At 49.7% G+C, this 57671-nt stretch carries 49 protein-coding genes (2 of these 49 cut by a window edge); 44 read left to right on the top strand and 5 right to left on the bottom strand.

Translation table 11 applies throughout. From position 1 onward, the window contains the following. From H9Q79_RS08745 to rplQ, 8 genes are all read left to right on the top strand, one after another. On the top strand, positions 1-555 hold the 3' portion of the coding sequence (locus tag H9Q79_RS08745; RefSeq protein ID WP_118643113.1) for a DUF4037 domain-containing protein. 363 nt of this gene lie to the left of the window's left edge; 555 of the gene's 918 nt are visible here — the last part of the coding sequence; its start codon lies off the left edge, out of view; it ends in the stop codon at positions 553-555. Positions 556-578: 23 nt separating this feature from the next. Beyond that, positions 579-1937, top strand: a complete 1359-nt coding sequence (locus H9Q79_RS08740) for an MATE family efflux transporter (RefSeq protein WP_118643115.1) — start codon at positions 579-581, stop codon at positions 1935-1937. A gap of 147 nt (positions 1938-2084) precedes the next feature. Beyond that, entirely contained in the window at positions 2085-2198 is a 114-nt protein-coding gene (gene rpmJ, locus H9Q79_RS08735) for a 50S ribosomal protein L36 (protein WP_004604068.1), read from the top strand. A gap of 242 nt (positions 2199-2440) precedes the next feature. Next, the gene (rpsM, locus tag H9Q79_RS08730) at positions 2441-2809 is read left to right on the top strand and encodes a 30S ribosomal protein S13 (RefSeq protein WP_118643117.1); all 369 of its coding nucleotides are present in this window, start codon (positions 2441-2443) and stop codon (positions 2807-2809) included. Between the two features lie 46 nt (positions 2810-2855). Next, a complete protein-coding gene (gene rpsK, locus H9Q79_RS08725) occupies positions 2856-3248 on the top strand; it encodes a 30S ribosomal protein S11 (RefSeq protein WP_118643119.1) in 393 nt (130 codons plus the stop codon). Between the two features lie 20 nt (positions 3249-3268). Next, the gene (gene rpsD / locus H9Q79_RS08720) at positions 3269-3862 is read left to right on the top strand and encodes a 30S ribosomal protein S4 (protein ID WP_118643121.1); all 594 of its coding nucleotides are present in this window, start codon (positions 3269-3271) and stop codon (positions 3860-3862) included. Between the two features lie 54 nt (positions 3863-3916). Continuing rightward, positions 3917-4879, top strand: coding sequence for a DNA-directed RNA polymerase subunit alpha (locus tag H9Q79_RS08715; protein ID WP_118643123.1), 963 nt, complete (start codon positions 3917-3919; stop codon positions 4877-4879). A gap of 82 nt (positions 4880-4961) precedes the next feature. Then, complete coding sequence (gene rplQ / locus H9Q79_RS08710; protein ID WP_118643125.1) at positions 4962-5498, top strand: 50S ribosomal protein L17; 537 nt, start codon at positions 4962-4964, stop codon at positions 5496-5498. Between the two features lie 70 nt (positions 5499-5568). Here the strand turns inward: rplQ and H9Q79_RS08705 are convergent, their stop codons facing one another. Next, positions 5569-6303 carry an SDR family NAD(P)-dependent oxidoreductase gene (locus H9Q79_RS08705; RefSeq protein ID WP_249329654.1) on the bottom strand — a complete coding sequence of 245 codons (735 nt, stop codon included), beginning with the start codon at positions 6301-6303 and terminating at the stop codon, positions 5569-5571. Positions 6304-6492: 189 nt separating this feature from the next. Here H9Q79_RS08705 and H9Q79_RS08700 point away from each other — a divergent pair, with 189 nt between their 5' ends. From H9Q79_RS08700 to H9Q79_RS08650, 11 genes are all read left to right on the top strand, one after another. Then, positions 6493-7395 carry a diacylglycerol/lipid kinase family protein gene (locus H9Q79_RS08700; protein ID WP_118643127.1) on the top strand — a complete coding sequence of 301 codons (903 nt, stop codon included), beginning with the start codon at positions 6493-6495 and terminating at the stop codon, positions 7393-7395. Between the two features lie 72 nt (positions 7396-7467). After that, complete coding sequence (fba, locus tag H9Q79_RS08695) at positions 7468-8331, top strand: class II fructose-1,6-bisphosphate aldolase (RefSeq protein WP_118643129.1); 864 nt, start codon at positions 7468-7470, stop codon at positions 8329-8331. 290 nt (positions 8332-8621) lie between these two features. Continuing rightward, entirely contained in the window at positions 8622-10736 is a 2115-nt protein-coding gene (locus tag H9Q79_RS08690; protein WP_118643131.1) for a glutamine synthetase III family protein, read from the top strand. A gap of 151 nt (positions 10737-10887) precedes the next feature. Then, positions 10888-11571 carry a WecB/TagA/CpsF family glycosyltransferase gene (locus tag H9Q79_RS08685; protein WP_249329653.1) on the top strand — a complete coding sequence of 228 codons (684 nt, stop codon included), beginning with the start codon at positions 10888-10890 and terminating at the stop codon, positions 11569-11571. A 29-nt stretch (positions 11572-11600) separates the two neighbouring features. After that, entirely contained in the window at positions 11601-12428 is an 828-nt protein-coding gene (locus H9Q79_RS08680) for a YitT family protein (protein ID WP_249329652.1), read from the top strand. A 160-nt stretch (positions 12429-12588) separates the two neighbouring features. Then, positions 12589-13677: a PucR family transcriptional regulator gene (locus H9Q79_RS08675; protein ID WP_249329651.1), complete on the top strand. Its 1089-nt coding sequence runs from the start codon at positions 12589-12591 to the stop codon at positions 13675-13677. Between the two features lie 32 nt (positions 13678-13709). After that, entirely contained in the window at positions 13710-14393 is a 684-nt protein-coding gene (gene ftsE / locus H9Q79_RS08670; protein WP_118643137.1) for a cell division ATP-binding protein FtsE, read from the top strand. Then, positions 14383-15303, top strand: a complete 921-nt coding sequence (gene ftsX / locus H9Q79_RS08665; RefSeq protein ID WP_118643139.1) for a permease-like cell division protein FtsX — start codon at positions 14383-14385, stop codon at positions 15301-15303. Before ftsE ends, ftsX begins: the two co-directional genes overlap by 11 nt. 79 nt (positions 15304-15382) lie before the next feature. Further along, positions 15383-16561: a S41 family peptidase gene (locus H9Q79_RS08660; RefSeq protein ID WP_249329650.1), complete on the top strand. Its 1179-nt coding sequence runs from the start codon at positions 15383-15385 to the stop codon at positions 16559-16561. Between the two features lie 35 nt (positions 16562-16596). Further along, positions 16597-17418, top strand: a complete 822-nt coding sequence (locus H9Q79_RS08655; RefSeq protein ID WP_249329649.1) for an MBL fold metallo-hydrolase — start codon at positions 16597-16599, stop codon at positions 17416-17418. A 68-nt stretch (positions 17419-17486) separates the two neighbouring features. Beyond that, positions 17487-20075, top strand: a complete 2589-nt coding sequence (locus H9Q79_RS08650; protein ID WP_249329648.1) for a bifunctional diguanylate cyclase/phosphodiesterase — start codon at positions 17487-17489, stop codon at positions 20073-20075. Here H9Q79_RS08650 and uvrB read toward each other — a convergent pair. Beyond that, entirely contained in the window at positions 20072-22063 is a 1992-nt protein-coding gene (uvrB, locus tag H9Q79_RS08645) for an excinuclease ABC subunit UvrB (RefSeq protein WP_249329647.1), read from the bottom strand. The two genes, H9Q79_RS08650 and uvrB, sit on opposite strands and share 4 nt — an antisense overlap. A 13-nt stretch (positions 22064-22076) precedes the next feature. After that, the gene (locus tag H9Q79_RS08640) at positions 22077-23633 is read right to left on the bottom strand and encodes a DEAD/DEAH box helicase family protein (protein ID WP_118643149.1); all 1557 of its coding nucleotides are present in this window, start codon (positions 23631-23633) and stop codon (positions 22077-22079) included. A gap of 346 nt (positions 23634-23979) precedes the next feature. On the opposite strand from H9Q79_RS08640, the gene H9Q79_RS08635 reads away from it, so the two are divergent. The 6 genes from H9Q79_RS08635 (at position 23980) to H9Q79_RS08610 (ending at position 32324) form a co-directional block, all read left to right on the top strand. Next, positions 23980-24966, top strand: a complete 987-nt coding sequence (locus tag H9Q79_RS08635) for a LacI family DNA-binding transcriptional regulator (RefSeq protein ID WP_118643151.1) — start codon at positions 23980-23982, stop codon at positions 24964-24966. A 269-nt stretch (positions 24967-25235) separates the two neighbouring features. Further along, positions 25236-27161 (top strand): sucrose-specific PTS transporter subunit IIBC, encoded by a 1926-nt coding sequence (locus H9Q79_RS08630; protein ID WP_118643153.1) that lies wholly within the window; start codon positions 25236-25238, stop codon positions 27159-27161. Beyond that, positions 27155-28570 (top strand): glycoside hydrolase family 32 protein, encoded by a 1416-nt coding sequence (locus H9Q79_RS08625; protein ID WP_249329646.1) that lies wholly within the window; start codon positions 27155-27157, stop codon positions 28568-28570. Before H9Q79_RS08630 ends, H9Q79_RS08625 begins: the two co-directional genes overlap by 7 nt. Before the next feature lie 124 nt (positions 28571-28694). Then, positions 28695-28952 carry an HPr family phosphocarrier protein gene (locus H9Q79_RS08620; RefSeq protein ID WP_249329645.1) on the top strand — a complete coding sequence of 86 codons (258 nt, stop codon included), beginning with the start codon at positions 28695-28697 and terminating at the stop codon, positions 28950-28952. A 29-nt stretch (positions 28953-28981) separates the two neighbouring features. Further along, on the top strand, positions 28982-30601 hold the full coding sequence (gene ptsP / locus H9Q79_RS08615) for a phosphoenolpyruvate--protein phosphotransferase (protein WP_118643159.1): 1620 nt from the start codon (positions 28982-28984) through the stop codon (positions 30599-30601). Between the two features lie 193 nt (positions 30602-30794). After that, positions 30795-32324: a Mur ligase family protein gene (locus H9Q79_RS08610; protein ID WP_118643161.1), complete on the top strand. Its 1530-nt coding sequence runs from the start codon at positions 30795-30797 to the stop codon at positions 32322-32324. A gap of 96 nt (positions 32325-32420) precedes the next feature. On the opposite strand, the gene H9Q79_RS08605 is transcribed toward H9Q79_RS08610, so the two are convergent. Then, positions 32421-33647, bottom strand: a complete 1227-nt coding sequence (locus tag H9Q79_RS08605; RefSeq protein WP_249329644.1) for an argininosuccinate synthase — start codon at positions 33645-33647, stop codon at positions 32421-32423. 268 nt (positions 33648-33915) lie between these two features. On the opposite strand from H9Q79_RS08605, the gene argC reads away from it, so the two are divergent. The 4 genes from argC (at position 33916) to H9Q79_RS08585 (ending at position 38435) form a co-directional block, all read left to right on the top strand. Further along, a complete protein-coding gene (gene argC, locus H9Q79_RS08600; RefSeq protein WP_249329643.1) occupies positions 33916-34956 on the top strand; it encodes an N-acetyl-gamma-glutamyl-phosphate reductase in 1041 nt (346 codons plus the stop codon). 16 nt (positions 34957-34972) lie between these two features. Beyond that, complete coding sequence (gene argJ, locus H9Q79_RS08595) at positions 34973-36196, top strand: bifunctional glutamate N-acetyltransferase/amino-acid acetyltransferase ArgJ (protein ID WP_118643163.1); 1224 nt, start codon at positions 34973-34975, stop codon at positions 36194-36196. Positions 36197-36361: 165 nt separating this feature from the next. Next, positions 36362-37258 (top strand): acetylglutamate kinase, encoded by an 897-nt coding sequence (gene argB / locus H9Q79_RS08590; RefSeq protein WP_118643165.1) that lies wholly within the window; start codon positions 36362-36364, stop codon positions 37256-37258. Beyond that, positions 37245-38435: an aspartate aminotransferase family protein gene (locus H9Q79_RS08585; RefSeq protein WP_249329642.1), complete on the top strand. Its 1191-nt coding sequence runs from the start codon at positions 37245-37247 to the stop codon at positions 38433-38435. Before argB ends, H9Q79_RS08585 begins: the two co-directional genes overlap by 14 nt. Positions 38436-38478: 43 nt before the next feature. On the opposite strand, the gene H9Q79_RS08580 is transcribed toward H9Q79_RS08585, so the two are convergent. After that, entirely contained in the window at positions 38479-39141 is a 663-nt protein-coding gene (locus H9Q79_RS08580; RefSeq protein WP_334298977.1) for a CatA-like O-acetyltransferase, read from the bottom strand. A 224-nt stretch (positions 39142-39365) separates the two neighbouring features. Between H9Q79_RS08580 and H9Q79_RS08575 the strand changes: the two genes are divergently transcribed. The 15 genes from H9Q79_RS08575 to H9Q79_RS08505 form a co-directional block, all read left to right on the top strand. Further along, positions 39366-39797 carry a DMT family transporter gene (locus tag H9Q79_RS08575; protein WP_118643171.1) on the top strand — a complete coding sequence of 144 codons (432 nt, stop codon included), beginning with the start codon at positions 39366-39368 and terminating at the stop codon, positions 39795-39797. A gap of 491 nt (positions 39798-40288) precedes the next feature. Further along, positions 40289-40900: a ComEA family DNA-binding protein gene (locus H9Q79_RS08570; RefSeq protein WP_249329641.1), complete on the top strand. Its 612-nt coding sequence runs from the start codon at positions 40289-40291 to the stop codon at positions 40898-40900. A 9-nt stretch (positions 40901-40909) separates the two neighbouring features. Next, the gene (locus H9Q79_RS08565) at positions 40910-41599 is read left to right on the top strand and encodes a response regulator transcription factor (protein ID WP_118643173.1); all 690 of its coding nucleotides are present in this window, start codon (positions 40910-40912) and stop codon (positions 41597-41599) included. Beyond that, a complete protein-coding gene (locus H9Q79_RS08560; RefSeq protein ID WP_118643175.1) occupies positions 41556-43031 on the top strand; it encodes a sensor histidine kinase in 1476 nt (491 codons plus the stop codon). Before H9Q79_RS08565 ends, H9Q79_RS08560 begins: the two co-directional genes overlap by 44 nt. Before the next feature lie 13 nt (positions 43032-43044). Next, entirely contained in the window at positions 43045-43968 is a 924-nt protein-coding gene (locus H9Q79_RS08555) for a GerMN domain-containing protein (protein ID WP_118643177.1), read from the top strand. A 4-nt stretch (positions 43969-43972) separates the two neighbouring features. Continuing rightward, positions 43973-46261: a DNA internalization-related competence protein ComEC/Rec2 gene (locus H9Q79_RS08550; protein WP_249329640.1), complete on the top strand. Its 2289-nt coding sequence runs from the start codon at positions 43973-43975 to the stop codon at positions 46259-46261. A gap of 247 nt (positions 46262-46508) precedes the next feature. Then, the gene (pdxA, locus tag H9Q79_RS08545) at positions 46509-47576 is read left to right on the top strand and encodes a 4-hydroxythreonine-4-phosphate dehydrogenase PdxA (protein ID WP_118643185.1); all 1068 of its coding nucleotides are present in this window, start codon (positions 46509-46511) and stop codon (positions 47574-47576) included. 17 nt (positions 47577-47593) lie between these two features. Continuing rightward, the gene (locus tag H9Q79_RS08540) at positions 47594-48856 is read left to right on the top strand and encodes a four-carbon acid sugar kinase family protein (protein ID WP_118643187.1); all 1263 of its coding nucleotides are present in this window, start codon (positions 47594-47596) and stop codon (positions 48854-48856) included. After that, complete coding sequence (locus tag H9Q79_RS08535) at positions 48853-49833, top strand: cyclase family protein (protein WP_249329639.1); 981 nt, start codon at positions 48853-48855, stop codon at positions 49831-49833. Before H9Q79_RS08540 ends, H9Q79_RS08535 begins: the two co-directional genes overlap by 4 nt. Before the next feature lie 107 nt (positions 49834-49940). Further along, the gene (locus H9Q79_RS08530; RefSeq protein ID WP_249329638.1) at positions 49941-51725 is read left to right on the top strand and encodes a sigma-54-dependent Fis family transcriptional regulator; all 1785 of its coding nucleotides are present in this window, start codon (positions 49941-49943) and stop codon (positions 51723-51725) included. A gap of 303 nt (positions 51726-52028) precedes the next feature. Beyond that, positions 52029-53069, top strand: coding sequence for a zinc-binding dehydrogenase (locus tag H9Q79_RS08525; protein ID WP_118643195.1), 1041 nt, complete (start codon positions 52029-52031; stop codon positions 53067-53069). A 58-nt stretch (positions 53070-53127) separates the two neighbouring features. Then, complete coding sequence (locus H9Q79_RS08520; protein WP_118643197.1) at positions 53128-54147, top strand: zinc-dependent alcohol dehydrogenase; 1020 nt, start codon at positions 53128-53130, stop codon at positions 54145-54147. 21 nt (positions 54148-54168) lie between these two features. Further along, a complete protein-coding gene (locus H9Q79_RS08515; RefSeq protein WP_249329637.1) occupies positions 54169-56643 on the top strand; it encodes an ATP-binding cassette domain-containing protein in 2475 nt (824 codons plus the stop codon). Continuing rightward, a complete protein-coding gene (locus H9Q79_RS08510) occupies positions 56640-57584 on the top strand; it encodes an ABC transporter permease (protein ID WP_118643203.1) in 945 nt (314 codons plus the stop codon). Before H9Q79_RS08515 ends, H9Q79_RS08510 begins: the two co-directional genes overlap by 4 nt. A 59-nt stretch (positions 57585-57643) precedes the next feature. After that, positions 57644-57671: the start of an ABC transporter substrate-binding protein gene (locus H9Q79_RS08505; protein ID WP_249329636.1), read on the top strand. 1166 nt of this gene lie beyond the right edge of the window; only the first 28 of its 1194 coding nucleotides appear in the window; the start codon lies at positions 57644-57646; its stop codon lies beyond the right edge, outside the window.

The following is a 57671-nucleotide window of genomic DNA, read 5'->3' as shown; positions in this document are numbered from 1 at the left end:
AGACTGGAAGAGTGGCTGCGGGTACCGGAATCCAGTCTGGCGACTGCAGTGAACGGCATGGTATACTGGGATCCGCTGGGAAGCTTTACGGAGGTCCGAAAGCATCTGCTCTATGAGTGCCCGGAAGATATACGCATCAGACGGATTGCGGTAAGAGCCGCTGCCATGGGGCAGGCGGGACAGTACAATTACATGCGCTGCTGGAAACGGAAGGACAAAATCGCGGCGGGCCTGGCTCTGGCTGAATTCGTCAAAGCGGGACTGTCCATGGTCTATCTTCTGAACCGGACCTATGCTCCCTATTATAAATGGATGTACCGGGGAATCAGGGAACTGCCGGTTCTTCCCAGAGCATACGGACTATTCGGACAGCTGGCGGAGGCGCAGGCCGGAGAAGAGACGGAAGGGATCATTGAGAGAATCTGTATCATTGTGGCCGCGGAGCTTCAGAGGCAAGGTCTGTCAGATGAGACAGACCCATTTCTGGAAGCCCATTGCGAACAGATCCTGGATAGAATCCAGGAACAGAGAATCAGAAATATGCCACAAATCTAAGACTAAGACAGGAGATTAAGAAGATGGCGGAAAAGAGAAGCAGTCTGACAGAAGGGCCGATCGCAAAAGGTTTATTCAGATTCGCCCTGCCTTTGCTGGGGAGCAGCCTGATCCAACAGTTATACAATACGGTGGATCTTATCTTTGTGGGTAATTTTCTGGGGAAGTCTGCGTCGGCGGCCATTGGATCTACCAGTCTGGTCGTCAGCTGCATCATCGGATTTTTTAATGGATTGGGTATGGGCGTAGGCGTCTTGACGGCTCAGTTCTATGGTGCGAAGAAGAATAAGAAAATTAAAGGGACGGTTCACACGGCCGCTGGGCTGACCCTGCTGCTGTCCCTGATCATTACTGTGGCAGGCTGGGTGCTCTGCCCCTATATCCTGAAGCTGCTGAAGATTCCGGCGGATATCCAGGTGCCTGCGTCTACATATCTTAGGATTTACATGCTGAGCCTTCTGTCCATCGTCAGCTATAATATGAGCGCCGGTGTGTTAAGGGCTTTGGGAAATTCACGGACTCCCATGCTCTGCCAGCTGCTGGGAGGAATTGTGAATGTGGCGGCAGACGCCCTCTTTATCTGTGTCTTTCAACTGGGCGTTGCGGGAGCGGGTCTGGCAACAGTATTTTCCCAAAGCCTGGCGGCGGTGCTGACCATAAGGTGCATCTGCAGACTGCCGCAGGACTACAGGCTGGAGCTGAGGAGGATGACCATCGAGCCGGGGATGGCAAAAGCGATTTTCCGGATTGGCATACCGGAGGCGGTCCGTTCCATGATGATTACGTTTGCAAACCTGATGGTGCAGACACAGATCAATATACTGGGAGTGAATTCCATGGCAGCTTATGCTTCCTATGTAAAGGCGGAAGGTTTCTTGTACCTGCCCCAGTGGGCCATGGGACAGGCCAACACGACCTTTGTTGGACAGAACCTGGGAGCGGGAAATGTGGAGCGGGCGGAAAAGGGAGCACGGACGGCGATCTTCATGGTCATCGGAATCACAGTCACGATCAGTGCGTTTATCCTGATTTTCCCGGAGCAGGTGTTCCGTCTGTTCTCAAGTGATCCGGAGATTATAACACTGAGTGCGAAACTCGGCTGCGCAGCCTATGGGCTCTACTTCCTCTACGGAATCGTAGAAGTGATCGCGGGCGCAATCCGGGGAGCCGGCCACAGCACACCGCCCATGGTCATACTTCTGATCAACATGTGCGGCGTGCGGCTGATCGTCCTCCGCATTTTACTCTGTTATTTTGACAGCATAGAAAAGATAATACTGGTGTTCCCCATCACCTGGATCTGTTCCTGCTTGTCCATGGTTCTCTATTACCGCTTTGGGAAGTGGAAAACATCCGCCCTGCTGGACGGTAAAAACACATAAGATAAATAAGAAAATTTTGCTTGCATTCCAGGAGCCGTAGTGTTATACTATAAAACGAACTTTTGTGCGCGGGTTTTTGACTAACCCATCAGAAATCCCGTAAATACAAGCAGAATTAAGCCTTAGACTTAAGAAAGGAGGATTCACATGAAGGTAAGATCATCTGTTAAGCCGATGTGCGAAAAGTGCAAGGTTATTAAAAGAAAAGGAAGTATCCGTATCATTTGTGAGAATCCAAAGCATAAACAGCGTCAGGGTTGAGCCCTCATTATCCTGAATGTTTATGTACTGTTAATATTATAAAGTGAGACCTGACTGGCTGCGTCAGGATACCTCCGCGCATGTGTGCCAAGGCACCGCATGCCTTATAATATTGCTTAATACTCTTTCCAGTTCCTTCCATTGGAAAGGGAGAGAGAAAGGCCGTTTAGCATGCGGCTGGATGCGTCATACCGGCATCCCAATTAGGAAAATATTAATATCAGTAAATGGAGGAAACGTACATGGCTCGTATAGCTGGTGTAGATTTACCAAGAGACAAACGCGTAGAGATCGGTCTGACCTATATCTACGGAATTGGAAGAACTTCTTCCAATCGTATTCTTGCGCAGGCAGGTGTGAACCCGGATACCCGTGTGAGAGATCTGACAGACGATGAGGTTAAGAAAATCGCTGCCGTGATCGACGAGACACAGACTGTGGAAGGTGATCTGAGACGTGAGATCGCGATGAACATCAAGCGTCTGCAGGAGATCGGCTGTTACAGAGGAATCCGGCATAGAAAAGGACTTCCCGTTCGCGGACAGAAGACCAAGACCAATGCCAGAACCCGCAAAGGTCCGAAGAGAACCGTTGCTAATAAGAAGAAATAAGGTAAATGTCAATTAATTATCAGGAAAGTGTAGGTTAGTTTTTATTATGGCAAAAGTGACGAAGAAAACGACGAAACGTCGTGTCAAGAAAAACGTTGAACGTGGACAGGCACACATTCAGTCATCCTTTAACAACACGATTGTTACCCTGACTGATGCCGAAGGCAATGCTCTCTCATGGGCGAGCGCAGGCGGCCTGGGCTTTAGAGGTTCAAGGAAATCTACTCCTTATGCAGCGCAGATGGCTGCAGAGACTGCTACGAAAGCAGCACTGGTTCATGGTCTGAAGACCGTAGACGTATTTGTAAAAGGGCCTGGTTCAGGACGTGAGGCAGCAATCCGCGCTCTGTCCGCATGTGGACTTGAGGTTACCAGTATCTGTGATGTGACGCCGGTACCGCACAACGGTTGCCGCCCGCCCAAACGTAGAAGAGTCTAATCAAACAGGAGGTCATTGTAATGGCAGTAAATAGAGTACCGGTTCTGAAAAGATGCAGATCCCTTGGTCTGGATCCTGTATATCTGGGAATTGATAAGAAATCCACACGTCAGTTAAGACGTGCCAACAGAAAGGTGTCCGAATACGGACTTCAGTTAAGAGAAAAACAGAAAGCAAAATTCATCTACGGCGTTCTGGAGAAGCCTTTCCGCAATTACTACAAGAAAGCCGACCGGATGTCCGGACAGACAGGTGAGAACCTGATGGCTATGCTGGAGCAGCGTCTGGATAATGTTGTCTTCCGTATGGGCTTCGCAAGGACCAGAAGGGAAGCGAGACAGATCGTTGATCACAAGCATGTGACAGTGAACGGCAAGCAGGTGAACATCCCGTCCTACCTGACCCAGCCGGGTGATGTGATTGAAATCAAAGAAAGCAAGAAAGGCTCTCAGCGTTATAAAGACATTCTGGAAGTGACAGGCGGCCGCATGTCTCCGGAATGGCTGGATGTGAATCAGGAAGCACTGCAGGGTACCGTAAAAGAGGTTCCGGCACGTGATGCGATCGATGTTCCTGTAAATGAGATGCTTATCGTCGAGCTGTATTCCAAGTAATCAGCAGTGACGTAACCCTCGATAGTACAATTTCCCAAAAGGAGGGGCTTGTAGGTGTTTGATTTTAACAAACCGAAAATTGAGATTACGGAGATTTCTGAAGATAAGAAGTTCGGCAGATTCGTGGTAGAACCGTTAGAGCGGGGATATGGAACGACCCTGGGTAATTCTCTTCGGAGGATCATGCTCTCTTCTCTTCCCGGCGCGGCAGTGAGCCAGGTGAAGATCGAAGGGGTCCTGCATGAGTTCAGCTCTATCCCGGGAGTAAAGGAAGATGTCACAGAAATCATCATGAATCTGAAAAGCCTTGCCATCAAGAACAACAGCGAGACGAATGAAGCCAAGATCGCATATGTGGAATTTGAAGGCGAAGGTGTGGTAAAAGCATCCGATATCCAGGTGGATCAGGACATTGAAATCATGAACCCCGATCAGGTGATCGCCACATTGAACGGCGGTCCGGACAGCAAGTTATATATGGAGCTGACCATTACCAAGGGACGCGGCTATGTGAGCGCTGATAAGGGAAAGACGGAAGATATGCCGATTGGCGTGATCGCGGTAGATGCTATCTATACGCCGGTTGAGCGTGTGAATCTGACGGTGGAGAACACCCGTGTCGGTCAGATCACTGATTTTGACAAACTGACACTGGATGTTTATACAAAAGGTACATTGGATCCGGACGAGGCAGTGAGTCTGGCTGCCAAGGTTTTAAGCGAGCATCTGAAGCTGTTTATTGACCTTTCAGAGAACGCTAAAACGGCAGAGGTTATGATAGAGAAGGAAGACAATGAGAAAGAAAAGGTTCTTGAGATGAACATCGATGAGCTGGAGCTTTCCGTGCGTTCCTATAACTGCCTGAAGCGCGCCGGCATTAATACAGTAGAAGAGCTGTGCAACAAGACTTCTGAGGATATGATGAAGGTCCGTAACCTGGGCCGCAAGTCTCTGGAAGAAGTTCTTGCAAAGCTGAAAGAGCTGGGGCTGCAGCTGAGTCCCGGAGACGAGCAGTAAAGGATAGATTTGTAGAATAAAGCGGGAGATCAGTAAGACCGAAGAAGCGTGGTTTTCCGTTCCACAAATGGAGGAAAATAAAATGGCAGGATATAAAAAGCTGGGAAGAACTTCTGACCAGAGAAAAGCAGTATTAAGAAACCAGGTAACCAATCTGTTATATCATGGTAAAATCCGCACCACAGAGACTAAGGCAAAAGAGATCCGCAAGATCGCTGAAGGCATCATCGCCATGGCTGTCCGTGAGAAAGATAATTACGAGACCGTGACCGTAACTGCGAAGGTTGCGAGAAAAGATGCAGACGGCAAACGCGTCAAAGAAGTGAAAGACGGAAAAAAAGTTACCGTATATGACGAAGTGCAGAAAGAGATCAAGAAGGATAACGCTTCCAGACTCCATGCCAGACGTCAGATGATGAAGGTTTTCTATCCGGTTACAGAAGTTCCGGCCTCCAATAAAGGCAAGAAAAAAAATACCAAACAGATCGATATGGTGACTAAGATGTTCGATGAAGTTGCGCCGAAATACGAAGGCCGCAACGGCGGATATACCCGTATCGTGAAGATCGGACCCCGTAAAGGTGATGCCGCTATGGAGGTTCTGATCGAGCTGGTATAAGCCTGAGCAGATAATTCATTGAAGGGCCGCCGCAAAATAATTTGCGGCGGCCCTTTTAGCGTTAATGGCTCTACAGCCATCCTCCGTCCATGGTGATTACCTGTCCGGTCAGATAGGGATGGTTCAGCGCCAAATCTAACAGCAGGCCGGCAGCTTCTTCCGGAGTGCCGAACCGGCCCATGGGGATCTCGTCCGTGAGAGCCGCCCGTTCGGAAGGAGAGAGAAACTGGTTCATAGAAGTATCAACCGCTCCGAAAGCCGCTGCATTCACACGGATTCTGCTTGGCGCCAGTTCCTTGGCCAGCGCGCGTGTAAGAGAATTCACCGCACCTTTGGTGGCCGAGTAAGCTGTTTCGCAGGAGGCCCCTGCATTTCCCCACACAGAAGAGACATTCACGATACTTCCTGCCCCCTGTGCAAGAAATACCGGGACAGCCGCCCGGCAGGTCAGGAACATAGACGTGACGTTTGTCTGAAACAGCCGGTTCCATTGTTCCAGACTCATATCCTGGAGCAGTCCCACATGTGAAATCCCCGCGTTATTGATGAGGGCTTTCAGCCGTCCATGAGCCAAAAGAACTTCAAAAAGCTCCTGCACAAAAGTCTCTTCCCCTATATCCCCGGCCAGAATCAGGCATTCCGTTCCCCATTTTTCCTGAATATCCTGTTGCAGCTTATCCAGCCCGCCGTCCAGATTACGCGATACGGCCAGCACCCGGTGCCCGTGCTGGGCAAAGGCAAAAGCTGCAGCCTTGCCAATACCATGGGAAGCTCCGGTAATCATGATGTATTCTCTGTTATCCATAGATCTACCTCTGTTCGTGCCGGCAATAGAAAACACCGGTCTGATACCAGTATAATAGGGAAAGACAGAAAAATCCAGACCCCAAAATGAAAAGGCAGCCCCGGACATATAGCATTCGGGAGAAAAATATTGTATGTTTTGCCGCTCTGTTGTAAAATGAACACATGATCAGATATGAGGAGAAATAATATGGAAAAGCGGCTCTTATTTATCTTTAATCCCAGGTCGGGTAAAGGACAGATCCGTATGAAGCTTCTGGACATCATAGACGTTTTTGTGAAAGGCGGATATGAAGTTATCGCGCGGCCGACTCAGGGGCCGGGAGATGCCACTGAGATAGTAACGGAATACGCGGATAGCGTGGAGCTGATCGTTTGCAGCGGAGGGGACGGGACTCTTGACGAGGTAGTTTCCGGGCTGATGAAGGCAGAGGCGGCTGTCCCGCTGGGATATATCCCGGCCGGAAGCACCAATGATTTTGCCAACAGCCTGCAGATCTCCAAAAATATGGTACAGGCAGCCAGGGATATCATGGAGGGCAGCCAGTTTTCTTATGACGTAGGTGCTTTTAATAATAAGAACTTTATATATATTGCGGCGTTTGGGCTGTTTACGGATGTTTCCTATGAGACAGACCAGCATTTGAAGAATGTCCTGGGGCATCTGGCTTACGTTTTAGAGGCGACGAAGAGGATTTTTAATGTGCCGACCTACTGGCTGAAGGTGGACGGAGGGGACGGCAGGAAGTTTGAAGGAGAATTCATATACGGGATGGTGACCAATGCCCGGTCGGTGGGAGGATTTAAAAATATCACGGGAAGGGATGTGGAGATGGATGACGGGCTGTTTGAGGTCACGCTGATCCATCCTCCGAAGAACCCACTGGAATTGAATGAAATCATTTCTTCCCTGCTGTCGGGAGAAGACCGCACGGATCTGATTGAGAACTTTAAGACAGACCGGATCAGTATTGAAGCTATGGAGGTGATCGCGTGGACGCTGGACGGGGAGTGCGGAGGAGCCTATTCCTTCGTGCGGATAGAGAACTGCAGACGGGCGCTGACAATGCTGCTGAATCCTGATAAGAAATAACGCCGTGCCCTTGCCAACCCGGGGTAAGATAGAGTATAATAAAGTGATAAAATTAATTCAGGAGGAAGATCTATGTTAGTATCAGCGAAGGAAATGCTTCAGAAGGCAAAAGCCGGCCATTATGCAGTAGGCCAGTTCAACATTAACAATCTGGAATGGACGAAAGCGATTCTGACGACTGCTCAGGAGCTGAATTCACCGGTTATTCTGGGTGTATCTGAGGGCGCGGGGAAATATATGACAGGCTACAAGACCGTAGTGGCCATGGTAAAAGGAATGCTGGAAGAACTGAAGATCACGGTTCCGGTCGCGATCCATCTGGATCACGGCAGCTACGAAGCATGCCATAAGTGCATTGAAGCCGGATTTTCATCGATTATGTTCGACGGATCTCATCTCCCCATCGAGGAGAATGTGGAGAAGACGAAAGAGCTGGTAAAAATCTGCGCGGAGAAAGGCATGTCGCTGGAAGCAGAGGTAGGCTCCATCGGAGGTGAAGAGGACGGAGTCGTAGGTATGGGCGAGTGCGCTGACCCGCAGGAATGCAAAAGAATCGCTGATCTGGGTGTGGACATGCTGGCTGCAGGCATCGGCAATATCCACGGCGTATATCCTCCGAACTGGAAAGGGCTGAGCTTCGAGACACTGGCGGCCGTACAGGAGCTGACAGGCGCCATGCCGCTGGTACTCCACGGAGGCACAGGTATTCCCAGCGACCAGATTAAGAAGGCGATTGATCTGGGCGTTTCCAAAATCAATGTGAATACAGAGTGCCAGCTGGCATTTGCGGCTGCCACCCGTGAGTATATTGAGGCGGGCAAGGACAAGCAGGGCAAGGGATTTGATCCGCGGAAGCTGCTGCTCCCGGGCACTGAGGCTATCAAGGCGACTGTGAAGGAGAAGATGGAGCTGTTTGGTTCCGTCGGAAAAGCCTGACCGCTTTTGCTGCCCTGGCATGTTCTGTAACACATTTTGTGCGCTTTGTTTAAATCTTTTGGAATATAAAGGGGCTTTTATTAAAAAACACGAAATGTGATTTGTTTAAAAAAATTTACTTGCATTTTTTTCTGTTTTGCGGTATGTTAATAGCGGTTAAAGTAATTAACAATAATTCCATATGATATACGTATGTTAGACAAGGGCGTTCTACAGTGTGGTGTGGAATGCCCTTTTCTCTTTCAGAGACGGGGTGCATGCGTAAATAAGGCAGAGAAAGGAAGAAGAAAATGGGAGAATATGTGAATGTGGCGGAAATCTTCGGAGAGAATGTATTCAATGACACAGTCATGCAGGAACGCCTTCCGAAAAAGGTTTATCAGAAGCTGAAGGATATCATCGAAGAAGGAGGCGATCTGGATCTGGCAACAGCAGATGTGATCGCTCATGAGATGAAGGAATGGGCGATTGAAAAAGGCGCGACTCACTATACCCACTGGTTCCAGCCGCTGACAGGCGTTACCGCTGAAAAGCATGATGCATTTATCACTGCTCCGCTGCCCAGCGGAAAAGTCCTGATGAGTTTTTCGGGAAAAGAGCTGATCAAGGGTGAGCCAGATGCCTCTTCTTTCCCCTCAGGCGGGCTGCGGGCTACTTTTGAGGCGAGAGGTTATACCGCATGGGACTGCACTTCCCCTGCGTTTGTCAGACAGGATGCGGCAGGCGCGACTCTCTGTATTCCGACGGCCTTCTGTTCCTATACGGGCGAAGCGCTGGATCAGAAGACGCCGCTGCTCCGTTCCATGGAAGCCATCGATAAGCAGTCCATGCGTCTGCTGAGATTGTTCGGCAACACCTCTTCAAAGAAGGTGACACCGTCCGTAGGACCTGAACAGGAATATTTCCTGGTGGACGCTGAGAAATTTCTGCAGAGAAAGGATCTGATCTACAGCGGCCGCACGCTGTTTGGCGCGATGCCGCCCAAGGGCCAGGAGATGGATGACCATTATTTTGGGACGATCCGCCAGAGAATCGCTTCCTTTATGAAGGACGTCAATATAGAGCTCTGGAAACTGGGCGTAAGCGCCAAGACTCAGCACAATGAGGTGGCTCCGGCCCAGCATGAGCTGGCTCCGATCTATGCAGAAGCCAATGTGGCCGTGGATCATAACCACATCGTGATGCAGACGCTGAAACGGGTTGCCTGCCAGCACGGTATGAAATGCCTGCTCCATGAGAAGCCCTTTGCGGGCGTGAATGGTTCCGGCAAGCATAATAACTGGTCCATCACAACGGATGACGGCATCAACCTGCTGGACCCAGGCAAGACGCCTCATGAAAACATCCAGTTTCTGTTGGTGCTTTCCTGCATCATTCAGGCAGTTGACAGGCATGCGGGGCTATTGAGAGAGTCAGCGGCAGATCCGGGCAATGACCACAGGCTGGGAGCCAATGAGGCGCCGCCTGCTATTATCTCTATTTTCCTGGGCGAACAGCTGGAGGATGTGGTAGAGCAGCTGGTGAGCACCGGGGTGGCGACCAGCAGTATAAGAGGCGGCAAGCTGACCACAGGAGTTAAAAGCCTGCCGGATCTGAATAAAGACGCCACTGACCGTAACAGAACTTCGCCCTTTGCCTTTACAGGCAATAAATTTGAGTTCCGCATGGTCGGTTCCCGGGATTCTATCGCCGGACCCAACATCGTCCTGAATACCATCGTGGCGGAAGCCTTCAGCGATGCCTGTGATATTCTGGAAAAGGCTGAAGATTTTGATGAGGCGGTACACGACCTGATTAAGAAAAACTTCAGTGAGCACCAGAGGATCATCTTCAATGGCAACGGTTATTCAGACGAGTGGGTAGCGGAAGCGGAGAGAAGAGGACTGCCGAATATCCGCTCCATGGTTGAGGCGATACCGGAACTGACAAAGAAGGAAAGCGTCAAGATGTTTGAAAAATTCGGCGTGTTCACCAAAGCGGAGCTGGAGTCCCGGGAGGAAGTGAAATACGAGAATTACACTAAGACGATCAATATTGAAGCAAAGACCATGATCGATATGGCCAGTAAGCAGATCATTCCGGCCGTGGTGAAATATACAAAGGTTCTGGCGGATTCCATCAATGCAGTAAAAGCGGCGGGTGTCAATGAGGTGACTGTCCAGAAGAAACTGTTAGAAGAAACCAGCGCTCTTCTGAAACAGACACAGAAATCGCTGAATGCGCTGATTGAGGCCGAAGCCAAGGCAAATGCCATGGAAGAGGGTAAAAGGCAGGCGAAATTTTATCATGAGAAGGTTGTCATGGCCATGGAGGAACTGAGGGTCCCGGTGGATGAACTAGAAATGATAGTGGATAAGGAAATGTGGCCGATGCCGTCCTACGGTGATCTGATTTTTGAAGTATAATAGAATAGTCTGAGGAAAATGCAGCTGCCTTTGTGCAGTTGCATTTTTTTGCAGAGTCTGATATACTTAATCCATTCATACCTTCAGCCGGCAGAGATAGTTTTAATGATATGTCAGCTGAAGGTATTGTGATTGAGATGGAGATGAGCTTATGCGTGATAAAATCAGTGTTATGGGGGTCCGGCTGGATTATCTGAATGTGGAATCGGCAATGGAACGGATTATTGAATTTATTCAGAACGATCGCCTGGATACAGTCGGCATTATAACCATGAATATGCTGCTGCTCACAGAAGAGAATACCAGGTGGAAGGAATATCTGGAAGAACTGGACATGAGCGTTCCGGGGGAAAAAGAGGTACTGGAGGCCGCGGGTATTAACAGCGGGCAGATCTATGAGGAAGTGGAGGAGAATGAATTCTTTGCAAGGCTGTTCTGGTATCTGATCAGCCAGGATCTGAAGATATTCCTTCTGGGAGAGAGCAGAGAGGAAGTGGAAGGGCTCAGGAGATATCTTCTGGATACATATCCAGGAATTTCCATTGCCGGAGAGACGGCGGACGTAGCCGATGAGAACACGTCCATAGACCATCTGGTGAACGAGATCAACAGCGTTTCTCCGGATGTCATTATCAGCGGCCTGCAGGGATGCAGGCAGGATCAGTTCCTGTTGGAGAACCGTCAGAAGATTAATGGAAAAATATGGTTGAGCCTGGGCGAACATCCGAATATACAGAATGAAGCAGGACTAAAAGTCAGCTGGTGGAGCACACTATTAAAGAAAACTACCTTTCGGCGCCTGGCCGCGAGGTTTAAGGAAGGGAAGAACGAATAGTGTTGCACAGCAGACAGGGAAAAGTAGTTATGGAGTATATTCGGATTGCCGCGGGAACATTGCTGATGGCCTTTGCCATTAATTGTGCCTTTGTTCCTGCTGATCTTGTGACAGGAGGTTTTTCGGGCCTGGCGATCGTGATCAGGGACCTGGCTGGCTTGCCCATATGGCTGATGTCTGCGCTGCTGAACGTGCCGCTGTTCTTCGCGGCGATCCGGAAAAAAGGTTTCCGCTTTGTGAGCAAGGCTTTGTTTGGGGCGGCTGCCCTTTCTGTATTCTTGGCGGCGGTACCTGAACTATCAGTGACGGGCGGTGATGTGTTTTTGTCCGCGCTGTTCGGCGGAGTATTCCAGGGAGCCGGCCTGGGCCTTGTCTTTTCTGCGGGAGGGACCACAGGAGGAACAGATATGATGGCGGTGCTGCTGAAAGGCGCGTTGCCGGCATTTTCGGCGGCTCAGATCCTGCAGGTCTTAGACGGCCTGGTGGTTCTGACGGGAGCTGGCGTGTTCGGCCTTCAAAAAGCGCTTTACGCGGTTGTGGCCATCGTAATCACAGCCCGCGTTACGGATATGCTGCTGGAAGGGCTGAATTTTGCCAAAGCTGCATATATTATCAGTGACCATGCGGAGGAGATCGCAGAGATCCTTTTGCATAAGCTGGCAAGGGGAGTGACGGGAATCCCGGCCCGGGGCATGTATTCCGGTGTCCGGAGGGATATGCTGTTCTGCACAGTGGGGAAAAAACAGATCCATGCTCTGAAGGAATTCGTTTCGGAAATCGATCCGGAAGCTTTTATGATCATTTTGGATGCGAGAGAAGTGCTGGGGGAAGGATTTTCTGGTAATCAGCAGGTGTGAAAGGGAAAAAAGCAGAAAATTCACAGAATTTCCCCTTTTCTTTTTGTGCATTTTGTATTAAAATGAGAATGGACTTTATTCAGCCTGGTTCTAATATACGAAAGAGGTCAGGTAGTTCGGAGTGTTAATTCAAACTATATACTGAGGAAGGGATGTTAATATGATATCAAACCAAATTCTGCAGAACACGATTGAAGGGTTAAAGAACATTTCCAAGATGGATATGGGAGTTTTGGACGTGGAAGGTAAAGTACTGGTATCCACCTTCCCGGAAATAGAGATCAACAAATCCGAAATACTGAATTTTGCCCAGTCTCAGGCAGAATCCCAGACCATGAAGAATTATCAGTTTTTCAAGGTTTACGATGAGCATCAGCTGGAATACATATTAATTACAAAGGGTGACAGCGACGAAACCTTTCTGGTGGGGAAAATGGCAACCTTCCAGCTTCAGAGCCTGCTGACAGCGTATAAAGAGCGTTTTGACAAGGACAATTTTATTAAGAACCTGCTGCTGGACAATCTGCTGCTGGTTGATATCTATAACCGGGCCAAGAAGCTGCACATCGAAGTGGACGTGCGGAGGGTGGTATTCATACTGGAAGCCAGCCCGGACAGAGACCAGGGTACGCTGGAGAACATCAAGAACCTGTTTGGCAGCAAATCCGGCGACTTCATCACTGCTGTGGATGAGAAGAGCATCATCATCGTGAAAGAACTGGCTCCGGGGGAGGATTACGCCCAGGCCAATAAGATCGCCGCCTCAATTTTAGATGTGGTGGGCAGAGACGGAGAAGAGAGAACACACATCGCCTACGGAACGATTGTCAAGGAACTGAAGGAGGTGTCCCGTTCCTATAAGGAAGCCAGGATGGCCCTGGATGTGGGCAAGATTTTCTTTGATGACAGAGATATCATCGCCTATAGTTCTCTGGGTATCGGGCGGCTGATCTACCAGCTGCCGATTCCGCTGTGCAAGATGTTTATTAAAGAAATATTTGCGAATAAGTCTCCCGATGACTTTGATGAAGAGACTTTATCTACTATCAACAAGTTTTTTGAGAACAACCTGAATGTATCTGAGACGTCAAGACAGCTCTACATTCACCGAAATACGCTCGTATATCGGCTGGATAAGCTTCAGAAAAGCACCGGCCTTGACCTCCGGGTATTTGAGGATGCGATTACCTTCAAGATTGCCCTGATGGTTGTAAGATATATGAAATATATGGAGACCCTGGATTACTAAAGGGTTTCTGAAAATGCTACAGGAGGAAAATAATGATAACTTTAGACAGTGTTAGTAAGAGTTATGATAAGGGCCAGCCGGCCATTAATAACATATCCTTACACATTGACAAAGGGGAATTCGTTTTTGTGGTTGGCAACAGCGGTTCCGGGAAGTCAACGCTGATTAAGCTGCTTCTGAAGGAGCTTGATCCGACGTCCGGCACCATATCTGTTAATGGAAAGGTCTTGAACAGGCTTCCGCGGAGGAAGATCTCCAAGTACCGCAGGGGCGTCGGCGTGGTTTTCCAGGATTTCCGTCTGCTGAAGGACAGGAATGTCTATGAAAACGTGGCGTTTGCCCAGAGGGTGATTGAGAAGCCGAACCGGGTGATCAAGAAAAGAGTGCCCGAGGTACTGACTCTGGTGGGTTTGGCGGACAAATACCGTTCAAGGCCCAAGGAGCTGTCCGGCGGCGAGCAGCAGAGGGTGGCCCTGGCCAGAGCTCTGGTGAACCGTCCTGACATTCTGCTGGCCGACGAGCCGACCGGTAACCTGGACCCGAAGAACTCCAATGAGATCATGAAACTGTTGGAAGAAATCAACGCACGTGGAACCACTGTGCTGGTGGTGACTCACAACAAGGAAATCGTGAATGCGATGAAAAAACGAGTGATCCGCCTGCGGAAAGGCGTCATTATAAGCGACGAAAAAGAAGGTGTCTACGTTGAGGATTAGTACAATAGGCTACAGCGCAAAGCAGGGCGTTAAGAATATCTGGAGAAACAAGATGTTCTCACTGGCCTCCATTGCGACCATGGGCGCGTGTATTTTTCTGTTTGGTTTGTTCTTTGCGCTGATCATTAACTTTACCTACATTCTGAAGAATGTGGAAACCAACGTGGGCATTACAGTATTTTTTAATGAAGGGCTGGATCAGGCATCAATTGATACCATTGGCCAGGAGATCCGGAACCGGACGGATATTGTGACAGAATGCAATTACGTTTCTGCGGACGAAGCATGGGAAACCTATGCAGAGCAGTATTTTGAAGGCAATACAGAGGCGGCGGAGGGCTTCAAGGCGAACAAGGATAATCCGCTGGCGAATTCGGCTCATTATGAGGTTTATGTCAATGAGATCGAGAAACAGAACGAGCTGGTGGATTACATCAAAGGGTTGGAAGGCGTGAGAGATGTCAACCAGTCGCAGCAGGCTTCAGCCACCCTGTCCACGGTCAACAAGCTGATTGCAACTGTTTCGGTGATTATCATCGTGATCCTGCTGGCGGTGTCCATCTTCCTGATCAGCAATACAGTCGCGGTGGGCATTTCAGTACGAAAGGAAGAAATAGGAATTATGAAGCTGATCGGAGCTACGAATACGTTCGTAAGGCTTCCATTTATCCTGGAAGGTATCCTGATCGGCCTGGTCGGCGCGGCTATCCCGCTGACGGTCCTGTATTTCCTGTATAATCAGGCGGTACAGTATATACTTACAAAATTCAGCGTGCTGCAGGATTTCATGAACGGCCTGCTGCCTGTCAATCAGGTGTTTCAGATTCTGCTTCCGGTGGGATTGATACTCGGTATGGGCATCGGTTTTGTAGGGAGTCTGTTCACAATCAGAAAGCATCTGAAGGTCTGAAGAGAAATTTTTTGGGACGGAGGGATATCCCTCCGTCCTTTGTCCTTTATAATGACTGAAATCGTGAAGGAGTGTGGATATGGAGGAAAGGAAGAACAAGAGCTTCGGCATTAAATATTTTTTGGAAGGTGTTCTTGTTACCTGCCTGGTGGTTGCGGTTCTGTATTTCGTGGCCATGTGGCTGCCGCTGGGCGGCGCGCCGGGCAAGCCGGACAGTTTCCAGGCTCAGAGAAAGATCAAGGAGATTGAACGCCTGATTGAAAAGCACTATCTGGGAGAGGTGGACGAACAGCAGCAGACAGATTACATGTTCCTGGGGCTGGTTGCAGGTCTCGGGGATCGGTATTCAACGTATTATACCCAGGAAGAATATGAGAAAATCAAGAGGGCACAGGATGGCGCTTTTATCGGTATTGGGATAACAATTGTGCAGAGAAGTGAGGATCAAAAGCTTCAGGTGATCGACTGCATGGAGGATTCCCCCGCCGCGAAAGCCGGGGTAAAGGCCGGTGATGTGATTGAAAGCATCAACGGCACAAATGCAGAAGGGATGACCAGCAGCCAGGCAGTGGAGCTGATCCAGAAGTCAGAAGATACCGCAATCACCATGGTATTGACCAGGGAAGGGAGTGATGCGCCGGTAACGGTAGAGATTGCAAAAGAAACGGTGGAAATGAAATCTGTAGAGGGGGAGATGCTGGAAAACCAGATCGGTTATATTCAGATCACAGAATTTACAGGCGTGACTTCTTCACAGTTCGAGAAAATATATGGGGAGCTAAAGGATAAGGGAATGCAAAAGCTCGTCATCGATCTAAGGGATAATCCGGGAGGGCTGGTGGACGGAGTCTGCGACACCCTGAGTCAGATCCTTCCTGAAGGCGTAATCGTGTATACAGAGGATAAGGATGGCAACCGGAATGAACGGGACTGTGAGGGTAAGACGCCGATTGATATTCCGTTGGCGGTACTTGTAAATGAAGGGAGTGCCAGCGCATCGGAGATATTTGCCGGGGCGGTCAAAGACTATGGAATCGGAACCCTGGTGGGGACGACGACTTTTGGAAAAGGAATCGTACAGAATACTTATCAGCTGTCGGACGGAAGCGTGGTGAAGCTGACGGTGTCCCATTATTATACGCCGAAGGGAAATGATATCAACGGAACGGGAATCACACCGGATGTGGAGGTGGAACAGCCGGAGGACAGCGAAACGGATGTACAGCTTGCCAAGGCGCTGGAAGTTTTGGCTTCCTGATCTGGTTCTCGGGAAAAGATATAGGAGGGCAGAAGATGAAAATACAGGTGTTAATGGAAAATACGGCGGAAGGAGCTCTCTGCAGAGAGCATGGGCTCAGCCTGTTTTTGGAGGTGGAAGGACGTAAACTACTCTTTGATACGGGTAAGAGCGGGCGTTTTTTGGAAAATGCAGACAGGATGGGTGTGGACGTGTCGGCCGCGGATCTGGTTGTGCTGTCTCACGGGCATTATGACCATGGAGGAGGGCTGCCCGAATTTCTGAATAGGAATCAGACCGCGAAGGTGTATGTTCAGGAGACTGCCTTTGGCTCTTATTATGCCAGCAGAAGTGACGGGACTTATGAATATATCGGAATACTTCCGGAACTGGGTGAATCTTCCCGTCTGGTCAGGCTGTCCGGTGATTTTGAGATTGAAAAAGGGCTGCGGCTGTTCCGCTCGATGACAGGGGAACGGTTTACATCCGGTTCCAATCAGGTGCTCCTGATCAAGGAGGGTTCCGGATACAGGCGGGATTTCTTTGAACATGAGCAGAATCTGCTGATTGAAAAAGAAGGGAAGAAAGTATTGGTATCCGGCTGCGCTCACAGGGGAATTGTCAATATCCTAGATCGGGCCATGGAACTGGCCGGAGGGCCAATGGATGTGGTGATTGGCGGATTTCATCTGTCAAATCCTGGAGAAGGAGGGACAGAACCGGCTGAGACCGTCAATGGAATTGCAGATTATCTGAGATCCTTTCCCACACGGTATTACACCTGCCACTGTACGGGACTGCCCGCGTTCCAGATGCTGAAGGACAGAATGGGCGCACAGATATCCTATGCATCGGCCGGGAATTTATTGGAAATTTAAACTTTGTGCTTTACACCTTTTTACTAGGGCGCTACTTGCAGCAGCCTATTTCTGTTTGAGGGAAAAAAATGGAATATAAGAATTATTCGGAGATACAGGTGCAGGATTTTGTGTATAACATGCTGATGGACAGCATCTATGCCAATCTGTATATCACAGATGTTGACACCTATGAAGTTCTATACATGAACAGAATCATGAAAGAAATGTTCCAGGTGGAGCATCCGGAAGGAAGACCTTGCTGGCAGGTGCTTCAGAAGGGTATGGACGGCCCCTGTCCATTTTGCCCGGTACCAAAACTTCTGAAGCAGCAGAAGGAGAATGAGCGTCCCATTGTAAAGTGGATGGAGGAGAATACTCTTCTGAAACGTTCCTACGACAACTATGATACTCTGATTGAATGGGTTGACGGCCGTACCGTGCATCTTCAGCATTCCGTAGATGTAACCGAACAGTTGGAGCTCACGAAAGAAGCGCGGATTGATGAGTTGACGCAGATGTTCAACCGCAGAGCCGGGAAGCTTCTGCTGGCACAGAGGATTTCAGAGGCCAGGCGGGCGGGAGTGCCTCTGTCTGTGTGCCTGTATGACCTGGATGGGCTGAAGTATATTAATGATAACTATGGCCACATCGAGGGGGACAGGGCGCTCTCTTTTCTGGCGGAGACTGTATTGCAGAATCTGCGCATGGAAGACTTCGCTTTCCGGATGGGCGGCGATGAATTTGTGATCGTTTTCTGGAATATGGGAAGCGGACAGGCACTTCAGGCCATGGAGGATATCACACGGCAGATAGAGCAGACTCAGGGCGGCGATTATTTTGAATATGTGATCTCCTTTTGTTATGGAATAGCTGAGGCTGTACCGTCAGAGGAAAACACGGTGTCTGAATTGATTGCAAGAGCAGACCATGCAATGTATGAGGAAAAGCGGGAGAGGCATATCCGTAAGGCGGAGCAAAAGCTTCTGGGGGCGCAGTCAACGGGCAGACTGGGACGGGAATTTCCCTATGATGGGAAACAACTGTACCGGGCACTGAGTGAAAGCACGGATGACTATATTTATATAGGTAATATGAAGACGGGGACTTTCCGGTATCCCGCCGCAATGGTGAAAGAATTTGAAATTCCGGGAGAGATTGTGGAGAATGCTGCTGCTGTCTGGGGACCGTTGATTCATCCTCATGATAAAAAGGATTTCATGAGTGCAAATCAGGAGGTGGCGGACGGCAGGGCGGAATGCCACAATGTGGAATACAGGGCGAAGAACCGGAAGGGGCAGTGGGTCTGGCTCAGGTGCAGAGGGAGCCTGGTCAGGGATAAGCACGGGAATCCGGATATGTTTGCGGGCATCATCACCAATCTGGGCATCAAAAACCGTATTGACCATTTGACGGGACTGTATAATAAGATTCAGCTGGAAGAAGAAGTACACCGGCAGATCCGGAATTTTCCCTCTGTTTCCTTCGGCCTGCTGATCCTCGGCATGGACGATTTCAAACACATTAATGATCTCTATAACAGGGAGTTTGGGGATGAAGTTCTGAGAATTACCTCCCAGAAGATCCGCTCCATTCTTCCGGGGAATGCGGAGCTGTATCGGATGGACGGAGATGAGTTCTGCCTCCTGTTCCGGGGGTCGCGGCCTGAGAAAATCAGGTCTCTGTATCAGAGGATCCAGGAGGTATTCCGGAATCAACAGCAGTATAACGGGAATAAATATTATTGTACGGTCTCGGGCGGCGTGTCTTTCTATCCGCAGAACGGAAAGGATTATCAGACCCTGATCAAATATGCGGCCTACGCGCTGGAATTTACGAAGCATAATGGCAAAAACAGGGTCACGATCTTCGATGAACAGATTCTCCGGCACCGTAAGAGAGAGTTGGATCTGAATGAGCTGCTCAGAGAAAGCATGGAAGCATCCTTCCGGGATTATTGCCTCTATTATCAGCCGCAGGTAGACAGTTTTACAGGAGAATTGAAGGGAGCGGAGGCTCTGGCCAGGTGGCGGAATGAAAAATACGGAGAAGTTTCTCCTGCAGAATTTATACCTATTTTAGAACAGAGCGGCATGATTCTTCAGGTGGGACGCTGGATTACAGAGGAGGCTGTCAGGCAATGCAGCATCTGGCGGAAGCATAAGCCGGATTTTGTTATGAGCATCAATCTTTCTTATCTGCAGGTAGTCGAGCCGGATTTCATCCAGCATATCTGCCAGGTTGCCGGCAAGTATGGGGTTCCCTGCCAGAATCTGATGTTTGAACTGACGGAGACATATTTTGTCAAAGAGAGAGAATATCTGAAGGGGATCTTCGAATGTGCCCGTGAGATGGGCTTTGGGATTGCGATGGATGATTTCGGCACAGGCTATTCGTCACTGGGAGTCTTAAAGGATATACCGGTCAATCTGGTGAAGATCGATCAGACTTTCGTGAGAAATATCTCCCAGGACAGCTTTGACGCTACGTTTATTCAGTTTATTGTGCGGCTGTGCCACAATGTGGGTAAGAGGGTCTGCCTGGAAGGTGTGGAGACAGAAGAAGAGTACCAGATTGTGAAAAAGAGCGGGCCGGAATATATACAGGGCTATTACTTTGGCAGGCCTGTGCCGGTGAAGGAGTTTGAGGAGAAATATCTGGAACTGCGGAAAGCTTAGCGCTCCCGCAGTTCTTCTAAATTCTTCTTCAATTCGATCATTTTATCCCTGAGCTCGGCAGCAGTCTCAAAGTTCAGGTCGGCAGCGGCTGCTTTCATCTGCTTCTGAACCTTTCCGATCAGCTTCTCAAGCTCTTCGCGGCTCATGGATTCCGGATCTTTCTCCATCTGGTTTTCGGTACGGGCGACTTCTTTGGAGATGCTGATCAGATCCCTGACGCTCTTCTGGATGGTCTTTGGGGTGATGCCGTGCTCTTGGTTATAAGCCTCCTGAACCTCCCGGCGTCTTGCGGTTTCGTCAATGGCATGGCGCATGGAATCAGTCATCACATCCGCGTACATGATGACATGGCCGTCCACATTCCGGGCGGCGCGGCCGATGGTCTGGATCAGCGAGGTTTCGGAACGGAGGAAGCCCTCCTTGTCGGCGTCGAGAATGGCCACAAGGGTGATTTCCGGGATATCAAGCCCCTCACGGAGCAGGTTAATGCCGACCAGGACGTCGAATACGTCCAGACGCATATCGCGGATGATTTTTGTCCGTTCAAGGGCATCGATATCGGAATGGAGGTAACGGACCCTGATCCCGGCATCCTTCATATAGTCGGTGAGATCTTCCGCCATGCGTTTGGTGAGCGTTGTGATCAGGACCTTGTGATGAAGTGCGGTTTCTCTGTTGACTTCACCGATCAGATCGTCAATCTGCCCTTCGACAGGGCGTACCTCCACCCTGGGGTCCAGAAGGCCTGTGGGACGGATGATCTGTTCCGCCCTCAGAAGTTCGTGATCGGCCTCGTACTGGCCCGGCGTGGCGGATACGAATAGAATCTGGTCGATCTTACTCTCGAATTCCTGGAAGTTCAGGGGCCGGTTATCCTTGGCGGAGGGGAGGCGGAACCCATAATCTACCAGAGTAGTCTTGCGTGACTGGTCGCCGGAAAACATTCCTCCAATCTGCGGAATCGTCTTGTGGGATTCATCGATGATGATGAGAAAATCCTCCGGGAAGAAATCCATCAGCGTATAGGGCGGCTGTCCCGGTTCCAGGCCCGACATGTGCCGGGAATAATTCTCTATGCCGGAACAGATTCCGGTTTCACGGAGCATTTCAATATCGAAATTTGTCCGTTCCTCGATCCGCTGGGCTTCCAGGAGCTTACCTTCGCTTTTAAAATAGCGGACTCTCTCTTCCAGCTCTTTTTCTATCTCCTTGGTTGCTTTGAAAATCGTCTCCATGGGGACGACGTAGTGGGAAGCAGGGGCGATAGCCACATACTTCAGCTCCGAGCGGATCTCCCCGGTGAGCGTGTCGATCTGTGTGATACGGTCGATCTCGTCGCCAAAAAACTCAACGCGGACAGCCATATCGCTTTCCTCGGCGGGAATGATTTCCAGCACATCCCCCCGCACACGGAAGGTACCCCGGTGAAAATCCATCTCATTCCGATCGTACTGGATATCAATCAGCTCCCGGATCACCTCGTCCCGGTCCTTTTGCATGCCCGGGCGCAGGGCGATGATCATTTTCTCATAATCCTTGGGGCTGCCCAGGCCGTAAATACAGGAAACACTGGATACGACAATGACGTCCTTCCGCTCAATCAGGGAAGAAGTGGCGGAAAGGCGCAGTTTGTCGATTTCCTCATTCATGGAGGAGTCCTTGGCGATATACGTATCGGAGGAAGGCACGTAGGCTTCCGGCTGATAGTAATCGTAGTAGGAGACAAAATATTCCACCGCATTATTTGGAAAAAATTCTTTGAATTCACTGTAAAGCTGGGCCGCCAGGGTTTTGTTGTGGGCAATGATGAGCGTCGGCTTGTTCAGAGCCTGGATGACGTTAGCCATCGTGAACGTCTTTCCGGAACCCGTGACGCCCAGCAGCGTTTCGCATTGGTTTCCCTCTTTGAAGCCCTTCACCAGATCAGCGATGGCCTGGGGCTGATCGCCGGTGGGGGCGTATTCAGATACTAATTCAAAATGATCCATAAAGGCGTCTCCTTTAATCTGCATACATTAGCAGTTCGTTAAGCTTATCCATCAGATATCCGGAGGGTTCCCGGTTATCCTCTTTGATTGTAAGCATTTTCAGCAAATCGTCGTCGGTCAGGCTGATGATGAGGTTCCCATGCTCCTTCAGGCTTTTTAACGCCACCTTTTGGGCGCTTTTGTCAAATCCCCTTCTGGATATGATAAAAGCTACATTGCGCAATGCCATTGAGGAGAGGTATTTTTCTGTAATACAAACCGGATTTTGTGAAACCTCGTCCGAGTAGTTCTTGAATTCAAAGACCACATAGTTCGTCCGGTAGAAATGCTTGAGGAATCCCCAGAAACTGTCTCTGTTCGTCAGCTTGATGGAACATACCATGTCCATGCGGAAAAGTCCTTCTGTAGTCTCCAACTGCTCCTTCATAATATCAAAATCTGCTGCAAACAGCTCTCTGAGTATGGCAGAACAGATCGCTTCATACTGCCTGACGGCTCCATGGTCCCTGCCTGGGCTGCAATTCTCCAGCCGTTCGGCGTAATCACTGCTGATCTTGCCCTTTGTTCCGGCCGCGGGGGGCAGCACCGGAAAGTCGGGAAAAGGAGCCCCGGCCAGTAGTCGGCGCTGGGGAATGGAAGAGATGGAAAATGGCACTGCTTCCAGTAATTCATTATACAGGGCTTCGTCATTTCTGCACAGGTATATAAAGTTGGAAATATCGGCAATGAGTATCTGATGGTCTTCGTAGGCCGTCCTTCTGAGCGCCTCATCCGTTTCGCTGAACAAAAACAGGCACAGACGGTATCTGTCCCGTGCGCATCCTGAACGCAGGCGGCAGTCGACTGCCTGCTGCAGAGCTTTATATGCCGTCTCGTAGGGGATTCGGGGCCGCTTGTATGTCTTTATCTCGATCAGGTATTCAGCCCCGTCTTTTTGTACCAGCAGATCTCCGTAGGAACTCTGAGAAGGTGGTTCAGGCAAAGGATCAAATCCGTTCTTCTGCAGAAAATGCAGACAGAAAGCTTCAATCCTCTCGAATTCCTTGTTCTGGTAGCTGTAACCATCCTTCACCGCGTCCGGAAAGGTATATCTGTAAATCAGTTTGGAATTCGAGAACCAGCCATCGGCTTTATCGGACATAGAAGAAGTAAATCCCACATAGACCGCCTGGTGATTGGCCAGACAGATCTCTTCCAGAAAAGCGTTCTCGAAGTAAATTCCGTCACAGATAATTGTGGGAAAACCGGCAACGGCGGTGAGCCCGTTACGCTGTACATCCATATAGGTTGACAAAAGGATGTCCTGACCAGAGTATTCCCGGCTGCGGGTGCAGACTGTGACAAAAACTCCGATTCTGTCCAGCATACTATGTAATTGTTCGCATAGATCGCGTTTGGGGCTTAGTATTAACACCCTGCTGCCTGCTTTTACCCGAGCTGCAGCCAGCGCCGCTATGACAGGCGTCCTGCCGGTACCTGCAGCCATGGCGATACGGAGTTTTTTCGCGCCGCTTTGAATCGCATGTTCGGCCCGTTCCAGGGCTTCTTTTTGATAATATCGTAATTCCATAAGCTTTCCCTTTTGTGATGAGTTGATGGTTCAATTGCTCTGCTTTATAACAACAGCCTTCCGGCTGGGGGGGGACCGGGTTTTACAGATATTATTATAACAGAAAATATAGCGCATGTATAGATGAAACCGAATGTCTGTTCTGATAATTAAAACGCTGAGACAAGCGCCCAGTCATTTCAAGAGCATGAGTAACGGTATACTTTGTGGTATCATTGGATGGCGGACGGCAGCGAAGGGACTGATGCGGGAGTGAAAAATGTAAGTGCCTGGTGGACAAAACCGGTGATCGGCGCTATATTAGTAGTAATGAAAATACGGAAGAACCGCCAAGGAGGTTATTGCAGTGACGATCAATGAAATTGCGGAGATGGCCGGAGTATCCCGGGCGACGGTATCGCGGTATCTTAACAATGGATATGTGAGCGGAGAAAAGAGTGAGAAGATCCGGAAGGTAATCGAGGAAACAGGGTATCAGCCTTCTGCACAGGCGCAGGTTCTGCGGACGAAACGGACGAAGCTGGTGGGGGTGATCATTCCCAAGATCAATTCGGATTCGATCAGCCGGATGGTGGCAGGAATCAGCAGCGTGCTGTCAGATGCCGGATATGAGCTTTTGCTCGCCAACACGGATAACAATGAGAAGGATGAAGTGAAATATCTGAAGGTTTTCACTGCCAATAACCAGGTGGACGGTGTGATTCTGGTCGGAACAATTCTGACGCGGGAGCATAGGAAGGCGATCCGAGAGATGCAGCTTCCCGTTGTGGTACTGGGACAGCATCTGGAACAGTGTTCCTGTGTCTATTACGATGATTATCAGGCGGCGCGGGATCTGACAGAATTGCTGCTGTGCAAAGGGGACAGGGTCGGCTATATCGGGGTGACAGAACGGGATCAGGCGGCAGGCAAGATGCGCAGAAAAGGTTTTGAGGATGCGCTGAGGGCTGCCGGAAAGAGGTTGGAGCCGGAATGGATGGAGGAAGCGTGTTTCCGTATGGACTCCGGATACGAAGCGGCGGAGCGTCTGTTTTCCCGGTGCGGGGAAGTTGATTCGCTGTTTTGCGCGACGGATAATATAGCCATAGGAGCCATGATGTATCTGAGGGATCAGAAGGTGCAGGTCCCGGAGCAGGTCCAGCTGGTTGGAATCGGTGACTCGGAGAAGTCGCACGTAATTCAGCCCTCTCTGTGCACGGTACATTATTATTATAAGACCAGCGGGGAAGAGGCTGCGAGGCTTTTGCTGGAGCTGCTCTCCAGCGAAGAGGAGATCCGCAAGGAAATTAAGATGGGATACAGAATCGTAGAGAACGATTCCATACGGAAATAGAAGTGTGGAGACGGCAGGGGATTTGGGCAATATGCTTCAAAAATCCCCTGTTTTTTTATGAAATAATTCAGGCTGATTTTGATTTACAAATGAGGAAATCGGAATTATAATATATTTAAAACATGAGATCGATCTCATAAAATAATAATAGATATACCGGGTAAAAACATGGTTATCCGCAGACGAATTGACGGCCGTGGAAGAATAACGCGGAAAAATCTGGGAATAATATCACAATTAATTGAAGAAGAATTGGAGGAGAAGTGACGATGGATTACAGGAATGCGGCGAAAGAAGTGCTGGAGAACATCGGCGGAGCCGGCAATATTGTATCGGCAGCCCACTGTGCCACCAGGCTGCGTCTGGTAATTGCAGACAATGAAAAGTGCAGAAAAGAAGCGCTGGAAGAAGTCGAGGGAGTCAAAGGTGTGTTTGAGGCCTCCGGGCAGATTCAGATTATCTTTGGCACAGGAACCGTGAACAAAGTGTTTGAGGAGTTTGTAAGTCTGGCGGGGATCAAGGCGGGCACCAAGGAAGAAGTGAAGCAGGCGGCTGCTTCCAAGCAAAATCTTTTTCTCCGTGCCATCAAGACGCTGGGAGATATCTTTGTTCCCATCATACCGGCGATTGTCGCCAGCGGGCTGCTCATGGGGCTGCTGGAAGGGCTCAGCAATATCTGGCCGTCCCTGGCGGATTCAGGAACCTATCAGATTTTCCATCTGTTCAGCAATACGGCGTTTGTATTTCTGCCGGTTCTGATTGCGGTCAGCGCGGCGAAGGCCTTCGGAGGCAACCTGTTCCTGGGCGCCGTCATCGGAATGATTATGATCCATCCGGACCTTCTGAACGCGTGGTCGGTGGCCGGATTAAGCGCGGCGGAGATCCCCAGGGCCACTGCCTGGTTTGGGCTCTTTGATATCAATCTGGTGGGTTATCAGGGACACGTTATTCCGGTTATCATTGCCGTATGGCTGATGTGCATGCTGGAGAAGTGGCTGCATAAAATTGTGCCGGAGATCATTGACCTGTTTGTGACGCCGCTGGTGACAGTGCTGGTTACCGGATATCTGACGCTGACAATCATCGGCCCCATTTTTTCCACAGTGGAAAATTGGGTGCTGGCAGGGGCGCGGACGCTAATCGGCCTCCCGTTTGGCATCGGAGGGCTGATTATCGGTGCGTTATATGCAGTGACAGTAGTTGCCGGCGTACATCATATGTACAATGCGATCGAAGCCGGGCTGCTGAGCGCAACGAACCTGAATACCTGGATGCCGATCGCAACCGCGGCCAATGTCGGACAGGGGGCGGCGGCCCTGGCGCTGGCCCTTAAGACAAAAAACAAGAAGACAAAGGCGATGGCCCTTCCGGCCTCCCTGTCCGCATTTTTAGGTATTACAGAGCCTGCGATTTTCGGTGTCAACATCCGGTATATGAAACCTTTTATTGCCGGATGCATCGGCGGAGCCTGCGGCGGCCTGGTGGCCGGGCTGTTCGGGGTGGGAGCTACGGCCTATGGAATTACGGGCCTGTTCGGTTTCCTGATTACCACTCAGTTCCTGGGCACATACGCGCTTGTTATAGCGGTTTCGGCAGCCGTTGCCTTCATCCTCTCCTGGATCATGTATAAAGAAGTCCCGGCAGAAACGGACCGGGTGATGTCGGGGCAGGCAGAAGAATCAGAAAGCTCCGGTGCGGCGGGCGCAGGGCCCGGAAGCGGAGAGCCTGCAGGAGGTACGGAAGCAGAACCCGCTGTCTGGTGTCCGATTGAAGGAGAGGTCATAGAATTATCCGGTGTGAAGGATGAGACCTTTGCAGGGGAAGTGCTGGGAAAGGGAATTGCAGTCATTCCGAAGGAAGGAAAAGTTCTGGCGCCTTTTGACGGGACGGTTGACACGGTTTTTGACACAAAGCATGCAATTGGAATGACCTCTGACAGGGGAGTGGAGCTGTTAATCCATGTGGGGATTAATACGGTGGAGTTAAACGGCGTGCCCTATAAAGCTCATGTGGCTGACGGTGATACGGTGAAAAAGGGCCAGCTTCTGCTGGAGTTTGACATTCAGGCGATCCGGGAGGCGGGTTATGACATCACCACGCCGGTTGTGGTCACGAATACAGATGATTTTCAGGAGGTGGAAGCGGTTAAAACGGGAGAGGTGCATCCGGGCGAGGAGGTGCTCAGGGTATGGTAAAGGAGTGGCAGGACGACGGCTGGAGGCTGAAGTTCCACCTGATGCCGCCGGCCGGCTGGCTCAATGATCCCAACGGGCTGTGCCAGTTTCGCGGTGAATACCATGTGTTTTTCCAGTATCAGCCGGAGGATGCCGGCGGAGGAGGGAAAACGCCGAAGGTATGGGGGCATTACGCGGGGAACAGTCTGCTCCATATGCGGTTTGAAGGAATTCCCTTTCAGACGGGCCGTCTGGACCGCAACGGGAGCTATTCCGGATGCGCGTTGATTGAAAATGATGAGATGCAATTATATTATACAGGGAATATCCGCCTTCCGGGAGATTATGATTACATTCATGACGGCCGCGAGAGTAATACGATCCGGGTGGTCAGCAGGGATGGCGCTCATTTTGGAAAGAAAGAACTTCTTCTTAAAACTGCCGATTACCCGGCAGAGTGCACCAGGCATGTGCGAGATCCGAAGGTATGGAAAGAAAACGGCCGGTACTATATGGTACTGGGAGCCAGGCTGAAGGGGGGGCAGGGAGCGGCCCTGGTCTATGACAGCTGTGACCTGAAGAAGTGGAAATTTTTAAAAAAGATCACGACGCCGGAAGCCTTCGGGTATATGTGGGAATGCCCGGATTATTTTACCGCCGGTGAAGAGAATATCCTTTCCGTATGCCCTCAGGGCTTAGAGGAGGAGGAATGGCAGTATCAGAACATCTATCAGGCTGGTTATTTTACCGTAAAAGGGGATATCAGAGAAGAACAGCGGCTGGAGGTATTTACTGAGTGGGACAAGGGCTTTGATTTCTATGCGCCGCAGACCTTCCGGGATGAAGCGGGCCGCCGGATTCTCATTGGCTGGGCGGGGATGCCGGATGCCGGCTATGAAAATCCCACAGTGACCCGGGGCTGGCAGCATGCGCTGACCGTACCCAGAGCGCTCAGCAGCAGGAACGGAAAAATCCTTCAGCAGCCGATGGAAGAACTGAAGACTCTGCGTTACGGGAAACAGGAGATTGATCCCACAGGCAGCTTTTTGCTGGAAGACGGAAGCGGCGATGTGGAACTCCAGGCCGGAGACGGCGGACGGGAATGGCAGATTTTGATTGGGAATGGCTGTGCCCTCACCTGTCATAAAGGTGTACTGCAGCTGGAATTTAGCCAGGGATGGGGCTATGGGAGAAAAATCCGCGGAACCAGGCTGGAAGAATGCCGGAATGTCAGGATTCTGATCGATACCTCAATGCTGGAAATCTATGTGAATGACGGAGAAATAGTGTTCACTTCCAGATTTTATCCTGAGTTTGCGTCTGGAACGGGAACGGTGAAACCAGAAACGCGCACTCTGCTATTAGAATTTAACTGCCCGGGCATGATAGCAGCCGGATGGCAGATGCGGGAAATGGAGATTGATCTGTAAATGCCCGCTTGACTCAGAAGAGAGAAAAATGATAAATTACTGTAAAAGCCCCGGACGGCAGTTATAGGGGGCAAAGGAGCGGAGCGCAGCGCAGGGGAAGCATGTTTGAAAGGAGGAAATTACAATGAAAGTATTTCAGTATGTGATTACAGATGAGGTGGGCATCCATGCCAGACCGGCAGGCTTGCTCGTAAAGGCGGCAAAGCAGGCGGCGTCTCAGGTGAAGATCGAGGCTAACGGGAAAAGTGCCGACGCGAAGAAGCTTATGGCCCTGATGTCCCTTGGAGTAAAAAAGGGACAGGAAGTAAAGGTGACCGTTGAGGGGCCGGATGAAGAAGAAGCGGCTGGCCTTCTGGAACAATTTTTCAGAGAAAACTTGTGATCTGAATTTCCATAGAGAAAGGGTAAGAGATGGAGAAATATTCGGGAAAATCCATTTATAAAGGAATCGCAATCGGGAGAATCCTGTTTTACGGAAAAAAAGCAGCGGTAATCAAAAGGTATAAGGTGGAAGACCCGCAGGCGGAGATTGAGCGGTATGAACGGGCGAAAAAAGCAGCGGTCAGCCAGCTGAATAAGCTGTATGAAACGGCTGTTCTGAAGGTTGGTGAAGAAAATGCGGCAATCTTTGAGGTTCACGCAATGCTTCTGGAGGATGACGACTTCAATGATTCCATCCGCAATATGATAATGACTCAGCAAATCAATGCCGAATATGCCGCCGCGGCCACCGGGGAGAACTTTTCCAATCTGTTCGCACAGATGGAGGACGAATATTTTCGCGCCCGGTCAGCGGATATAAAGGATATTTCTGAAAGAGTCGTATCCATTCTCTCAGGAAAAGAGCAGGGACGGAAATTTGATGAGTCGGTGATCGTTGCCGCTGATGACCTGATGCCCAGCGAAACCGTACAAATGGATAAAGAAAAGGTATTGGCTTTTGCGACCAGACTGGGATCGTCCAATTCCCATACGGCAATACTGGCCAGGACCATGAACATACCCGCGCTGACAGGTATCCCGGTCATGCCGGAATGGGACGGCCGGCTGGCAATTGTGGACGGCCACAGCGGCACCCTGATCCTGGACCCGGATGAAGAGTCTCTGGCAGAGATGAAACAAAGGCAGGAAAATGACCGGGAGGTCCGCAGGCTGCTGCAGGAGCTGAAGGGTAAGGAGAACATAACCCTTGATGGGAAAAAGATCAGCGTCTATGCTAATATCGGAAGCCTGGCCGACGTGGGAACGGTACTGTCCAACGACGGGGGCGGGATCGGGCTGTTTCGGAGTGAATTTATTTATCTGGGAAAGAGCAGCCTTCCGACAGAAGAAGAGCAGTTTCAGATCTACAAATCTGTAGCTGAGATGATGGCCGGGAAAAAGGTGATCATACGCACCCTGGATATCGGAGCGGATAAACAGGCGGATTATCTGGGCCTGGAGAAGGAAGATAACCCGGCTATGGGCTTTCGTGCTATCCGGATTTGCCTGAGCCGTCCTGAGATTTTCAGGACGCAGCTGCGCGCCGTTTACCGGGCCAGCGCATTCGGCAACATTTCCGTGATGTATCCCATGATCACTTCCGTAGAAGAGGTGAAAAAAATCCTGCGGATTGTGGAAAACGTCAAAAATGAACTGACTGAGTCAGGCATACCCTGGGGCGAAGTGGAGCAGGGCATCATGATAGAAACCCCTGCGGCCGCCCTGATCAGTGATCTTCTGGCGAAAGAAGTGGATTTCTTCAGCATAGGCACCAACGACCTGACACAGTACACGCTGGCCATGGACCGTCAGAACAGCAAGCTGGATGAATTCTATAATCCCCATCATGAAGCGGTACTCCGCCTGATTGAGCAGGTAGTCCGGAACGGACACAGGGAAGGCTGCTGGGTTGGCATCTGCGGAGAGCTGGGGGCAGATTTGGAGCTGACAGAAAGATTCCTGCGGATGGGGATTGATGAACTTTCGGTAGCGCCGGGAATGATACTGGCAGTGAGAAAGCAGATACGGAACAGCACGGCAGGAATCTAACTCCTGTATGAGAAGCAGTGGAACGGCTCAGCGCCTTCTGCTGCTTTTCTGGTTGCTAAGGAGGAATGAAATACAATATTGTTGGGATTGAAAAATTGTGCGTTTTCCGTTAGAATGATTATGGAAGCCGGCAGGAATTTGGAGGGGCCGGCTGTCTTGCTAATTTGATTACGAGTCATCAGGGAGAATAAATATGAATTTTACAGTGGAAGAGTATCTGGATCTGCTGGAGGGTGCGGATCAGGTGACCGGAAGTAAGCTGTACCGGATGGGGGAGGCAGAGGTGTCTGGCATTACCTATGAATCGGAGAAGGCCGGGCCGGGCAGCTTGTTCATCTGTAAGGGGGCGTTGTTTAAGAAGGAATATCTGGAAGAAGCGGTTTCCAGGGGCAGCATCTGCTATGTCAGCGAAAGGGATTATGGCCTGGAGCAGGTACCGCGTATCCTTGTGAAAAATATACGGGAAGCGATGCCGCTTCTGGCGGAGAAGTTTTACCAGGTTCCGGAAGGGATGCTGAAGTATATAGGAGTTACGGGTACGAAAGGGAAGACTACAACTACGTATTACATCAAGGGGATTTTTGATGAATACATGAAGCAGACGGGTGGCCGGGGGATCGCCTGCCTGACATCTGTAGAGACCTATGACGGGAAGGAACGGGAAGCGGCCAGCATCACGACGCCGGAATCCCTGGAGCTGTACCGCCATTTCAGGAATGCCTGTGACAGTGGAATTACCTGCCTGGCCATGGAAGTATCCAGCCAGGCCCTCAAGTATGGAAGAGTTGCAGGAATTGCCTTTGACGTGGGAGTTTTTTTGAATATCTCGGAGGATCATATCAGCCCGGTGGAGCATAAAAGCTTTAAAGACTATTTTTGCTCTAAACTTCAGTTGTTCCATCAGGTCCGGACAGCGGTCGTAAATCTGGATTCTGAGTTCAGCCGTACGGTTTTGATGGAGGCCTCCTCGGCTGGCCGGATACTGACGTTCGGTACGAAGCCGGGAGCCGATATTTACGGGCATGATGTGTGTGTGGAGAATGGTAAAGTGAGGTTCTCTGTAACCTGCGACCGTTTTGAAGGAGAATTTTCACTGGCCATGCACGGGATCTTTAATGTGGAAAATGCGTTGGCGGCTATTGCTGTTGCCTACGCCTGTGAGCTGCCGTTCGCGACAATGCAGAAGGGACTGGCAGGAGTCACTGTGGACGGACGCATGGAAGAATACAGCAGCCGGGACCAGAAGCTGAAGGCAATTGTAGATTATGCTCATAACGGCCTGAGCTTTGAGAAGATTTTTGATTCTGTACGGGTGGAGTATCCGGATTACAAGATCGTTTCCGTGTTTGGATGCCCTGGCGGCAAGGCGCTGAACCGGCGGCGGGACATGGGGCTGATCGCCGGAAAGGCCTGCAGTAAAGTCTATCTGTCGGCGGATGATCCGGGACCGGAGGAGGTTCAGGACATCTGTACGGAAATCGGCCGTTTTGTTGAGGATACCGGCTGTCCCTACGAGTGCATTTCTGACCGGGAGGCAGCCATCAAAAAGGCAATGACGGAGGCAGAAGAAAATACAGTTGTGCTGGTGCTCGGCAAAGGTGGGGAAAACAGCCAGAGGGTCGGTCAGATACTTTGCGCTTATAAGTCTGATTCAGAGGTTGTGAGAGAATGCATCAGAGAGTATGACAGCAAGCTTCCTTATGGAAGACCGAGGCGCCTGTAGAATAAGAAAAAAGCTCTGTGTGGAGGGATATGCCCTTTGTCAGGAAGGCGGGGAGCATATTTGAGACGCCGCACAGAGCTTTATTTTATAAATACTTTACTTCTGGTTCTTTTCCACTTCCTGCAGTTTCATCGCACGGACCTTCAGAGGGAGGCCAAACAGAGTAATAAAACCGCTGGCATCCTGATGGTCGTACAGATCTCCGGTCTTGAAGGAAGCCAGGGACTCGTTGTAGAGGGTGTACGGGGAGGTAGTGCCGGCTTTGATGATATTGCCCTTGTACAGCTTCATTTTCACTTCTCCGGTCACGTATTTCTGAGTGGATGTTACAAAGGCCTGGATTGCTTCTCTCAGAGGCGTGAACCATTTTCCCTCATATACGATCTGGGCGAACTGACTGCCCAGTTTCTTTTTTGTCTCCAGTGTCTCGCGGTCGAGGATCAGCTCCTCCAGCTGGTCATGCGCTTCCATCAGGATAGTGCCGCCGGGAGTCTCGTAAACGCCGCGGGATTTCATGCCGACGACTCGGTTCTCCACGATGTCGACGATACCAATGCCGTGTTTCCCGCCCAAAGCGTTCAGGGTGGTTATAATTTCGGAAACTTTCATTGCTTTTCCGTTCAGAGTCTTGGGGACGCCCTGTTCGAATGTAAGGGTCAGGTATTCCGGTTCATCCGGAGCTTTCTCCGGAGTAACGCCCAGTACCAGCATGTGGTCATAGTTGGGTTCATTGGCAGGGTCCTCCAGCTCCAGCCCTTCATGGCTGATATGCCACAGGTTCCTGTCGCGGCTGTAGCTGCTGTCGGCGGCAAAGGGCAGGTCTATGCCGTGCGCCTTGCAGAATTCCATCTCTGCTTCGCGGGAATCCATCTTCCACACCTCCGGCATACGCCAGGGCGCAATCACCTTCAGATCAGGAGCCAGAGCCTTGATCGCCAGCTCAAAACGGATCTGGTCGTTGCCCTTGCCGGTAGCTCCGTGGCAAATAGCCGTTGCGCCCTCCTTGCGGGCGATCTCAACCAGCTTTTTGGCGATGACCGGACGGGCCATAGAGGTCCCCAGCAGATATTTGTGCTCATAGACAGCGCCCGCCTCCACGCAGGGCATGATGAAATCATCACAGAATTCATCGGTAACATCTTCTATGTATAATTTAGCGGCGCCGGACAATTTAGCTCTTTCGTCCAGGCCGTCCAGCTCGTTGCCCTGCCCGCAGTCAACGCAGCAGCAGACCACGTCATAACCAAAATTTTCCTTCAGCCACGGAATAGTTGCGGTGGTGTCCAGCCCGCCGGAATATGCTAAAATAACTTTTTCGCTCATGGTAGAATCCTCCTTAAAATACGTTTAAGTTTCGCTGCATGTAAATATACATCAATGCGAAAGAATATGCAAGGGTTTTTTGGATTTATTTAAAAAAACTTGCATATTTTGAGGAATGAATGTATAATTATGCAATATGAGGCGGGAAATATGCATAAATGCATGCGTTCATGCATTCATATTCAATGGTGCGGGGGCTTTACATGTGATAGCGGTTGGTATATTCTATAGGTTATAAAATACGATTGATTCAAAAGGAGTACGGATTATGATTAAAGCTGGAATTATTGGGTCTACAGGGTATGCGGGCGCTGAGCTGGTCCGCCTGCTGCTGGGGCATAAGGATGTGGAGATTGTCTGGTATGGTTCCAGGAGCTACATAGATAAGAGGTATTCGGAGGTCTATCAGAATATGTTCCGGCTGGTGGAAAATGTCTGCCAGGATGATAATATGAAGGAACTGGCGGATGCCGCAGACGTGATATTTACGGCGACGCCTCAGGGACTCTGCGCATCTCTCGTAAATGAAGATATATTGAAAAAAGCCAAAATTATTGACTTGAGCGCGGATTTCAGGCTTAAGGACGTGAAGGTCTACGAAGAGTGGTATAAGATAGAACATCGGGCGCCTCAGTATCTTTCTGAAGCGGTCTACGGGCTGTGTGAGATCAACAGAGAGGATGTGAAGCAGTCCAGGCTGGTGGCCAATCCGGGATGCTATACGACCTGCTCGATTCTGAGCGTCTATCCGCTGCTGAAGGAAGGGATTATCGACGGGAATACGGTGATTGTCGATGCAAAATCGGGCACTTCAGGCGCCGGCAGAGGGGCCAAAGTGGATAATCTGTTCTGCGAGGTGAATGAAAGCATTAAGGCATACGGGGTGGCTACTCACCGGCATACGCCTGAGATTGAGGAACAGCTGGGCTATGCGGCGGGATATCCGGTTACGATTAATTTCACGCCCCATCTGGTCCCCATGAACCGGGGGATTCTGGTTACGGCTTACGCCTCTCTGATAAAGGACGTCTCCTGGGAGGACGTGCGGGCGGCCTATGAGAAATATTATAAAGATGAGTATTTTATCCGCCTTCTGGACAGAGACGTGTGCCCCCAGACAAAATGGGTGGAGGGCAGCAACTATGTGGATATTGGTTTTAAACTGGATCACCGGACGAACCGTATTATCATGATGGGCGCGCTGGATAATCTGGTCAAGGGGGCTGCCGGGCAGGCAGTGCAAAATATGAATCTGATGTTCGGGCTGGATGAGACGGAAGGTCTCCGCCTGGTTCCGATGTTTCCGTAAAATGGGGAGGTAGAATATGAAAAAAATGGATAGTGGAGTGACGGCGGCCATTGGCTTCCAGGCGGCGGGAGGAAGTGCAGGAATCAAGAAGGGCAATGTAAAGGACATGGCGCTGCTGTACAGCATAGTTCCATGCGTGGCGGCAGGAACCTTTACGACAAATATTGTAAAAGCGGCTCCTGTGAAATGGGATCAGCACATTGTCTATGACTGTGAAGCGGCCCAGGCTGTGGTCTGCAACAGCGGCGTGGCTAACGCGTGTACCGGTGAAGAGGGGTACCGATGCTGCAGGGAAACGGCTAAAATGGCGGCGGAAGTCCTGAAGATCCCGGAGGATTCTGTGCTGGTGGCGTCCACAGGGGTAATCGGGCAGCAAATCCCCATGGATAAAATAATTGAGGGGGTAAAAATGCTTGCTCCGCTGCTTTCCAATTCCAGGGAGGCGGCCAGCCTGGCGGCCCAGGCTATCATGACGACCGACACCAGACAGAAGGAGGTTGCGGTTTCTGTTGAAATCGGAGGGAAAACCGTAACCGTCGGCGGCATGTGCAAGGGCTCCGGCATGATACATCCCAACATGTGCACGATGCTGTCGTTTCTGACGACGGATGCGGATATTTCCAAGGAGATGCTTCAGGAGGCGCTGTCAGAGGTTGTAAAGGATACATACAATATGGTATCTGTGGACGGGGATACGTCTACCAATGATACGGTGCTTCTTCTGGCCAACGGCCTTGCCGGCAATCCGGTGATTAATAAAAAGGACGGGGATTACCAGAAGTTTCTGGAAGCTCTGTATGAAGTTAACACAATACTTGCGAAAAAGATTGCCGGTGACGGCGAAGGGGCCACGGCTCTGTTCGAGGTAAAAATCACCGGGGCTCAGAGCAGGGAGCAGGCGGCGGCCCTGGCTAAATCTGTGATCACCTCTAACCTGACCAAAGCCGCGATCTTCGGACATGATGCCAATTGGGGCAGAATCCTATGCGCTATGGGATATTCCGGCGCCAAGTTCGATCCGGAGAAGGTGGATCTGTTCTTTGAGAGCGCGGCCGGCAGGCTGCAGATCATTGAGAACGGTGTGGCTGTAGATTACAGCGAGGAAGAGGCGACGGCGATTCTGTCGGAAGCAGAGGTTACGGCGATTGCCGATCTGAAACAGGGAAAAGCGGAGGCTACTGCCTGGGGCTGCGACCTTACCTATGATTATGTGAAAATCAATGCGGATTACCGCTCCTGACAGGCGAGGGATCAGTTCAGGCTGCTGCGCAGGTAAACTCACAGGACATCCCGCAACACATGCCACTGGCGTGGAGGGGAACGCCTTGGGCTGTTTCCCGGCCTGATAGGACATATATTGGGGATATTCTGGAATATAGAAAATGTGATTGAGAGGATAAACGGCATGGTTATGCAGAAGTATCTGGATAAAGCAGAGGTGCTCATTGAAGCGCTGCCTTATATTCAGCGTTTTAACAGGAAAATTATTGTGGTGAAATACGGCGGCAGCGCCATGGTAGATGAAGAGCTGAAGAGAAATGTTATCAAAGATGTAGTTCTGCTGAAGCTGGTTGGTTTTAAGCCGATTATCGTACACGGAGGAGGCAAGGAAATCTCCCGGTGGGTCGGTAAAGTGGGCATGGAGCCTAAATTCATCAACGGCCTCCGGGTGACGGATCAGGATACCATGGAAGTGGCGGAAATGGTTCTTAACAAAGTCAACAAGGAGCTGGTCAGCCTCGTTCAGTCCCTGGGGGTTAAGGCTGTGGGCATCAGCGGAAAAGACGGCGGCCTGCTGAAAGTGGACAAGAAGCTTTCGGGAGGCGAGGATATCGGATATGTGGGCGAGATCCGCAAGGTGGCGCCGAAGATCCTCTACGACCTGTTGGAAAAGGATTTTCTGCCGATCGTTTGCCCGATCGGAATGGATGACGAGTTCCATTCTTATAATATCAATGCGGATGATGCCGCCAGCGCCATCGCGGAATCTGTCAGCGCTGAAAAGCTGGCTTTCCTGACGGATATTGAAGGCGTGTTCTATGACAAAGACGATCCGTCCTCTCTGATTTCAGAACTGCGTCCTGACGAGGCGGCCAGGCTCATTGAGAATGGAAACATAGGCGGCGGTATGATTCCTAAGCTGCAGAATTGCATCGACGCTATCAATAACGGTGTATCCAGAGTGCATATCCTGGACGGGCGGATTCCCCATTGCCTGCTGCTGGAAATATTTACAAATAAAGGAATTGGAACGGCGATTCTGAAAGATGATGAGGAGAAATTTTATAATGGAAATGATTGATTATATGAAAATGGCGGATCATTATGTGCTGCATACGTATAACCGCTTTCCGGTGGTTTTTGAAAGAGGGAAGGGTGTCCGTCTCTATGATACGGACGGTAAGGAATATCTGGATTTTGCGGCGGGGATAGCAGTATTTGGCCTGGGGTATGGGAATGAAACGTATAACGCAGCCTTGAAGGATCAGATCGATAAGATCATACATACGTCTAACCTCTATTATAATATCCCGATGGCAGAGGCGGCCAAAAAGCTGACAGAAGCATCCGGCATGGACAAAGTGTTTTTTACCAACAGCGGCACAGAGGCCATTGAGGGAGCGATCAAGGTGGCCCGGAAATACGCCTGGCTCAAGGACGGTGGTGCTGATCATGAGATAATAGCCATGAACCATTCCTTTCATGGAAGGAGTCTGGGCGCTCTGTCTGTCACAGGAAATGCTTATTACCAGGAGCCCTTCAAGCCACTGATTGGCGGCATACGTTTTGCCGATTTCAACGACCTGGACAGCGTAAAGGCCCAGATAACCCCCAGGACGTGTGCGGTCATCCTGGAGACCATTCAGGGTGAAGGCGGTATCTATCCCGCGGAAGAAGAATTTCTGAAGGGTGTGCGCGCCCTTTGCGATGAGAGAGATATTCTGCTGATTCTGGATGAAATCCAGTGCGGCATGGGACGGAGCGGCAGCATGTTCGCCTGGCAGGAATACGGCGTGGAGCCGGACGTGATGACCTGCGCCAAAGCTCTGGGCTGCGGCGTGCCTGTGGGGGCTTTCGTTCTGAATAAAAAAACTGCGGAACAATCCCTCGTGCCGGGCGATCATGGCACAACCTACGGAGGAAACCCTCTGGCCTGCCGGGCAGTCAGTACGGTGTTTGATCTGTTCGCTTCGGAACATATTGTGGAGCATGTGCAGAAAACTGCCCCCTATCTGGAAAAGAAGCTGGATGAGTTGGCAGCTGAGTACGATTTTATCAGCGCCCGCAGAGGAAAGGGATTCATCCAGGGCCTGGTCATTGAGGGGCGGAAGGTGGGAGACATCGTCGCCAAATGCCTCGAAAAGGGGTTAGTAGTCATCAGCGCCGGAACCAATGTGCTGCGATTTGTGCCTCCGCTGATTGTAACGGAAGCAGATATAGATGAAATGACCGCGAAGCTGAGAGAAGCGCTTAAATAAAGGGTGATATCAGAGAGGCTGGGAAAAAGCCTCTCTGATTTTGCTATATAGAGATAGGATCGGTTGAAATCAGCTCACAGACCCGTTCGCACTGCTCTGCAAGAGCTTCATAGAAATCAGCAATGTGTTTTCCGTCCACCAATGCGTGGTGGCATAGTACGGATACTGGCAAAAGGATTCGCTCGTTCTGAGTGAAAAATTTCCCCCAGGTTATTCTGGGATTGCTGTCGGCAGGAACTGGTACTGGCTGAACCAGCGCGGCATAGGAAAGCCAGGGCAGGGTAGAAATATAAAGCAGGTCGTTGGCGGCGTCATTTTCTTCAATATCCCGCTTTTCTTTGGCTATTTGCTGTTCGAGTCTTCCATATTCCAGATAATCCCAAAATGAAAGCCTGTCTTCCAACGTACAATAACAATAGGTACCATCCTCCAGTGCCACTGTGTGTGAGGTCCTACAGTTTTCGTATTCAATGATTCCCCCATTGGCTATCCGCTGCCTGAATTCGGGAACGGCGTTGGCCGCCCTGGAAACACAGTAGCAGATAGTGAGGAAAAAAGGAAGCTTCTGCGCCTTCACTGCAGACTGCAATTTTGTTATATCTATGTTCACAGTTGTGCCCACATAGGGAAAAGCCAGACTATTAAAATAGTCAAAATGGCTTTTTCTTTTGTAGTGATCCATCTCAATTTTATAAAATTCATTGATAAAACCCCTGCTTTCTTTCGTAGTGTCTCTGTCAATAACTGGCCATAATCCTGCGAATTATATTCAACAATTTGGGGCTGCTAGCAGAAACGATCAGCCATATCAGAGATTATATAATCATTTATTTATTATAAAGCATCTGCTCCAACTGAGCAAGATCATAGGAAACCGGAATATTTTCCCGTTATTCAGGATACGCTAAAAGAAAAAAGGAGTTTGGGGAAATGATGGGGATTTTTATTGCTTTGTTATCGGGTGCTCTGATGAGTATCCAGGGGGTATTCAATACAGAGGTCACCAAACAGACCAGCCTCTGGGTATCAACCGGATGGGTACAATTCTCTGCGCTGGCCGTCTGCATAATTGCCTGGTTCTTCACGGGACGGGAAAGCGTCAGCGCGCTCTGGAGCGTGGATCAGAAATATACGCTGCTGGGCGGTGTAATCGGAGCCTTTATCACCGTCACAGTCATCCAGAGCATGGGCAAACTGGGCCCGGCGCAGGCAACGCTGCTAATCGTAATCGCACAGCTGGCAATTTCTTACCTGGTAGAACTATTCGGACTGTTCGGAGTGGAAAAGCAGCCGCTGGAGTGGCGGAAGCTGATCGGGATGGCGGTGGCTGTGGGAGGAATCATACTCTTTAAATGGGAATAATTTCAGCTTTGCTTCCAATTGGTCGGGGAAGGGAGGGCGTTTTGGATACCCGGACGAAAGGCTGAGAGGAGACGGGGCGGAACAGGGACGGCGCCATGGAAGGCTTCGGCCCTGTTCCGCCCCGTCTTCTCCCAGCTCTTCTGGTGATCTAAAACGCTTCACCCAGGTTCTCCGAAAGTGTCATCGGTATGGTTTCTGACAGTAATCAGTGATTAACTGTGACCGATTGGCGCCAGTATTTCTTTATGAATACCGAAATCTACCGTCTGTGACCATCGGGGTTCCCCCCTGGCGAGAGCAACTGTACCGTCTGGAACTCTCCCGCCGCTTTTCGTCCGGGTATCCACCCACCCCCGCCACAAACCTATAATTTTTCCAGTGAAAAGGTTTGATTAACGTCTTGTAATTGCCCTCAAAATTCGTTACAATAAGAATGGTTATGCATTTACAGGGGACCTTACAGCAAATTTAGCTGTGAGGAGTGATACAGAGTGTATAAAAGATTTCTGTGTTTTCTGTTTCTGGCCGTTTTTCTTTTCTGTGGCTGTATGGATGAGAGCGGCGTTTCTTATGAGTTGTCTTCGGAGTCCGGAGCTGAGGGGATTGAAGAAATGGAAGAACAAGAGGCAACTACAGAGGATACCGCTTCCGGCGGAGCAGAGGCTGAGCCGGAATCAGTATTTATATATGTCTGTGGGGCGGTGAATTCTCCCGGAGTCTATGAACTGCCGGAAGGCAGCCGGGTGTATGAGGCTGTTGAGGCGGCAGGGGGGATGACGGAGGATGCGGATGAACGGAGCCTGAATCAGGCGGGGCTTCTGCAGGATGGGCAGCAGATTACTGTCTATACCGTTGAGGAAGCGTCCGGGACCGTTCCGGGATCAGGAGCTGTCCCGGACGGGCTTGAAAGCGGGAGAGTGAACCTGAATACGGCGGGGAAGGAGCTTTTAATGACCTTGCCGGGGATCGGTGAGGCCAAGGCGGAAGCGATTCTGACGTACCGCAGTGAGCACGGACCGTTCTCGGACATTGAAGAGATTAAGAATATTGAGGGTATCAAGGAGAAGGTCTTTGAGAAGATAGAGGGCCTGATAGAAGTATAGGAGAATGAGATGGCAAAAAAGGTACTGGTTGTAGACGATGAAAAGCTAATAGTAAAAGGAATCCGTTTTTCTCTGGAACAGGACGGCATGGAAGTTGAGTGCGCCTACGACGGGGAAGAAGCGCTCAATATGGCCCGGGAAAATGAGTATGATATCATTCTTTTGGATATCATGCTTCCAAAGCTGAACGGTCTGGAGGTTTGCCAGCAGATCAGGGAATTTTCCAGTGTTCCCATTGTGATGCTGACGGCAAAGGGAGAGGATATGGACAAGATTCTGGGCCTGGAATACGGTGCGGATGATTATATCACGAAGCCCTTTAATATCCTGGAGGTGAAGGCCCGGATCAAGGCGATCATGCGCCGGACTACGAAGCCCGCGGCAGCGGAGGAGAAGGCCAAGGTGGTCCAGGTGGGAGACTTGAAGCTGGACTGTGAGAGCCGGAGAGTGTTCATCGGCTCCAGGGAGATTAATCTGACGGCGAAGGAATTTGATGTGCTGGAGCTGCTGGTGTTTAATCCCAACAAGGTTTACAGCCGGGAAAACCTTTTGAATATTGTATGGGGATATGAATATCCGGGGGATGTCCGGACTGTCGACGTACATATCCGGAGACTTCGCGAGAAGATAGAAGAGAATCCCAGTGAGCCTAAGTATGTACACACGAAGTGGGGAGTTGGTTACTATTTCCAGGGTTAATTTGAAGGGCAGATGGAAATTTCTGCGCAGCCTCCGTTTCCGTATCATGCTGATCATGATTCTGATGGGAATAATCCCCACCATCGTAGTGGAGAATGTGGTGGTACAGAGCTATGAGAACCGTGCGGTATCCCAGAGAAGCATTATCGTGAAAAACCAAAGCGATATTCTCTGCAATCAGCTGGTTTCTCTGGGCTATATGGAAGATCCCGCCAATGAGGTCATCAACGGTGAATTTAATATGCTGACCAGCATTTACGGCGGCAGGATTCTGGTTATTAACAAAGATTACAAGGTGATCCGGGATACCTACGACCTGGATAGGGGAAAATATCTGATTTCCCAGGAAGTCATCGACTGCTTTAATGGTGTGGAAACCAGCCAGTACGATGAGAAGAATCAATATATAGAGATGACTGTGAAGATATCAGATCCGGAGTCCGTGAACAAAGACGTGGTGGGTGTGATGCTCATCAGTGTCTCGACGCTGGAGATCAACACCAGCAGGGAAATTTTAGAGCAGAAGGGTACCATGATCCTGGCGATCATCGTCGTTTTGATCCTGGTCTTTGGTTATGTTCTTTCGGGTATTCTGGTGAAGCCGTTCCAGAAGATTACCAGGTCTATTGAAGAGCTGACAGACGGATATCTGGAAGAGAGTATTTCCGTCCCTGATTATCTGGAGACAGAGCTGATCACAGATGCGTTTAATAAAATGTTGTCTCGCGTGAAGACGCTGGATGATTCCCGGCAGGAGTTCGTGTCTAATGTGTCTCATGAGCTGAAGACTCCGCTGGCGTCCATGAAGGTACTGGCAGATTCCCTGAATATGCAGGAAAACGTGCCGGTGGAGCAGTATCAGGAGTTCATGCAGGATATTTCGGAGGAGATAGACCGTGAGAACTCGATCATCACTGACCTTCTGTCGCTGGTAAAGATGGACAAGAAGGCTGCCGACCTGAACATCGAAATGACAAATATCAATGAGCTGCTGGAGCTGGTGCTGAAGAGGCTGCGCCCCATCGCCTCCAAGCAGAATGTGGAGCTGATCCTGGACAGTTTCCGGCCGGTAAATGCGGAAATTGACCAGACGAAGATGACGCTTGCCCTGTCCAATCTCGTTGAGAATGCAATAAAGTATAATAATCCTGAGGGCGGATGGGTGAGGGTTTCCCTGAACGCGGATCACAAATATTTTTATGTGACTGTGGCTGATTCGGGAATAGGAATTCCGGAAGAATCCCTGAACCATATCTTTGAACGGTTTTACCGGGTGGATAAGAGCCATTCGCGGGAGATCGGCGGCACCGGGCTGGGGCTGGCCATCTCTAGAAGTGCCATTGTAATGCACAGGGGAGCAATCAAGGTATACAGCAAAGAGAACGAGGGAACCACATTTTCTGTGCGCATTCCTCTCGTTTATATAGCATAGGAGGGGTAGGCAGATGAAGAAAATAATATCCGCTCTGCTGGCCGCCTTTCTCGTGCTGGGGCTGGCCGGCTGCGACCACTTGCAGGGCAGGCAGGAAAGTCAGCAGTTTTATTTGTTCTATATTAATAAAGATTTGAACCGGTTAGAAGAGATTCCCTATGAGCCGGAAAGCGTGGAGACAGAGGCGATGATTGGGGAGCTGATAGCGAAACAGGCGGTGCGCCCCGAGGAGGACAGAGATTATATCCTGCTGCTCCCGGAAGGAACGACGATTCTTGGTTATGAACTGGAGGATGAGACGATAATTCTGAACCTCAGCTCTTCCTACGCATCGATGAGTGCTTCTCGGGAAATACTGGCCCGGGCGGGACTGGTGCGGACTTTCGTACAGGTACCGGGAGTAAGGCGCCTCAAGCTTCAGGTGAACGGAAGCCCTCTGCTGGATTCTTCCGGAAGGGAAGTGGGAGCTTTGACCAGGGACAGCTTCGTAGAGAATTCCGGAAAGGAAATCAACACATATCAGAGCATCGCGATGAAGCTTTATTTTACCGATGAGAGCGGTTCAGTGCTGCTTCCTGAGGAACGGAAGGTCTATTACAGCAGCAACGTGCCGCTGGAACGGGCGGTAGTAGAGGAGATTGTGAAAGGGCCCAAGCAAGACGGGCATTATCCGACGCTGCCGGCAGAGACTAACATCCTGAGCGTTACGATTCAGGAGGGAATTTGCTACGTGAACTTTGACGACAGCTTTACCAATTCTATTCTAAGCGTACAGGAAGAAATCCCGATCTATTCTATCGTCAATTCTTTGGCCAGCGTCTGTCATGTGAATAAGGTGCAGTTTTCAATTAACGGAAGCAGTTCTGTAACCTTCCGGAAGAACATGAAGCTGGATCAGCTGTTTGAACAGAATTTGAAGCTGGTGGAAACGGAGTGAGTTTATGACCAAAAGGCCGCTGTGCCTGGCGTGTATCGGTCTCATGATTGTGGTTTGGATGATGAAACAGGCAGGCGTCCCCATCTTTGGGGAGCCTGCCTTGTCCCCGGAACTGCAGGATCAGCTGCGGGACGGAGTGGAGGCTATTGTTGTCGGAACCATTTCAGAGCGGACCGAGAAGCCCAATTCTACACAATATATTCTTAAAAATTCTTTTCTTATTTATCAGGAAACAAAAATCCCAATTCATAAAATTTTACTGACAATCCGGGAAGCGGAACGTTATTCTGTAGGTGACAGGATAGAAGCTGCGGGCATTTTGCGAACGCTGCAGCCGCCGGGAAATCCGGGGGAGTTTGACAGCAGCGCTTATTTTGCCTGCCAGAAAATATACTGTTCTTTATGGGGAGAGCAGATAGAAATGAAGAAAAAAGCAGAGTTCAGCTTCGGAGAGGTTTTGCAGAGCTTCCGGGAAAGGGTGACAGGCAATCTTCCGGAGATGATCCGGCCGGAGCTGGCAGGCACCCTTTCAGCGATGGTATTTGGGGAACGAAAGCTTTTAACAGAGGACAGCCGTCTGAATTATCAGGTGGGAGGGGTCAGCCACATGATCGCGATCAGCGGCCTTCATATAACGCTTCTGGGGATGGGAATTTTCCGCCTCTTGTTCCGAATGAAGCTGCCGCAAATGGCTGCCGGAGGACTGGCAGCTGCGGTAATGGCCGTCTACTGCCTGTTTACCGGAGGGCAGGCGTCCACGGTCAGAGCCTTCCTGATGTTCGGCATCATGCTGGCGGGGCGGATGCTCAGGAGGAGCTATGACCTCCTGTCCGGCCTGGCTCTGGCCGGGATTTTGATACTGATTCCAAATCCGGGTTATCTCTTTTATAGCGGATTCCAGCTATCCTTCGCTGCTGTTCTGGGAGCGGGAGTTGTATATCCTTCGCTGCGGAAACTGCTGCCTCAAAAGCTTTTGCAGGGAAAAGCGCTTTTGAAAAAAGGGGTGGAATCAAGTATTTCCTGGCTGGCTATTATGCTCTGTACCCTGCCGCTGGTATGCTACTATTTTTTTGAAATACCTCTCTACGGCATAATTGCTAACCTGCTGATGCTTCCCTCCATGAGTCTGGTCATGGCGTCAGGGCTGTTGGGAGGTATGATGGGAGTGGCCTCTCCGCTTATGGGAAGAGTGCTCCTGGTTCCGGCCGCCGTTTGCCTGGAAGGCTATGAGTGGATTACAGGCAAGATCCGGGGGCTGCCAGGCGCGTCCTGGATATGTGGGCAGCCTGAAATATGGGAAATGGCAATTTATTATTTGTGTTTGGCAGCGGCTGTATGGATTTTAAAGCGGTCTCTTATAGGGCGTAATCAGAAGGCGGCGAAACGCTGTATTGAAAGAGATATTCGGAAGCGTCCGGCAGATATTCTGGCGGCAGCGGTGATTTTGACAATTGGTTTGGGGATTTTGTTCTGGCGGCGTCCGGTAGAATTATCTGTCACAGCTCTGGATGTGGGACAGGGAGACTGCCTGGTTTTGAACGCAGAGAACCGATTTCATTATCTGGTGGACGGCGGGAGCAGAGATGTGGAAGGTGTGGGAATCTATAGGATATTGCCTTATTTGAAACAACAGGGCATCCATGTGCTGGAGGGGATCTTTATCAGCCATCCGGATGGGGATCACATCTGCGGTATCGAAGAGCTTTTAATAGCGGTGGCGGAAAGACGGACTGGCCTGATAATCAGGCATCTGTTTCTTCCCTGTTGGATGAGGAACGGCGAAGAAGAAAAAAGAATCAGGCTCCTGGCAGATCGGGCGGGGATAACGGTTCAATATCTGTCAAAAGGAGATGAGTTAAGGGCGGGGAAATTGAGGATAGAGGTACTGCATCCGGTTTATGGGGAAACTTTGGCGGGGAATGAAGGTTCCGTAGTGCTGCAGATTTCCTATGGAAATTTTGGCGGCCTTCTGACAGGCGATCTGGAAGGGGATGGAGAGAGAGAAGTTCTGGAAGAGGTGGAGGGCTGTGAATTTCTGAAGGTTGCCCACCACGGTTCCAGGAACTCCACACGGATGGAGTTTTTGGAAAAGGTTTCTCCTGAAATCTGTATTATATCAGCGCCGGAAAACAGTATCTATGGGCATCCTCACAGAGAAGTTCTGGAAAGAATCGAAGCGAAGGGCGCAGACTGGTATCAGACGGGGCTGAGCGGCGCCGTGCGCGTGGAGGTCATCGGCGGGCAGATGAAGGTGCAGGAGTTTATAGGCAGAGCAGCAGAAGAAGAAAATTAAGCTGCCGTTTGGGCGTTTGGCTAGAAATGCAACAGATCTCGAGAAATAACTATGAGAATTGGGAAATGTATGATGTAATTCTATAAAATGTTTCAAATTAATACATAATACAGAAACAAATTGGATGAAATACAAAACAACTCCGGATATAATAGGGTTAATAGCAAATGTGGCGGTTGCACATCTGCTGGGATGCGGCACAGAAGGTGTTGCGAATTAACAAAAATTATTGATGGAGAGGTGTTTTATGAAAAGTAAACCGATTATTGGAATTACCATGGGAGATCCGGCGGGCTGCGGGCCAGAGATTACGGTTAAAGCTCTGCATGCTCCCGAATTGTATGAACGCTGCAGCCCGCTGGTGGTCGGGGATGCGAAGATGATTGAGGATTCTATTCGGATTCTTGAAGAAACAGGTTATTTAAAGCCTGGAGAAATTTCTGTCCGCAGAGTGAGGGAGGTTCATGAGGCGGTATTTGAGTATGGGACGATTGATGTCTACCATCTGGAGCTGGTTGATATGGAGCGTTTTGAGTATGGCAAACTGTCGGCGATGTGTGGCGAGGCAGCCTTTCAATGTGTGGTAAAAGTTATTGAGCTGGCACTTGCGGGAGAGGTTGATGCTACGGTAACGAATGCTTTGAATAAAGAAGCAATCAATCTGGCGGGACACCATTATTCGGGGCATACTGAAATTTATGCCGAATATACAGGCACCAGGAAATATGCCATGATGCTGGCTCATGAGAATCTCAGGGTGGTTCATGTGTCTACCCATGTATCTCTGAGGGAAGCTTGTGACCGGGTGAAAAAAGAACGTGTGCTGGAATGCATACGACTGGCTGATGAGGCGTGCAGGGATCTCGGTATTAAAACCCCTAAAGTAGGGGTGGCGGGTTTGAACCCTCATTCCGGAGAAGACGGGATGTTTGGAAGAGAAGAAATTGATGAGATCGCCCCGGCAATAAAATTGGCACGTGAAGAAGGGATTGTGGTGGAAGGCCCGGTTCCTCCGGATACGGTATTTTCAAAAGCCAGGGGTGGATGGTATGATATTGTGGTAGTGATGTATCATGACCAGGGGCATATTCCACTGAAGGTTGTGGGATTTGTATACAAACCAGAGGAGAGTAAATGGGGCGCGGTTGCAGGCGTCAATATCACTCTGGGATTGCCAATCATCCGTGTGTCGGTAGACCATGGGACGGCATTTGGCCATGCGGGACAGGGAGTCCAGAATGAATTAAGCCTGGTGAATTCAATTGACGACGCACTTCTGATGGCGGTCAGCCGCTTAAAAAAACAACAGGAATAAACAAGGAGTGGCAGTCTATGGTAAAGCTGGTGGTAGTTGCTGACGATTTTACGGGAGCGTTGGATACGGGTATTAAATTTGCTGAGGCAGGAGCGCAGACACAGGTGATACTGAAGCCTGATTTTGGAATGGAAGAAATCAGGCCAGACAGCGAAGTGTTAATTGTTGATGCGGAAACCAGGCATCTGGATGGGGAGGCGGCATATCATATAGTCTATGATCTGGTAAGACGCTGTAAAAACTATGGGATAAAATACTTCTATAAAAAAACAGATTCTGCGCTGAGGGGTAATGTGGGAAGTGAGCTTTCAGCTGTATCGGACGCAGCCGGGTGTTCTGTCAGTTTCGTTCCGGCGCTGCCGAAGCTGAACAGAATTACAAAAGATGGTATACAGTATATTGACGGTGTTCCGGTTGCCGACAGCCTCTTTGGCAGGGATCCCTTTGAACCTGTTACAAAATCTGCAGTCGCAGAAGTGATACATGAGGGCACAGGAATAGAAGTTGTCGTCGTTAAGAACTGTAAGCAAATCAAACGGGCAGAACGGCGGGCTATTTATGTTTATGATGCCAAAAGTAATCTTGAAATGGAGAATATAGCCAGGGAGCTTAAGGATACTCTGGGACTGGAGGCGACTGCGGGCTGTGCAGGGTTTGCTGACTGCCTGACGAAGGTAATTGATTTTTCTCATAAAAGAGAAGTGGAAATCCGCAGGGTGAAAAATCTTCTGATTGTCTGCGGGAGCGTGAATGAGATTACAAAACGGCAGATAAAATATGCGGAGAAAGCAGGATTTAGACGGATCAGTCTAAACGTAGTTCAAAAGCTGCAGCCCGGTTATTTTGAAACGGAGGAAGCGAGGAGTTTTCTAAATGATTTTTACAGAAAATGCAGTCAGGGGATGCCGGTTATTATGGATGTCTTTTCGCATGATGATGCGGTAGAGGAGGCAGCAGCATATGGCAGATTGGTGGGAGTTGCGGAGGAAAATATCAGAGAATGTATTGTGAACCGGCTGGGGGAATTTATAGACCTGTGGCTTGGCTTTGGGGTGGACGGGGCTTTGTCTCTCAGCGGCGGAGACACAGTATACGCTTTTTTACAGCGAAAGGGATGTAAGGACATACGTCCGGTCTGCGAAATAATGCCTGGCGCGGTGCTGTTTGAGACGAAGGTTGGGGAACGGACAATGCAGGTGGTTTCAAAATCCGGGGGGTTCGGAAATGAATCGATATTCGTAGAGATTGCGGATAAGATGATGGTTGGAGGTGTAGTGTGAAAAAAGATTATAATGATGAAGAGTGGGTACATAGCAATGTCTGGGAAAATTATGGAGCAGGGGATGAACGGGGGGCGGCGAATGAGATGGACTGTGGTTCTGTGCTGCAGGCCCTTTCCCTGGTTAAGAAAGGCAGAATCTACGATCTGGAAACTGAACGCTTTAAGGGTATGAATATCTGGAACGGGCATTGCGGTTTTGAAATTGTGTCTTATGCGTCGCCGTCGGGCAGAAGAAAGCTCAAGAATACGAATGCACACTGTTCTGTTAACTGGTATCAAAAAGGGGAATGGATGGATGAAGAACACAATGCCCCCGATTATCGTATGGGCTGCAATACTGAGATGGTGATGGGGCCGCTCCATCTGGGGACCCACATAGATGCGTTGTGTCATTGGACAACGGGAGAGGATGACCATTGGTACGGCGGATATACGGATGCGGAATACGGATCGGTTTTGGGGCCGTCTAAATGTGACGCTGCGAAAATCCCGCCTATGATTATGAGAGGGGTCATGCTTGATATTGCGTCCTATAAAGGGGTAGAATATTTGCCGGGGGATTACATCATTTCAGCAGAGGACTGTGAAGCATGCGCCCGTTGGGAGGGCGTAGCGCTGAAGAGGGGCGACGCAGTCTTGCTGCGCACGGGCAATGGATGGCCAGAAGAGCGAGCGGGCGGCGCCGGTCTGGGGATCAGCGCCGCGAGATATCTGGTAGAAGAAGGCGGAGCTATATTGGTGGGGGATGATAAATCCTGTCTGGATGGAGAAAAAGCAGATGGATCGATGAGTGTTCCGCGCCACCCTCAGCCGGTTCATCATTATCTGCTGATTCAACAGGGGGTCCATATCATGGAATACGTGCAGCTGGAGGAGCTGGCCAGGGATGAGGTATATGAATTTTGTTTTATCAGCTGCTCTCCGAAACTCCGAAATGCGACGGGAATGCCGGTTCGGCCAATAGCGCTGGTATAAATGCTGATAAGACACCAGTCTCTGACGCTTTGGCGCGAAAAAGAGTTACAAAATATAAAAAATATTATATAATTAGCCTAAAGTGTAAGAGATAGAGGTGGTAATATATGGTGAAGCAAATTAGAGTGCTGGCAATTCTTCCGTATGAAGGGTTAAAAGAAATGCTGGTTTCTGCTGCCGGACAGCACAGGGAAATCTGCCTGGACGCGACAGTCGGCGACATGGAGAAAGCGGTGGAAGTGGCCGGAGAGAGAATGGAAACGGCGAAATATGATGTTATAATAGCCAGAGGCGGTACCGCGGAGCTGCTGCGGACCGCGTATCCGCATATGATTATACTGGAAATATCCGTTACGTTTGATGATATTTTCCGGGCGGTGCTGCTGGCTAGGAATTATAATGAAAAGTTTGCAATTGTAAGCCTGCCTGCAATCGCTAAAAGGGCGCAGGAGTTCTGTACCATGCTGCAGTATGATATTGAGGTATATGCCGTTAATACAGAGGAAGAGTCTAAAGAATTGCTGGAGAATCTTCAAAAGCAGGGATACTCTATGGTTGTGGGGGATATGATTAATGCGAAGCTGGCCACGGAAAAAGGCATGAACGTCGTGCTGATTATGTCTGGAAAAAACAGCGTAGAAGCTGTATTAAAGCAGGCTGTTCAGCTGTTGGCCATCAAATCGAGGGAGACCGAGGAGAAGGATTACCTCAAAAGCATATGCGATGGCGCGCCCTGGTATATTACCATTTTGAACCGTCAGGGTGATGTACTGCTTAATAATGTGAAGAACAGCGGAGAGTCTGAGAGATATGCGGAATTTTTGAAGGAGAACCTCAATGCATATTTTGAACAGGAGATATTTCACATGGAGCGGAGATTCGGCAGGGAATACTATGTCGTTGATTCGAAGATTATTGAGGGCTCAGGCGGAGAAGAAGTGGTGATCTACGGGCGCCCTGTCTGCGTGGAGGTTCCTGAGGATACCAGAGGGATTATGCTTGCTGAAGAGGAGGACGAGGACAGCTATTCCTTTGAAAGCTCCTTCGGGGTCTCGAACTTGGTGGGCCGGGCCAGGGAAACTATGCTGAAATGCTGTAATTCAAGGCTGCCGATTTTGATTCTTGGTGAACCGGGCAGCGGAAAGGATGCTGCGGCGAACAGCATATACCGCATGGGTTACAACAAGAACAGGCCGTTTTATACGATTGACTGTGAGGTGGTTACGCCTAAGGAGTGGACAAGATTTTTTGAAAAATCTACTTCTCCTTTGATGGAGATTAATTGTACGATCTATTTTAAAAATATACAGGTGATTGATATAAACCTGGAGAAGAAGCTGCGGGACATGATTGAAAATACAAATCTTTGCAGAAGGAATCAAGTTATCTTTTCGGGAACAGTAAAAGGGGACTCTGCGGAGTGTATGATGTCAGAATATTTGCTGACGAAGGTAAACTGTATTCTTCTGCAGGCGCTGCCTCTCCGAAAAAGAAAAAGCGATGTCCTGAATCTTTCGATTATCTATTTGAGCGCTCTGAACGCGGAACTTGGCAAGCAGGTAATCGGTTTTGAGAATGGTGCAGATGAGGAAATGCTTCAGTATTCGTGGCCGGGGAATGTGACACAGCTGAAGAGGGTGCTGCGGGAACTTGTGATCGGTACGGATGGGAACTATATTACAAGAAAAAGTGTTAAAGAGTGCATATCTAATGAGATATTCAGCAGCGAAGAGGCTAATGTGAGCAATATCAATCTGAACCAGTCTCTTAATGATATCACTTATGATGTGATCCGCCGTGTGATGAAAGAGGAAGGGATGAATCAGAAGAAAGCCGCTGACCGGCTGAAGGTAAGCCGTACGACAATCTGGCGGATCTTGAATTCTCGATAAAAAGCAGCAGAATACGGCACAGGATTGTGATGCCCTGGCGCAGAAGCGCTAGGGCATTTTGAGTGTTCTGAAATAGAATTGTGATCGGGTTCAATAAATTGTGCAAAACGCACAAAAATATTAGAAAAAGCCTTAAAATATAACTTTCTTAATGTAAAAAAAGAAAACTAAGATTCAAAAGAATATAAAATGTTCATAAATGAAACCAAGATAGGTATAAATAATGTTGCATAAATGATAGGCGCGATATATAATTTAAAAAATCAATAAATCAATGAAATGGAATTATAAGGAGGAAAAACGATGCCAGAAATGATGCAGGGCCTTGTAAAGGCTAAACCGGAGGTTGGCGCAGAATATAGAACAGATTTACCGATCCCTGAGGTCGGAGCCAGAGACGTGCTGGTTCATGTAAAGGCGGTGGCTATCTGTGGAACGGACCAGCATATCTATAACTGGACTGCATATGCGCAGGAAAGATGCAAATTGCCGATGATTTTCGGTCATGAGTTTGCAGGGGATGTAGTGGCTGTCGGCAGCGAGGTTACTGAGGTTAAGATTGGAGACCGCGTGGCAGGGGAAACTCATATTCCATGCAACCACTGCTATCAGTGTGAGACTGATAACAGACATATCTGTGAAAATATGAAGATTATCGGCGTACATACGGATGGAGCCTATGCCGATTATATCAGCTTTCCGGCTGATGACGCCTATAAGATCAGCGATGATTTGGATTATCAGAAGGCAGCCCTGATGGAGCCGATGGGCGTTGGCGTACACGGGGTAGACAAGGGGGAGGTGAAGGATAAGGACATTGTGATCTATGGCTGTGGCCCGATTGGCCTGATGGCTGTTGGGGCTGCAAAGGTATTTGGAGCGAAGAAGATTACGGCAATTGATATTTTTGACAATAAACTGGAAACGGCCAAGCAGATGGGTGCGGACTTGGTGATTAATTCAAAGACAGAAGATGCTGTGAAGCTGGTTATGGACAGGACCGGCCACGGCGCGGATGTTGTGATTGATTATACCGGCAACAACGCAGCGTATAAAAGTGGATTTGCCATGCTGAAAAAGGGAGGGCGTTTTGTCATGGTAGGACTTCCTAACGGAGAAACAGCCCTGGATCTCAGTGAAGCCATAATTTATAAAGAAGCAACTGTCATAGGCGTCACCGGCAGAGAAATGTACAAGACCTGGGAACAGTGCGAGGAAATTCTTAAAAATCCTCTGTATAACGTAGATGCAACTGTTGGAGGCGTTTATAGGCTTTCGGAATATAAAAAGGCGTTTGATGCGATCTTTGCCGGCGCATCCGGAAGAATGATTTTGATTCCCTGAGAGAATGCAGATAATCGGTGAAAGGAGAGCCAGGCCCTATGGCCTGTAAAATATAATTATGAGAGTAGCAGTTGTAACAGAACCTTTTAAGGTTGAGATCGAGGACAGGCCGGTCCCGGAGGTGGGTGATAATGATGTTCTTATTAAAGTTGTGAGGGCGGGGATTTGCGGTTCGGACCTGCATTTGTATAAAGGGACACACGCGTTTCGCAAGCCACCGGCAGCTTTGGGGCATGAGGTCTGCGGGATAGTTGATAAAGTAGGCCCGGCGGTCACCCGGTTCAAAGAGGGCGATCATGTGACAGTTGAGCCCCAGGTCGGATGCGGCAGCTGTGATTTCTGCAAAAGCGGAAATGTCAATCTCTGTACGCATAAAAAGGTTCCGGGAACTCCCGGCTGGCTGGGAACATTTGCGGAATATTTCGTGGCTCCGGAACAGGCGGTCTACCGTTTGAAGAACGACATTACGTTTGACGAGGGCACGCTGGTAGAACCCCTGGCTGTGGCAGTACAGGCGATGAATGCCTGTTCCGGCGCGCGCAAAGAGACCATCGCGATTTTAGGCGCTGGAACAATAGGTCTGCTGGTTCTGGCAGTGGCAAAAGCGAGAGGCTATAAAAAGATTTTTTGTACGGATACAGCGGAATTTAACAGAAAACTGGCTGTGAAAATGGGCGCCTTTGCGGCCTTCGATCCACTGAACTGCAACGTGGAAGAAGAAATCAAAAAAGAAACAGGCGGTGCCGGAGTGAACGTATGTGTTGTTGCGGCAGGCGCGCCGAATATCATTGACCAGGCTTCGGCTGTTACCGGTAAAATGGGGGAGGTAGTCCTTGTATCGATGATTACGAAGCCAATTCCTGTATACACCTACAGCTTTGTATTTAATGAACAGAAGCTGATCGGCACGATGACATACACGACAGAAGCTTTCCGCCAGGCTTGCGAGATGATCAACGGCGGTCTGGATATCTCTCCGATTATTACGCACTGTCTGCCTCTGGAGGATGCGGGAAAAGGGCTGGAGCTTCTGGATAAGAAAACAGAGAATGCGGGCAAAATTTTGGTTCACTTATGATTTAAAAGACAGGAGTAATAAATGGTGGATAATATTCAGACAAACGTAACGGCGGACAGGCCAGAATATTGTTTCCGGCTGCGGAATATCACCAAGAAATTTGGCGCTTCAGTGGCACTGAACGATGTGAGCCTGGAAGTTAAACCCGGCGAAGTAATAGGGCTGATCGGGCCTAACGGAGCCGGTAAGTCGACGCTGATGGGGATACTTACGGGTGTTGTGCCAGCCACCGAGGGCCGGATGGAATTGGACGGAGTAGAATATGAGAAGGAGAAGTATTCTACCGCAATTGCAAAGGAAGGCGGAATTGCGTGTTGCTACCAGGAATTGTCAGTATGCGCGAATCTGACGGTATATGAAAATTTTGCGGTCACTGTCATGGATCACAGACCGTTTGGCAGACATGGCTGGAGAAAAGAGATGATCCGCCTGGCAGAGGATATGCTTGAAAATGTTTTTCCAGGCAACAAAATCAATGTGAGAACAAAGACGGGAAGACTGCCGATTGAGCAGAAGCAGATGGTGGAGGTCTGTTGCGCCATGGCTTCAGAGGGTGTAAAGGTCCTGATCCTGGATGAACCTACGTCTTCTCTGACATCAGACCGCATTCAGCAATTTCATGAAGCGATTAAAAAAATGCGGGACCGGGACATTTCGGTCATCTACATATCCCACAAGCTGGAGGAAATCATTAATATTTCAACCCGTATTGTAGTAATGCGCAATGGAGAGCAGACCGGAGAAATTACAACAGAGCTGACGACGATAGAAGATCTTGTGAATGTCATGGGCGGGCGGGTGAATACAGGCGGTGCCAGGGAAAAAAAGAAAGATGAATCTGAGCATCTTCTGGACATTGAACATTTTACGGACAAAGCTCTCTATGACGTATCCATGCATATCAGCAGGGGCGAGATCGTGGGGATTTCAGGGCTTGGAGGCTCCGGGCAGCGTGAGCTGCTGAATGAGATCTACAAAACTTATCACGGATCACATAACAGAGCAATCCGGACGGTGGGAAAAGCCTCCTTTGTCAGCGGCGACAGACAGAATGAGGGAATTTTTAAACTGTGGAGCATTGCGGATAATATTGTGATATCCAGCCTGGATCTGTTGACTAACTGGAAACTGATTGACAAAGAGCGGAGCGACAGTCTGGCACAGCGGTGGTATGATAAACTGAAGTTCCGCGCTGCGGGAAGGGAAGACAAGATTACAAACCTGTCAGGCGGCAACCAACAGAAAGCGATTATTGGAAGAGGAATTGCATCAGAGGCTGATCTGATTATCTTTGATGATCCCACGAGAGGAGTAGACGCGGGCACTAAAAAGGATATCTACGATATCATTAAGGAGATCAGCAAGTCCGGAAAAAGTGTGGTCTGGTACAGCACCGAAGATAATGAAATGCTGGAATGCGACCGTGTCTACGTGATGCGTGACGGGACTATAGTGGATGAGCTTCAGGAAAATGAAATATCCGTCGACGCGGTAGTCGCTTCTTCCTTTAAAAAAGCAGAAAAGGCAGATACATCCGTCAATACGGAAAATAGCGGATGGGGCAGGAAATTTATTTCAGCGCTCACGTCCGGGTCCGGAATTTCTATTCTCGTGTTTATAGCGATCTGGATGATCATGAGCAATATCAATCATAATGTTAACACGAGAACCGGAATGACCTATATGATAGGGACTGCTTTGCCGCTGGTTCTGGTTTCTCTGGGCCAGATGTTTATTGTAAGCGTCGGCGATATTAACCTGGGCATTGGAAACGCTATGGGAGTCGTTAATGTGCTTGCCGCGACTCTGCTTGTGGAAAAAACAGGCCTGGGTATACTGGCGATGGCAGGCGTCCTGGTTCTTTATGCGGGAGTGGCGGTTTTAATACATAAAAGGAATATGCCGTCGATCGTTGTCAGCCTGGGCATGCTGAGTGTCTGGCTGGGAATTGCCCTGTTGATACTTCCGACGCCTGGAGGAAGCTCTCCGGAATGGCTGAGTGCATTTTTTAACCTGCAGACACCGCTGTTCCCGGTTCAGGTATATCTGTGTGTGATCGCGGCATTCGCCGGCTATTGGATGATATTCCGGTCGAAATATGGAATGATCATCCGCGGGATCGGAGACAGCCCCGCATCTATCTCGAAGAGGGGCTGGTCCTATCTGACCGCGCATGTGGTTGCGTACGTAATATCCGGTGTTTTTGTAATTTTGGCAGGCCTCGCCATGACTTATGTGAGCAGGGGAGCGGATGCGAATGCCTCATCATCCTACCAGATGATGAGTATCGCGACAATTCTGCTGGGCGGATGTGCTTTTTCCGGCGGAATTGTGGAACCGGTTGGCGTGGTCGCGGGCGGATTATCCATTTCGCTGATATCCTCTATGCTGACGTTTCTGCAGGTTGACAGCAGCTACAGGACGGCGGTGATCGGCATTATCCTGATCGCTGTGCTTGTGGTGGGAGAGGTTATGAAGAGGAGGAGAAGCCGATGAATAAAATTAGTAAATTTACATCGAGGAATTCATGGATCTGGTCCTTTGTCGGTTCTGCCCTGTTGCTAGTTATCATCTCCCTGATCAGCGATAACGGGTTTTCGGTAAAGACCTTGTTCATGAATATCACATTGGCGTCCTTTACCTTTTTGCTTGGAATATCGGAAATGCTTGTCATAACCAGCGGGGACGGGGCGATTGATCTGTCCATACCCTATATCGTGACTTTGTGCGCCTATCTGTCGGCCAACTGGCTGAAGGGCAGCACCACGGCGGCGGGCGTATTTATCATAATCGGCGTATGCGTGCTGATTGGACTGGCAAATGGAATCATCAATGTTTTTCTGCATGTCCATGCTATGATCGGGACGCTGGCGGTGGGCTACATATTGTTTACAATTGTGCTCGTATATTCAAAATCAGCGACAGTTCAGCCCAGTGCGGCGCTGACAAAATTTGCACAGACACAATTTGGAGGATTTTCAATCATTACAATCCTGTGCCTGATCTTCCTGGCAGCCATGACAGTGATCATGTATCGGACCAGATTCGGGAAAAACATTCATGCGATGGGGCAGGGACATCATATCGCCTATCTGGCGGGGATCAACGTGTCTAAGATGATGATCATAGTATTTATCGCCAGTTCAGTGATAGCCGGGATCACAGGAGTTCTTCTGGGAGCATATGTGAATGGTTCGTTCCAGTCCATGGGAGATGCATACCAGATGAAAGCGATTGCGGCAACGCTGGTGGGCGGGACGATTGTATCGGGAGGTAAATCCAGTGTGTTGGGGACTTTTGGCGGCGCGATCATGCTGACACTGCTGGGGACCATGATAACGATTACCGGACTTTCGTCGGGATGGCAGAAATTGATTGAGGGCGCGGTGATTATCCTGATTCTGATAGCTGCCGATCCCGTGAAAAAGAAGCATTAATTATGATCGAAATATTGTGGAACGACAATATTTTAGATAAAACAAGGAGGGTTTGTACAATGAAAAGAAGGAAAGTAACAGGTCTTT

It is taken from the genome of Wansuia hejianensis (assembly GCF_014337215.1).
GTDB classification, from domain to species: domain Bacteria; phylum Bacillota; class Clostridia; order Lachnospirales; family Lachnospiraceae; genus Scatomonas; species Scatomonas hejianensis.
Note: the sequence above shows the minus strand (reverse complement) of the source record. Positions and strands in the feature narration are given on the sequence as shown.

Bases quoted from the DNA above. Each gene is read 5' to 3' on its own strand.
- H9Q79_RS08565 (WP_118643173.1), top strand. From the start codon at position 40,910: ATGGCAAAAAAGGTACTGGTTGTAGACGATGAAAAGCTAATAGTAAAA.
- H9Q79_RS08680 (WP_249329652.1), top strand. From the start codon at position 11,601: ATGGAGTATATTCGGATTGCCGCGGGAACATTGCTGATGGCCTTTGCC.
- H9Q79_RS08610 (WP_118643161.1), top strand. From the start codon at position 30,795: ATGAATTTTACAGTGGAAGAGTATCTGGATCTGCTGGAGGGTGCGGAT.
- H9Q79_RS08705 (WP_249329654.1), bottom strand. From the start codon at position 6,303: ATGGATAACAGAGAATACATCATGATTACCGGAGCTTCCCATGGTATT.
- H9Q79_RS08685 (WP_249329653.1), top strand. From the start codon at position 10,888: ATGCGTGATAAAATCAGTGTTATGGGGGTCCGGCTGGATTATCTGAAT.
- H9Q79_RS08510 (WP_118643203.1), top strand. From the start codon at position 56,640: ATGAATAAAATTAGTAAATTTACATCGAGGAATTCATGGATCTGGTCC.
- H9Q79_RS08520 (WP_118643197.1), top strand. From the start codon at position 53,128: ATGAGAGTAGCAGTTGTAACAGAACCTTTTAAGGTTGAGATCGAGGAC.
- rplQ (WP_118643125.1), top strand. From the start codon at position 4,962: ATGGCAGGATATAAAAAGCTGGGAAGAACTTCTGACCAGAGAAAAGCA.
- fba (WP_118643129.1), top strand. From the start codon at position 7,468: ATGTTAGTATCAGCGAAGGAAATGCTTCAGAAGGCAAAAGCCGGCCAT.
- ptsP (WP_118643159.1), top strand. From the start codon at position 28,982: ATGGAGAAATATTCGGGAAAATCCATTTATAAAGGAATCGCAATCGGG.
- H9Q79_RS08655 (WP_249329649.1), top strand. From the start codon at position 16,597: ATGAAAATACAGGTGTTAATGGAAAATACGGCGGAAGGAGCTCTCTGC.
- argB (WP_118643165.1), top strand. From the start codon at position 36,362: ATGGTTATGCAGAAGTATCTGGATAAAGCAGAGGTGCTCATTGAAGCG.
- H9Q79_RS08640 (WP_118643149.1), bottom strand. From the start codon at position 23,633: ATGGAATTACGATATTATCAAAAAGAAGCCCTGGAACGGGCCGAACAT.
- H9Q79_RS08555 (WP_118643177.1), top strand. From the start codon at position 43,045: ATGAAGAAAATAATATCCGCTCTGCTGGCCGCCTTTCTCGTGCTGGGG.
- H9Q79_RS08630 (WP_118643153.1), top strand. From the start codon at position 25,236: ATGGATTACAGGAATGCGGCGAAAGAAGTGCTGGAGAACATCGGCGGA.
- H9Q79_RS08575 (WP_118643171.1), top strand. From the start codon at position 39,366: ATGATGGGGATTTTTATTGCTTTGTTATCGGGTGCTCTGATGAGTATC.
- H9Q79_RS08620 (WP_249329645.1), top strand. From the start codon at position 28,695: ATGAAAGTATTTCAGTATGTGATTACAGATGAGGTGGGCATCCATGCC.
- H9Q79_RS08740 (WP_118643115.1), top strand. From the start codon at position 579: ATGGCGGAAAAGAGAAGCAGTCTGACAGAAGGGCCGATCGCAAAAGGT.
- H9Q79_RS08525 (WP_118643195.1), top strand. From the start codon at position 52,029: ATGCCAGAAATGATGCAGGGCCTTGTAAAGGCTAAACCGGAGGTTGGC.
- argJ (WP_118643163.1), top strand. From the start codon at position 34,973: ATGAAAAAAATGGATAGTGGAGTGACGGCGGCCATTGGCTTCCAGGCG.
- H9Q79_RS08530 (WP_249329638.1), top strand. From the start codon at position 49,941: ATGGTGAAGCAAATTAGAGTGCTGGCAATTCTTCCGTATGAAGGGTTA.
- rpsM (WP_118643117.1), top strand. From the start codon at position 2,441: ATGGCTCGTATAGCTGGTGTAGATTTACCAAGAGACAAACGCGTAGAG.
- rpmJ (WP_004604068.1), top strand. From the start codon at position 2,085: ATGAAGGTAAGATCATCTGTTAAGCCGATGTGCGAAAAGTGCAAGGTT.
- H9Q79_RS08660 (WP_249329650.1), top strand. From the start codon at position 15,383: ATGGAGGAAAGGAAGAACAAGAGCTTCGGCATTAAATATTTTTTGGAA.
- rpsK (WP_118643119.1), top strand. From the start codon at position 2,856: ATGGCAAAAGTGACGAAGAAAACGACGAAACGTCGTGTCAAGAAAAAC.
- H9Q79_RS08690 (WP_118643131.1), top strand. From the start codon at position 8,622: ATGGGAGAATATGTGAATGTGGCGGAAATCTTCGGAGAGAATGTATTC.
- H9Q79_RS08515 (WP_249329637.1), top strand. From the start codon at position 54,169: ATGGTGGATAATATTCAGACAAACGTAACGGCGGACAGGCCAGAATAT.
- H9Q79_RS08560 (WP_118643175.1), top strand. From the start codon at position 41,556: ATGTACACACGAAGTGGGGAGTTGGTTACTATTTCCAGGGTTAATTTG.
- H9Q79_RS08550 (WP_249329640.1), top strand. From the start codon at position 43,973: ATGACCAAAAGGCCGCTGTGCCTGGCGTGTATCGGTCTCATGATTGTG.
- argC (WP_249329643.1), top strand. From the start codon at position 33,916: ATGATTAAAGCTGGAATTATTGGGTCTACAGGGTATGCGGGCGCTGAG.
- ftsE (WP_118643137.1), top strand. From the start codon at position 13,710: ATGATAACTTTAGACAGTGTTAGTAAGAGTTATGATAAGGGCCAGCCG.
- H9Q79_RS08605 (WP_249329644.1), bottom strand. From the start codon at position 33,647: ATGAGCGAAAAAGTTATTTTAGCATATTCCGGCGGGCTGGACACCACC.
- rpsD (WP_118643121.1), top strand. From the start codon at position 3,269: ATGGCAGTAAATAGAGTACCGGTTCTGAAAAGATGCAGATCCCTTGGT.
- uvrB (WP_249329647.1), bottom strand. From the start codon at position 22,063: ATGGATCATTTTGAATTAGTATCTGAATACGCCCCCACCGGCGATCAG.
- H9Q79_RS08585 (WP_249329642.1), top strand. From the start codon at position 37,245: ATGGAAATGATTGATTATATGAAAATGGCGGATCATTATGTGCTGCAT.
- H9Q79_RS08625 (WP_249329646.1), top strand. From the start codon at position 27,155: ATGGTAAAGGAGTGGCAGGACGACGGCTGGAGGCTGAAGTTCCACCTG.
- H9Q79_RS08650 (WP_249329648.1), top strand. From the start codon at position 17,487: ATGGAATATAAGAATTATTCGGAGATACAGGTGCAGGATTTTGTGTAT.
- H9Q79_RS08540 (WP_118643187.1), top strand. From the start codon at position 47,594: ATGGTAAAGCTGGTGGTAGTTGCTGACGATTTTACGGGAGCGTTGGAT.
- pdxA (WP_118643185.1), top strand. From the start codon at position 46,509: ATGAAAAGTAAACCGATTATTGGAATTACCATGGGAGATCCGGCGGGC.
- H9Q79_RS08675 (WP_249329651.1), top strand. From the start codon at position 12,589: ATGATATCAAACCAAATTCTGCAGAACACGATTGAAGGGTTAAAGAAC.
- H9Q79_RS08700 (WP_118643127.1), top strand. From the start codon at position 6,493: ATGGAAAAGCGGCTCTTATTTATCTTTAATCCCAGGTCGGGTAAAGGA.